This is a genomic window from Flavobacterium sp. (assembly GCF_049240005.1).
Lineage (GTDB): Bacteria > Bacteroidota > Bacteroidia > Flavobacteriales > Flavobacteriaceae > Flavobacterium.
In genome coordinates, this window is sequence record NZ_JBMLTK010000025.1 from 15,341 (window position 1) to 73,011 (window position 57,671).

Annotated in this window: 47 protein-coding genes and 1 pseudogene (1 of these 48 cut by a window edge); 25 read left to right on the top strand and 23 right to left on the bottom strand. The window is 41.4% G+C overall.

All coding sequences use genetic code 11. The features are described from left to right. Positions 1-487: pseudogene (locus tag ACOVQQ_RS02175) on the bottom strand (GNAT family N-acetyltransferase); the annotation flags it as partial. A 222-nt stretch (positions 488-709) separates the two neighbouring features. Here ACOVQQ_RS02175 and ACOVQQ_RS02180 point away from each other — a divergent pair. Next, entirely contained in the window at positions 710-1,474 is a 765-nt protein-coding gene (locus tag ACOVQQ_RS02180) for an exodeoxyribonuclease III (RefSeq protein WP_421816738.1), read from the top strand. Between the two features lie 40 nt (positions 1,475-1,514). Then, on the top strand, positions 1,515-2,477 hold the full coding sequence (locus ACOVQQ_RS02185) for an OmpA family protein (RefSeq protein WP_421816739.1): 963 nt from the start codon (positions 1,515-1,517) through the stop codon (positions 2,475-2,477). A 299-nt stretch (positions 2,478-2,776) separates the two neighbouring features. On the opposite strand, the gene ACOVQQ_RS02190 is transcribed toward ACOVQQ_RS02185, so the two are convergent. From ACOVQQ_RS02190 to panC, 6 genes are all read right to left on the bottom strand, one after another. Beyond that, positions 2,777-4,750, bottom strand: a complete 1,974-nt coding sequence (locus ACOVQQ_RS02190; protein ID WP_421816740.1) for a transglycosylase domain-containing protein — start codon at positions 4,748-4,750, stop codon at positions 2,777-2,779. Between the two features lie 13 nt (positions 4,751-4,763). Continuing rightward, the gene (gene radA, locus ACOVQQ_RS02195) at positions 4,764-6,125 is read right to left on the bottom strand and encodes a DNA repair protein RadA (RefSeq protein ID WP_421816741.1); all 1,362 of its coding nucleotides are present in this window, start codon (positions 6,123-6,125) and stop codon (positions 4,764-4,766) included. Next, the gene (locus tag ACOVQQ_RS02200) at positions 6,125-7,360 is read right to left on the bottom strand and encodes an alpha/beta hydrolase (protein WP_421816742.1); all 1,236 of its coding nucleotides are present in this window, start codon (positions 7,358-7,360) and stop codon (positions 6,125-6,127) included. Before ACOVQQ_RS02200 ends, radA begins: the two co-directional genes overlap by 1 nt. Before the next feature lie 109 nt (positions 7,361-7,469). Further along, a complete protein-coding gene (locus ACOVQQ_RS02205) occupies positions 7,470-8,471 on the bottom strand; it encodes a lysylphosphatidylglycerol synthase transmembrane domain-containing protein (protein ID WP_421816743.1) in 1,002 nt (333 codons plus the stop codon). Continuing rightward, entirely contained in the window at positions 8,434-8,784 is a 351-nt protein-coding gene (gene panD, locus ACOVQQ_RS02210) for an aspartate 1-decarboxylase (protein WP_298148189.1), read from the bottom strand. Before panD ends, ACOVQQ_RS02205 begins: the two co-directional genes overlap by 38 nt. Before the next feature lie 13 nt (positions 8,785-8,797). Further along, positions 8,798-9,649 (bottom strand): pantoate--beta-alanine ligase, encoded by an 852-nt coding sequence (panC, locus tag ACOVQQ_RS02215; RefSeq protein WP_421816744.1) that lies wholly within the window; start codon positions 9,647-9,649, stop codon positions 8,798-8,800. Between the two features lie 107 nt (positions 9,650-9,756). Between panC and ACOVQQ_RS02220 the strand changes: the two genes are divergently transcribed. The 4 genes from ACOVQQ_RS02220 to ACOVQQ_RS02235 all read left to right on the top strand — a co-directional run bounded on the left by ACOVQQ_RS02220 (position 9,757) and on the right by ACOVQQ_RS02235 (position 15,714). Further along, positions 9,757-10,563: a glycogen/starch synthase gene (locus tag ACOVQQ_RS02220; protein ID WP_421816745.1), complete on the top strand. Its 807-nt coding sequence runs from the start codon at positions 9,757-9,759 to the stop codon at positions 10,561-10,563. Between the two features lie 13 nt (positions 10,564-10,576). Beyond that, positions 10,577-12,259, top strand: a complete 1,683-nt coding sequence (locus ACOVQQ_RS02225; protein WP_421816746.1) for a DUF4270 domain-containing protein — start codon at positions 10,577-10,579, stop codon at positions 12,257-12,259. 3 nt (positions 12,260-12,262) lie between these two features. Beyond that, positions 12,263-14,107: a glutamine--fructose-6-phosphate transaminase (isomerizing) gene (glmS, locus tag ACOVQQ_RS02230; protein WP_421816747.1), complete on the top strand. Its 1,845-nt coding sequence runs from the start codon at positions 12,263-12,265 to the stop codon at positions 14,105-14,107. Positions 14,108-14,268: 161 nt separating this feature from the next. Then, a complete protein-coding gene (locus ACOVQQ_RS02235) occupies positions 14,269-15,714 on the top strand; it encodes an oligosaccharide flippase family protein (RefSeq protein ID WP_421816748.1) in 1,446 nt (481 codons plus the stop codon). A gap of 566 nt (positions 15,715-16,280) precedes the next feature. On the opposite strand, the gene ACOVQQ_RS02240 is transcribed toward ACOVQQ_RS02235, so the two are convergent. Further along, positions 16,281-16,979 carry a hypothetical protein gene (locus ACOVQQ_RS02240; RefSeq protein WP_421816749.1) on the bottom strand — a complete coding sequence of 233 codons (699 nt, stop codon included), beginning with the start codon at positions 16,977-16,979 and terminating at the stop codon, positions 16,281-16,283. 246 nt (positions 16,980-17,225) lie between these two features. On the opposite strand from ACOVQQ_RS02240, the gene dut reads away from it, so the two are divergent. Genes dut through ACOVQQ_RS02265 form a run of 5 tightly spaced genes read left to right on the top strand, consistent with a single transcriptional unit; the run spans position 17,226 to position 22,060 of the window. Then, a complete protein-coding gene (dut, locus tag ACOVQQ_RS02245) occupies positions 17,226-17,663 on the top strand; it encodes a dUTP diphosphatase (protein ID WP_094485211.1) in 438 nt (145 codons plus the stop codon). Positions 17,664-17,672: 9 nt separating this feature from the next. Next, the gene (locus ACOVQQ_RS02250) at positions 17,673-18,683 is read left to right on the top strand and encodes a sugar phosphate nucleotidyltransferase (RefSeq protein WP_421816750.1); all 1,011 of its coding nucleotides are present in this window, start codon (positions 17,673-17,675) and stop codon (positions 18,681-18,683) included. Beyond that, entirely contained in the window at positions 18,683-20,020 is a 1,338-nt protein-coding gene (locus ACOVQQ_RS02255) for a tetratricopeptide repeat protein (RefSeq protein ID WP_421816751.1), read from the top strand. Before ACOVQQ_RS02250 ends, ACOVQQ_RS02255 begins: the two co-directional genes overlap by 1 nt. Position 20,021: 1 nt before the next feature. After that, complete coding sequence (locus ACOVQQ_RS02260; RefSeq protein ID WP_421816752.1) at positions 20,022-20,789, top strand: DUF4292 domain-containing protein; 768 nt, start codon at positions 20,022-20,024, stop codon at positions 20,787-20,789. 11 nt (positions 20,790-20,800) lie between these two features. Then, complete coding sequence (locus ACOVQQ_RS02265) at positions 20,801-22,060, top strand: murein hydrolase activator EnvC family protein (protein WP_421816753.1); 1,260 nt, start codon at positions 20,801-20,803, stop codon at positions 22,058-22,060. Between the two features lie 287 nt (positions 22,061-22,347). On the opposite strand, the gene ACOVQQ_RS02270 is transcribed toward ACOVQQ_RS02265, so the two are convergent. The 3 genes from ACOVQQ_RS02270 to ACOVQQ_RS02280 form a co-directional block, all read right to left on the bottom strand. Next, entirely contained in the window at positions 22,348-22,758 is a 411-nt protein-coding gene (locus ACOVQQ_RS02270; RefSeq protein ID WP_298148219.1) for a BrxA/BrxB family bacilliredoxin, read from the bottom strand. A gap of 77 nt (positions 22,759-22,835) precedes the next feature. Continuing rightward, positions 22,836-24,005 (bottom strand): lycopene cyclase family protein, encoded by a 1,170-nt coding sequence (locus tag ACOVQQ_RS02275; protein ID WP_421816754.1) that lies wholly within the window; start codon positions 24,003-24,005, stop codon positions 22,836-22,838. Then, on the bottom strand, positions 24,005-26,230 hold the full coding sequence (locus ACOVQQ_RS02280) for a TonB-dependent receptor plug domain-containing protein (protein ID WP_421816755.1): 2,226 nt from the start codon (positions 26,228-26,230) through the stop codon (positions 24,005-24,007). Before ACOVQQ_RS02280 ends, ACOVQQ_RS02275 begins: the two co-directional genes overlap by 1 nt. Positions 26,231-26,309: 79 nt before the next feature. Between ACOVQQ_RS02280 and ACOVQQ_RS02285 the strand changes: the two genes are divergently transcribed. The 3 genes from ACOVQQ_RS02285 to ACOVQQ_RS02295 all read left to right on the top strand — a co-directional run bounded on the left by ACOVQQ_RS02285 (position 26,310) and on the right by ACOVQQ_RS02295 (position 30,280). Continuing rightward, positions 26,310-28,181 carry an Nramp family divalent metal transporter gene (locus ACOVQQ_RS02285; RefSeq protein WP_421816756.1) on the top strand — a complete coding sequence of 624 codons (1,872 nt, stop codon included), beginning with the start codon at positions 26,310-26,312 and terminating at the stop codon, positions 28,179-28,181. A 3-nt stretch (positions 28,182-28,184) separates the two neighbouring features. Then, complete coding sequence (locus tag ACOVQQ_RS02290; RefSeq protein ID WP_421816757.1) at positions 28,185-28,829, top strand: metal-dependent transcriptional regulator; 645 nt, start codon at positions 28,185-28,187, stop codon at positions 28,827-28,829. A 95-nt stretch (positions 28,830-28,924) separates the two neighbouring features. Further along, positions 28,925-30,280 (top strand): PQQ-dependent sugar dehydrogenase, encoded by a 1,356-nt coding sequence (locus tag ACOVQQ_RS02295; RefSeq protein ID WP_421816758.1) that lies wholly within the window; start codon positions 28,925-28,927, stop codon positions 30,278-30,280. A 614-nt stretch (positions 30,281-30,894) separates the two neighbouring features. On the opposite strand, the gene ACOVQQ_RS02300 is transcribed toward ACOVQQ_RS02295, so the two are convergent. The 3 genes from ACOVQQ_RS02300 to ACOVQQ_RS02310 are packed head-to-tail and all read right to left on the bottom strand — an operon-like array spanning position 30,895 to position 32,329. Beyond that, on the bottom strand, positions 30,895-31,515 hold the full coding sequence (locus ACOVQQ_RS02300; RefSeq protein WP_421816759.1) for an FAD-dependent oxidoreductase: 621 nt from the start codon (positions 31,513-31,515) through the stop codon (positions 30,895-30,897). Positions 31,516-31,517: 2 nt separating this feature from the next. Beyond that, positions 31,518-31,718 carry a hypothetical protein gene (locus ACOVQQ_RS02305; RefSeq protein ID WP_394335692.1) on the bottom strand — a complete coding sequence of 67 codons (201 nt, stop codon included), beginning with the start codon at positions 31,716-31,718 and terminating at the stop codon, positions 31,518-31,520. Between the two features lie 38 nt (positions 31,719-31,756). After that, complete coding sequence (locus tag ACOVQQ_RS02310; RefSeq protein WP_421816760.1) at positions 31,757-32,329, bottom strand: MarC family protein; 573 nt, start codon at positions 32,327-32,329, stop codon at positions 31,757-31,759. A gap of 318 nt (positions 32,330-32,647) precedes the next feature. Between ACOVQQ_RS02310 and ACOVQQ_RS02315 the strand changes: the two genes are divergently transcribed. The 3 genes from ACOVQQ_RS02315 to ACOVQQ_RS02325 all read left to right on the top strand — a co-directional run bounded on the left by ACOVQQ_RS02315 (position 32,648) and on the right by ACOVQQ_RS02325 (position 36,954). Next, positions 32,648-33,217, top strand: coding sequence for a DUF3109 family protein (locus ACOVQQ_RS02315; RefSeq protein WP_421816761.1), 570 nt, complete (start codon positions 32,648-32,650; stop codon positions 33,215-33,217). Between the two features lie 273 nt (positions 33,218-33,490). After that, the gene (locus ACOVQQ_RS02320; protein ID WP_421816762.1) at positions 33,491-34,459 is read left to right on the top strand and encodes a ribonucleotide-diphosphate reductase subunit beta; all 969 of its coding nucleotides are present in this window, start codon (positions 33,491-33,493) and stop codon (positions 34,457-34,459) included. A gap of 86 nt (positions 34,460-34,545) precedes the next feature. After that, on the top strand, positions 34,546-36,954 hold the full coding sequence (locus ACOVQQ_RS02325) for a ribonucleoside-diphosphate reductase subunit alpha (protein ID WP_421816763.1): 2,409 nt from the start codon (positions 34,546-34,548) through the stop codon (positions 36,952-36,954). A 66-nt stretch (positions 36,955-37,020) separates the two neighbouring features. On the opposite strand, the gene ACOVQQ_RS02330 is transcribed toward ACOVQQ_RS02325, so the two are convergent. Together ACOVQQ_RS02330 and ACOVQQ_RS02335 are read right to left on the bottom strand one after the other, a co-directional pair. Continuing rightward, the gene (locus ACOVQQ_RS02330) at positions 37,021-37,683 is read right to left on the bottom strand and encodes a DNA-binding response regulator (protein WP_421816764.1); all 663 of its coding nucleotides are present in this window, start codon (positions 37,681-37,683) and stop codon (positions 37,021-37,023) included. After that, positions 37,658-39,769, bottom strand: a complete 2,112-nt coding sequence (locus ACOVQQ_RS02335; protein ID WP_421816765.1) for a histidine kinase — start codon at positions 39,767-39,769, stop codon at positions 37,658-37,660. Before ACOVQQ_RS02335 ends, ACOVQQ_RS02330 begins: the two co-directional genes overlap by 26 nt. A gap of 87 nt (positions 39,770-39,856) precedes the next feature. Here ACOVQQ_RS02335 and ACOVQQ_RS02340 point away from each other — a divergent pair, with 87 nt between their 5' ends. From ACOVQQ_RS02340 to ACOVQQ_RS02360, 5 genes are all read left to right on the top strand, one after another. Next, a complete protein-coding gene (locus ACOVQQ_RS02340) occupies positions 39,857-40,582 on the top strand; it encodes a metallophosphoesterase (protein WP_421816766.1) in 726 nt (241 codons plus the stop codon). Beyond that, positions 40,582-41,298: a LytR/AlgR family response regulator transcription factor gene (locus ACOVQQ_RS02345; RefSeq protein ID WP_421816767.1), complete on the top strand. Its 717-nt coding sequence runs from the start codon at positions 40,582-40,584 to the stop codon at positions 41,296-41,298. Before ACOVQQ_RS02340 ends, ACOVQQ_RS02345 begins: the two co-directional genes overlap by 1 nt. A gap of 207 nt (positions 41,299-41,505) precedes the next feature. Then, positions 41,506-41,685, top strand: coding sequence for a hypothetical protein (locus tag ACOVQQ_RS02350; protein ID WP_421816768.1), 180 nt, complete (start codon positions 41,506-41,508; stop codon positions 41,683-41,685). 302 nt (positions 41,686-41,987) lie between these two features. Next, entirely contained in the window at positions 41,988-43,757 is a 1,770-nt protein-coding gene (locus tag ACOVQQ_RS02355) for an ATP-binding protein (RefSeq protein WP_421816769.1), read from the top strand. Positions 43,758-43,770: 13 nt separating this feature from the next. After that, on the top strand, positions 43,771-44,241 hold the full coding sequence (locus tag ACOVQQ_RS02360; protein ID WP_298147080.1) for a response regulator: 471 nt from the start codon (positions 43,771-43,773) through the stop codon (positions 44,239-44,241). On the opposite strand, the gene thiL is transcribed toward ACOVQQ_RS02360, so the two are convergent. Next, positions 44,228-45,268, bottom strand: a complete 1,041-nt coding sequence (gene thiL / locus ACOVQQ_RS02365; protein ID WP_421816770.1) for a thiamine-phosphate kinase — start codon at positions 45,266-45,268, stop codon at positions 44,228-44,230. The genes ACOVQQ_RS02360 and thiL overlap by 14 nt on opposite strands. A 691-nt stretch (positions 45,269-45,959) precedes the next feature. Here thiL and ACOVQQ_RS02370 point away from each other — a divergent pair. Both ACOVQQ_RS02370 and ACOVQQ_RS02375 read left to right on the top strand, forming a co-directional pair. Further along, positions 45,960-46,838, top strand: coding sequence for an ABC transporter ATP-binding protein (locus ACOVQQ_RS02370; RefSeq protein WP_421816771.1), 879 nt, complete (start codon positions 45,960-45,962; stop codon positions 46,836-46,838). Next, positions 46,835-50,467: a M1 family aminopeptidase gene (locus ACOVQQ_RS02375; protein WP_421816772.1), complete on the top strand. Its 3,633-nt coding sequence runs from the start codon at positions 46,835-46,837 to the stop codon at positions 50,465-50,467. The genes ACOVQQ_RS02370 and ACOVQQ_RS02375 overlap by 4 nt, the downstream gene beginning before the upstream one ends. 70 nt (positions 50,468-50,537) lie before the next feature. Here the strand turns inward: ACOVQQ_RS02375 and lepA are convergent, their stop codons facing one another. The 5 genes from lepA to ACOVQQ_RS02400 form a co-directional block, all read right to left on the bottom strand. Next, positions 50,538-52,334, bottom strand: a complete 1,797-nt coding sequence (lepA, locus tag ACOVQQ_RS02380; RefSeq protein ID WP_094486512.1) for a translation elongation factor 4 — start codon at positions 52,332-52,334, stop codon at positions 50,538-50,540. Then, positions 52,331-52,534, bottom strand: coding sequence for a hypothetical protein (locus ACOVQQ_RS02385; RefSeq protein ID WP_421816773.1), 204 nt, complete (start codon positions 52,532-52,534; stop codon positions 52,331-52,333). The genes lepA and ACOVQQ_RS02385 overlap by 4 nt, the downstream gene beginning before the upstream one ends. Positions 52,535-52,624: 90 nt before the next feature. Beyond that, positions 52,625-53,650 carry a HipA domain-containing protein gene (locus tag ACOVQQ_RS02390; protein ID WP_421816774.1) on the bottom strand — a complete coding sequence of 342 codons (1,026 nt, stop codon included), beginning with the start codon at positions 53,648-53,650 and terminating at the stop codon, positions 52,625-52,627. Further along, positions 53,637-53,963 (bottom strand): HipA N-terminal domain-containing protein, encoded by a 327-nt coding sequence (locus ACOVQQ_RS02395; RefSeq protein WP_421816775.1) that lies wholly within the window; start codon positions 53,961-53,963, stop codon positions 53,637-53,639. The genes ACOVQQ_RS02390 and ACOVQQ_RS02395 overlap by 14 nt, the downstream gene beginning before the upstream one ends. Beyond that, positions 53,956-54,192 (bottom strand): type II toxin-antitoxin system Y4mF family antitoxin, encoded by a 237-nt coding sequence (locus ACOVQQ_RS02400; protein WP_421816776.1) that lies wholly within the window; start codon positions 54,190-54,192, stop codon positions 53,956-53,958. The genes ACOVQQ_RS02395 and ACOVQQ_RS02400 overlap by 8 nt, the downstream gene beginning before the upstream one ends. 278 nt (positions 54,193-54,470) lie before the next feature. Here ACOVQQ_RS02400 and dusB point away from each other — a divergent pair, with 278 nt between their 5' ends. Then, positions 54,471-55,463: a tRNA dihydrouridine synthase DusB gene (dusB, locus tag ACOVQQ_RS02405; RefSeq protein WP_421816777.1), complete on the top strand. Its 993-nt coding sequence runs from the start codon at positions 54,471-54,473 to the stop codon at positions 55,461-55,463. Positions 55,464-55,860: 397 nt separating this feature from the next. On the opposite strand, the gene ACOVQQ_RS02410 is transcribed toward dusB, so the two are convergent. Then, positions 55,861-57,671, bottom strand: partial view of an amidophosphoribosyltransferase gene (locus ACOVQQ_RS02410; protein WP_421816778.1) — the 3' portion only. The gene runs 88 nt beyond the window's last position; only the last 1,811 of its 1,899 coding nucleotides appear in the window; its start codon lies off the right edge, out of view; its stop codon occupies positions 55,861-55,863.

Sequence of the window (57,671 nt, forward strand, 5' to 3'; positions counted from 1 at the left end):
CTGGGAACATGCCCAAAGGTTTGCCATCGCTTAAATGACGAAGCGTTTCCTTCAAACCAACTACACTCGACTTCGCGTCTTTATGATTCTCAAACGGATTCACCGGCATTATAAACGGCTTTAACGGCTCAATGCGGTGCAATAAAAAGTTGGCAATGATCTTAAAATTCGGCTCGCGTTCCAGCATAAGCTTCAACAACAAAATGCCGTCGACACCTCCAAGCGGATGATTACTAATCGTAACATACGCTCCTTCTTTAGGTATGCGCTTCAAATCTTCGTCAGGAATGTCGAATTTTATCTCTAACTGATCTAAAATGGCATTTAAAAAAGCAACGTCTTTTAAATGCTTGTTGCGGTCGTAAATAGCATTAAGTCTGCTGATTTGCAGTGTTTTCATAAGCAACCAGCCCGAAAAAGTACCTAAAAAACCGTACTTATCCGTCTTTATAGCTTTTGCAACTTCTTTGGCAGTAACCAGCCCCATTATAGTTTCATTTGTTCCGAACAAATATAGAAAATAATGATTAGGCTGGCACTTTTATAAGCTACTTCGAACGCATATTCTGCCAACAAACTCACGATCAAGCTCTGTAATTACACCATATCTTATAAAGCCCTTTTTTTTGAGAAGTTTAACAAGAACCCATTTCAGAGTATCGTGCCGACTCATTCGAATTTAATACATTTGAAACGTTAACCCGATAAAATGAAAATAGTTTCCTACAATGTAAACGGCATCCGCGCCGCAATAACCAAAGGTTTGCTCGATTGGTTACAGCAGTCTGAAGCCGATATTGTGTGTTTCCAAGAAATAAAAGCCACCGAAGACCAAATTCCCATAGAAGCCTTCCAACAAATTGGCTATAAATACTGCTATTTCTTTCCCGCTCAAAAAAAAGGCTACAGCGGCGTAGGAATTATCAGCAAACACGAACCTTTACAAGTCGTTAAAGGAACTGGAATTGCACACATGGACGATGAAGGGCGAAATATCCGTGCCGATTTTAACGGCTTTTCTGTGATGAGCCTGTATTTACCTTCGGGAACCAACACCGATCGTCTCGATCATAAGTTCGAATACATGCGATTGTTTCAAAACTACATTAGCAATTTGCGAATCGAAATCCCGAACTTAATTATCGGCGGCGATTACAACATTTGCCATCAAGCAATCGATATTCACGATCCCATTCGAAATGCAACGGTTTCTGGATTCTTGCCCGAAGAACGTGCCTGGCTCGACGGCTTTCTCAAAACAGGCTTCATCGATACCTTCCGGCATTTCGTGAAAGAACCCCATAACTACTCGTGGTGGAGCTACCGCGCCAACGCCCGGGTAAATAACAAAGGTTGGCGTATCGATTATTTACTCGCAACCGAGAATCTCGAAAACAAACTGCTCGGAGCACAAATTCATCCCGACGCCGTGCACAGCGACCACTGTCCCGTATCTTTACGAATCTTAAATTAATTTCCGCGAAAGCGATTCTACTATTTCACAAACACGATTTATGAAAAGACCCATTTTAACCGGATTTCTAATTCTTGCACTCTGCTCGAGCTGCGTGTCGAAAAAAGTGTACACCGACCTCGAAAACAAGTACGCCGAACTCAAAAAAGAACAACGCAAAACTCAAGACGATCTTGAAAAACTTACCGAAGCTAAAAATAAAGCCGATCAGGATTTAGCTTCAAAACAAACCGAATTGGAGAAATTGAAAGCCGAACGCGACAAACTTGCGGCCGATTTAAGCGCGGCCAACGCCAATCTCAAAAACTTACAAGCTTCCTATTCAGCTCTCGAAAAAAATAGCGACGAGGTTTTGAAGTCGAATCTCGAGCAAAACCGAGCTCTGTTGGCTAAGTTAGAAGCCAAAGAAAAAGCACTAGCTGCCGAACAAGAACGACTAAATAAACTGAAAGCCGATTTCGAAGAACGCTCGGCGCGCGTGGCCGAACTCGAACAACTGATCTCGGCTAAAGAAAACAACATGAAACGCCTGCGCGAATCGCTTTCAAAAGCTTTAAACGCCTTCGAAGGCAAGGGTTTAACCGTGGAGCAACGCGACGGAAAAGTGTACGTTTCCATGGAAAACAAACTGCTTTTCCAAACCGGAAGCTGGACCGTAAACGCCGAAGGTAAAAAGGCAGTTGTCGAACTTGGCAAAGTTTTGGCCGCCAATCCGGATATCAGCGTGCTTATCGAAGGTCATACCGATACCGATAAATTTGCCGGCGCTGTCGGACAAATCGAAAACAACTGGGATTTATCTACCAAGCGCGCAACGGCTATCGTGAATATTCTCGGCGAAAACAAGAACATCAACAAGCAAAACCTTACAGCTGCCGGACGCGGCGAGTATGCGCCTGTTGCCAGCAACGAAACCGCTGAGGGTAAGTCGAAAAACCGCCGTATAGAAATTATTTTAACGCCAAAACTCGACGAAATCAGTAAGGCGCTAAACGAGTTTTAATTGTTTTTGATTTTTTGGGCGTTCCCGCCGCAGCGAACATTCGCCACTAGACGAGAGGAATAGGCGGCGGTCGGTGTTTTCGCTGCAAGTCCGCAAAACCAAAACCAGCAAATCAAGTTGTTTTAAACAGCAAACGTTTCAGTTAACGTTTCAAACCTAAAACAGCTATCCAAAAAAAAGCCGCAGCTTCTTAGGTCGCTGCGGCTTTTTTTATTTGCTTGGTTTTGGTTTTTTACGGGCTTTTCGCTGCACCACCTAACGCAGCAGCGTGCTAGACGTATCGCTGCAAATAAACTGACTTAAAATTCAAATTCTTCTATTTCTAAACTATCAACTGCCGTCGAATCAACTTCTTTGGCAATTTTTATATAACCCGACGCCGGTCCGCTAATTCGAATACCACCGTAACCGCCTAAACTGTCGGCACTGCGATACAACCCCCGACGTATCATCAGCGATTTAATAAACTCGTGCTGTTTTCGAACGTACGGTTTCAATTCGCCTTGGCTATTAAATTGCCAATTAAACTTCTTCGGACTCGGAATAATTCCCGCCAAAAAGATGCATTCATCGACCGTCAAATTCGCAGGCGATTTCTGAAAGTAAAACCTACTCGCTTCGCCAATTCCGTACACATTCGGCCCCCATTCAATAATATTAAAATACACTTCCAGCATTCTGCTTTTCGAAACAATGCGGTTGTTCTCTAAAATATACACCAGCAAAATCTCTTCCAACTTCCGCGCAAGCGTTTTCTGACGTGTAAGAAACACATTTTTAACTAATTGCATACTTATGGTGCTCCCGCCTCGAGAAAACTTCTTGGTCTTAAAGTTCTTTACAATCGATTGTTTAAAGGCCTCAGTAACAAATCCTTTGTGCGAGAAAAACGAAGGATCTTCGGAGGTTAGGACCGCGCTTTTCAACTCCGGCGCAATTTCAGCTAAAGTCGTAAAATTCGGATTTTCCGGACCAACAATAATCTCGCGCTGGCGCTTCCCGTTTTCTATAGCACTGTAAGCAAAAACGCCGTTAATCTTCGGAATATCCGCTTTGCCGTAACTGATGATTTTTAGGTTCTCGCGGTCGAGATTGCTCTCAAAAACCACGTCTTTTAAATTGTTTTTATTGAAGTGGAAATTGAGTTTATACGCGAAATTCCCACTGGCTTTCATGCCCACCGTATTCGGAAACAGCGCTACAGGCAGCGAATTCAAGAACGCTTGTGCCTGCATTTTCGGAATCGAAACTTTCATGTCGAAAATGGTATCCGTTTCAAAATCTAATTTTACATACGGTTTAAAACTAATGTTGTTTATCTTGGCTGTTGTACTGCTGTCGATCGCTACAAACTTAGGTCCTACCACAAATTTGTACGAACTGTTTAATTTCGGAATGTACACCGTATCGACTGCAATTTTTGGCTGATTTACCCGTAAACCCACCAATTCCGAATAGCCTTGAATGTAAAAGTTACCCTCTTCCGTGTCGATGTCTTCGATTTGTAGTCGTGCACTTTTAAACGACGACTGCAACTGAAATCGCTCATCGAAATACGGAAGTTTCACGCCGGCAGGATCGGAAGTTGTAAAAACTAGGTCGGCTTTTCGGTCGCGCGGATCAGCTTCGCCACTAATCGTCCAGATTTGCTCGAACGTATTGGTTTTTACGGCAATTTCCGACTGCAATTCTTCATCGTCGATCGCAAGAGTGCGAACATTAATTAAGGCTTGTTTTCCTTTATCGTTTACAATTACTTGAAAATTCGAGAGGTTTAATTGCGTAGGAATGAGATTTAAAAAAACCGTACTGAGTTTGTCGAGCTTACGCGCATAATTCACATCGGAGTCCGAGCTACTTTCAACGCTGGAAACCTCGTTTTTGCTTTTTAAAAACGTTTCGAAATTGCTGCCCGTTGCCGTAGTAATTAGTTGCAGCTTTCCTTTCTTTAAATGCAAAAAGTCGAGTTGTAAATTTCCTAAGAATAAGGGAAATAGCGCGGCTTTTGCCTCCACACGATCTACCGAAATTAAGGTGTCTTTTCCCATCGGAACAATCGAAAATTCGGAAACTTCAACGGTTGTCAAGCCCGTGAATGTCGCCGCTTTTAAATGAAGCTCGGCTTGGTATTCTGTCTGGCATTTTTGCTTGGCTTTCGCAATAACTTTATCGAGAATTTGCTGTCGGAACGCGAAAATACAGCCCACTATAATGAGACATACGGCTAAAAATACCAACAGCGATCGGTATATAAATTTTTTCGAGATTTTCATAACAATAACGCTATCAGCCAAATAATGCCGTTGCCAGGTCTTCAATTTTTCCGACCCGAACAATTTCTGTTCCGGCGTGTGTTGCGCTGATCTTGCTGTGTGAAGATACAAATATTGTACTAAATCCAAGTTTGGAAGCTTCTTGAACACGTTGTTCCAACCTACTCACCGGTCTGATTTCTCCAGAAAGACCAACTTCGCCTGCAAAACAAACGTTTTTTGGTAGCGGAATGTCGTCGTTAGACGATAAAACAGCGGCAACTACTGCCAGGTCGATCGCTGGATCTTCAAGCGTTAAACCGCCGGTTATGTTTAAGAACACATCTTTTGCGCCAAGTTTAAAGCCAGATCGTTTTTCCAATACCGCTAAAATCATGTTCAACCGTTTAGCGTTATAGCCTGTTGTGCTGCGTTGTGGCGTTCCGTAAACCGCGGTACTTACTAAACTTTGTACCTCGATCATTATTGGGCGCATACCTTCTAAAGCGCATGCAACAGCAGTTCCAGACAGTGCGTCGTCGCGGTGCGAAAGTAAAAGTTCGCTTGGGTTGGTAACTTCGCGCATGCCACTGCCAATCATTTCGTAAATGCCCAGCTCTGCGGTCGAGCCAAAACGATTTTTCAAGGCGCGTAGAATTCGGTAAATATGATGCCTGTCGCCTTCGAATTGCAAAACCGTATCAACCATGTGTTCCAAGATTTTTGGCCCAGCTATGGTTCCGTCTTTAGTGATATGTCCGATTAAAAGTACTGGTGTGTTCGATTCTTTGGCAAATCGAATCAGTTCTGCGGTAGTTTCTCGAATTTGTCCGACACTTCCTGGCGCCGAATCGAGTACTTCGGTTTGTAGCGTTTGAATCGAGTCGATGATAACGATATCGGGTTGCAGTACTTTGATTTGCTCAAAGATTTCCTGCGTTTGCGTTTGCGAAAGCAGGTAACAATTTTGATAATCCGTACCAATACGTTCGGCGCGCATTTTTATTTGTTGTTTACTTTCTTCGCCCGAAACGTAAAGCGTTTTGTAAGGTAAACGCAAGGCTATTTGTAGTAGTAAGGTACTTTTCCCAATTCCGGGTTCACCGCCTAACAGAGTTAATGATCCGGGTACTAAGCCTCCGCCTAGAACCCGATTAAGCTCTTGATCGCCGGTATTTAATCGATATACATCTTGCGCAATAACTTCGGAAACGAGTACCGGTTTATCAACGGTTACTTTCTTGTCTGCCGCGGGTTTCCAAGCAGGTGCTTCGGGCGTGGCTATGCGTTCTTCGACCAAAGTATTCCACGACTTACAAGCGGTGCACTGTCCTTGCCATTTTACATATTGCGCACCACAATTCTGACAAAAAAAAGCTGTTTTTGTCTTTGCCATTAGGGTTTTTCGGTTGCAGGTTGCTCTTCTTTTGCTGGTTCAGTGGTTTCGGTTGGTGTTGGTTCTGGTTCAGCAGCGGCAGCTTTTTTAGCACTTGCCCCTTGCTTCATTTCCTCAACCTTTTCAACAATAAAATCTTTGGTCAAGTCACCAATTGCATCGAGGGAAAAACCAGCTTGGTAGGCTTTAAGTGCTTTTTTAAAATCGCCTGTTTTTTCATAAAACATACCCATATGATACGCGCTTAACATCGATTTTGGGTAAGCTTTTCGTGACAAGGCGGCCAGTTTTTCAAATTCTGCGTAAGCTTTATTCTTTAAAATTGCAGCTTCAACAGCTTTGAAATCGGTAATTCGAATGGCCATTTTAGCGCCATATGCTTTATTTATGGTTTCGTATTTTTTGACGAGATAATCTACATAGCCGCTTTCGAGCTTTACGAGTTTTTCATCGAACTCGGTTTTGCTAATAGGTTGATAACTTGAAAAGATGTGATAAATGGCATTTGGCACAGAATAGGCAACCAAACTGTAATGCGATGCGCCTTTAAATTCGTCGTATCGGTAATTGATATTAGAATTTAGAATAGTTTTTATGTTGCCATCGAGTGTTTGAATACCTTTTAGGTTGTGCTTCAGGTCACCATCGGCACTTGAGTGGTAGTAAAAAATCGGTTTTTTAGCTGTTTTTAGCATAACCGGAATTCGCTCCATCATTTGTTCGCCAAACTCGGCTCCCATAGAAATGTATCCGCTAAACAACGGATCTTCTTTATAGAGGAAAAGGTTCATAAAACCAGCAGTAATATTGTGCCCTGCGATGATTCTAAATGGCGAGAGGCGGTATTGCTTTTCGAGCGCAGGAAGGAGCTCGGCACCTATAAATTCAAAAAATGCGGCACCCGTTTCTTCGGGTAAACCTTCTTGATTCATCATACAGTCAGCTTCACGCTGATTCTCTTTATTCTGATCTATTCCAACAATAATTACTTCGGGAAGATCATCCCAATAATTCCCGAACGCAAAATTTCCGTCGAATATATCAAATAGGTATTCGCCGTCGAGCAGCAATAATAAGGGATACTTTTTATCTTTTGTCTGACCGTATGAAAGCGGTAACGATACTGTAAACGTTCGATCAGCATTTAGTTTAGCTGAAAAAATGGTGTCACGCGGACGCTGTGCTGTCGCCGAAAGGCAGCAAAAAAGAGCTATAAAAAAAACAAGTGACCTCATACGCGCACTATTTACCTAAAGTTCACAATAATCCGACTAAAATACTAAAAAAGGAATGCACGTTGAAAATAAAGCAATTCTACTAGTGAATAATCAGATGAAAGGTTCGTTAACGTCGATTAAATAAAGGCAGTAGCAAAAATGATATCCCACCTAAAGCAATCATTAAAATGGTTTGAGAAATCCACACAATCCAACCAAAAGCTAATCCCGCAGTTTCGGGAACCTGATATAAAAGCAGAATTTCTGCAATAAGAATGGGATAGGCGCCGAAGCCACTGTTAGTGAATCCGATAGCGATACTACCGACAACAAAAGCCGTTACTACTGCCCCAAAACTAATATTTGCCGTTTCGGGTAGCGCAAAAATTGTGACGTAAAACATGGCCAAATACGTAAACCATATAAAAATAGAATGCGCTAAAAACGCCCATTTATGAGGCATGGTGTAAATGCTTTTCATTCCGGCAGTTAATCCAGCCAGTTTTTCCTTGGCTTTTAAAATGATTCCGAGTTTAGAGTACATCCATACCAACATAAAAATTGCTGCGAGTACTATTCCAACTACCGCTAAAATCAATAATTGATCAACCGGAATGTGTTTGGTAAGGAAATCGCTTACTACATTTATTTGAAAAATGAGGGCAACAAAAAAGAAGCCTGCAAAGATGAAAAGGTCGACAATTCGTTCTGCGACTATAGTTCCAAATCCTTGATCAAACGGAATGTTTTCGTACTTTTTAAGAACTACTGCCCGTGAAATTTCACCACTTCGCGGAACACTTAAATTCACCATGTAAGCGATACAAACCGCGAACAACTTATTCGAAAAACGGGGATTATAACCTAAATGTTGTAATGGGTATTTCCATCTGTAAGCTCTTGAAATATAGCCAAACAAGGCGATGAACAGCGAAAGATAAATATACAGGTAGTCGGCTTGTTGAAAATACCCTTTCATTTCGGCTATTTGGGCTGCCGAAAACTCATTGTATTTGTAGATGATTAAAAAGAGTCCAAGCGCTATTGGAAGCGTAATTGACAGGAATTTTTTAATCGGAATTTTCAAAATATCAACGAAGTGAATTGTTTGTTTCGTCAGGGAAAACAAGCGCTGGCTTAAATGCTTTTGCCTCTTCGATGGTTAAGATTCCGTAGGAAATAATAATGATAATATCTCCTTTTTGAACCTTTCGAGCTGCCGGGCCATTCAGCGTGATTTCGCCACTATTTCGAATGCCTTTTATAGCATAAGTTTCCAAACGTTCACCATTATTGATGTTTACAATGGAAACTTTCTCGCCCTCAATGATGTTTGCGGCGTCCATCAACGCCTCGTCTATGGTTATACTACCAATGTAGTTCAAATCGGCACCGGTAACTGAAACGCGATGAATTTTACTTTTTACAACTTGAATTTGCATGGTGCAAAGGTAATTAATTTAAGGAAATGGTATCAATAAGTCGGACATCATCGGCAAAGACCGCAATAAAAGCGCGGTACTTTCTGTTTGGCTCAAGAACTGCTGCTGGTTCGAGAGTTTGGGCATCGGCGATTTCAAAATACTCGAGTTGAAAAAGCGGATGATTAGAAAATATGCTTTGTACGGTTTCTTTAATTCGATCAAACGACTCGGTTTTAAAGAGAACTTTTGCCTGAGATAGGCTTTCAAAAATCAGACCAGCTTTTTCGCGCTGTTCGACAGTTAGTCGCTCGTTTCGGCTGCTCATGGCTAATCCGTTTGCTTCTCGAAAAATGGGTACAATTTCTATCGTTGGTCCTGTTTCGAGCATTTCAGCCAATTTCGATACGATAAGAGCTTGTTGAAAATCTTTCTCTCCAAAAAAAGCAATTTGTGGTTGAATTAATTCGAATAGAAATTTAACGATAGTTCCAACGCCATTAAAGTGACCGGGTCTAAATTTTCCTTCCATTTGGTGTTCTAAACCACCGAATTCGAAATCAACTGAAGTGATGGCCGAGCCGTAAACATCGTTGGTCTCGGGTGCGTAAACGAGAATGTTACTGGCATTTAAGCTTGAGAGCTTTTGCAGATCGCGGTCGAGCGTACGTGGGTAGTTGGTTAGGTCGGCAGCATTATTGAATTGCGTAGGATTAACAAAGATGCTCACCACGGTAAAATCAGTTTGCTCTATACTTTGCTGTACCAAAGAAAGGTGTCCGTCGTGCAAAGCACCCATTGTAGGCACAAAACCAATTGATTTTTGAGTCTCACGAAGCTTCTCAAGTACGGGTTGTAAGTCCGATTTTGTGGTAAAAACCTGCATGCAGCTGTTTCTGAAATTGGGTGCAAACTTAAGATTTTAGGCAATATCTCATTGGTTATTTGTACTTTTGCGTGTTTTTTATTCTAAATAGCAGAAGTTTGACCTTTATGGAAGATAAACGAATCTTATTTGTGTCGTCAGAAGTAGTGCCTTATTTGGCAGAAAATGAGGTGTCTTCGACTTCATATGACCTTCCGAAAATGATCAACGACCTAGGTGGGCAGATTAGAATTTTCATGCCGAGGTATGGAAATATTAACGAGCGTAGGCATCAATTGCACGAAGTTATCCGATTGTCGGGAATGAATTTGGTTGTCAATGATTTAGACATGCCATTGATCATAAAAGTAGCATCGATACCCAAGGAACGTATTCAAGTATATTTTATTGATAACGACGAGTATTTTAAGAGAAAGGCGACGTTTGCTGACGAGGAAGGGAATTTATTCCCAGACAACGATGAGCGCGCTATTTTCTTTGCCAAAGGTGTAATCGAAACTGTGAAAAAGCTCAACTGGGTTCCAGACATTATTCATGTCCACGGCTGGTTGGCGTCGCTACTACCTGTGTACATGAAGCACTATTATAAAAATGATGCTTTGTTTGCAGATACTAAGGTGGTTACTTCAATTTACAGCCAGTCTTTTGACGGTACTTTAGCTGCCGACCTATCTGCAAAAATGCAATTCGATCAGATTCCCGAAGAAGCTATCAATGTATTAAAATCACCGTCATATACTAATATTATGTTGGCAGCGATCGATCATTCTGACGCGGTGGTTATAGGTTCAGAAAATCTTTCAGACGAATTAACAAAATATATACACGCTGCTCAAAAACCCTTTCTACCTTTCACAGGAAAAGAAAAATTTGCAGAAGAGTATACGAACTTCTACAAAAATCAAGTTCTCTAAAGAAAAATTTTTTATGAATTTAAGAAACGTCAGCGGGATATTAATCGGTATAATCGCACTATTGAGCCTTTACGCCTGCGACAAAGACTTTATAGATTTGGAAAGTGATGTAATTGGCGACAATCATTTTGATTTCACGCGATACGATGGTCAGCTTTCCGTAGTAGCATACAATCAAGCTACAGGAGCAGTCCAGTCAAACAACTTAGCCAGCATAACGACAGACATCAATGTTAATTCGTTGGGATATTACAACAATCCGGTATTTGGTAGTACAACAGCGCATTTTGTCTCGCAAGTTGAATTAGCTACTGTTTCTCCGGAATTCTCAACAAATGTGGTTATAGATAGCGTGTTTATGGAAATTCCGTATTTCAGCAGACGAATAAACACTGTTGATGGTGCTTCCACCTATGAATTAGATAGTGTTACTACTTCACAAAACGGGCGCTTAAAACTAAACATATATGAATCGGGGTATTTTATTCCTGATTTAGACCCATCTCCAGATTCGAATTTACAAGATCGTATAAGGCTTTATAACGATCAAAAACAGACTTTCGAAAGCTACAAAAAAGGTGCTCTAGAAGACGGAACTGCGGTTTTTAATGGTCCGAGGCTAAATAATTCGACTAACACGCAAGAAAACGACCAGTTTTTCTTTAATCCCGCAGAAGTTGTCTTAACGAAACCAAACGATGAGGGCGAAGATATTGTAAACCGTAAAACACCGCGTTTGAGAGTTTCGTTAAACAAAAACTTCTTTAAAAAGAAAATTATCGACGCTCCTGTTGCCTCTTTAGAAGGAAATCTTGCCTTTAAAAATTACTTCCGTGGAATATATTTCCAAGTAGAACAGCAATCTGGAAATTGTTTAGGGAATCTAAATTTTACTGCTGGAAATATTACCTTATATTACACCGAAGATAAGTCGACTACAGTAGATGGAAATACAACGATAACCCGCGTTCAGAAAGAACTGGTTTTGAACCTCACTGGAAATAGGTTAAATCTCTTTGAGCAGACATACAGTGCAAACTATGCGGCAGCAATCAATCCTGCTAACGTGAATAATACAGCGGGCGACGAACGTTTGTACGTTAAAGGAGGAGAAGGCTCTGTTGCAGTTATAGATTTGTTTGGAAGGACCAACGAAAACGAAGGAGATTCAGCTGAATTGGAGGCGCTTCGAAATGAAGTAGAAAACAATAATTGGTTAATTAACGAAGCTAATTTAACGTTCTATGTCGATCAAGAACTAATGTCAGAAAGCATAGAGCCGCGACGTGTTTTCTTGTATGATTTGACCAATCAAACGGTAATTGGAGATTACAAAACTGTAGATCCAGGCCCAAGCGGCTTCCCTAAATTCAACAAACCAACTTTTGGGGGGTTCCTTGAAGAGATAAACGGCAAAGGACTTCGCTACAAAATTCGAATTACGAAACACATCTCTAATTTATTGAAGAATCGTGAAAGTAAAAATGTTCGTCTCGGACTTGTAGTAACCGAAGCTATTAACGACATTCGTTTTGCCCAAGTGAAACCAGGACAAGCAAACAACAATTTGTTTTCAAAGATACCTGTCGCATCCGTTTTAAATCCGTTCGGAACGGTTTTGTATGGATCCAGCACAGCTGTAGACGCATCGCGACGATTAAAACTTGAAATCTATTACACCAAACCAAAAGAATAAATTATGTGTGGAATTGTAGGTTATATCGGACAAAGAGAAGCATTTCCTGTTGTAATTAAAGGACTTAAAAGACTAGAATACCGCGGATACGATAGTGCCGGGGTAATGCTCTTCGACGGCTTTGATTTAAAGGTGAGCAAAACAAAAGGTAAAGTGAGCGATTTGGAAGAAAAATCCAAATCAATGTCGCAAACAGGAACCATAGGAATGGGGCATACACGTTGGGCAACGCACGGTGTACCAAACGATGTGAACTCACACCCACATTTATCAAACAGTGGCGAACTTGCAATCATCCACAACGGAATTATCGAAAATTACGAGCCGTTAAAAAAGGAGTTGATTAAACGCGGATATACTTTTTCTTCAGATACCGATACAGAAGTATTGGTTAATTTAATTGAAGAGGTACAGAAAAACGAAAAGTGCAAGCTTGGAAAAGCGGTGCAAATAGCACTAAACCAAGTTGTTGGAGCATATGCCATTTGCGTTTTCGACACTAAAAAGCCGGATGAAATCATCGCAGCGCGTTTGGGATCACCTTTGGCTATTGGTATTGGAACCGACGAATTTTTTATCGCTTCCGATGCTTCTCCCTTTATAGAATATACCTCAAATGCCATTTATCTGGAAGATGAAGAAATGGCGATTGTGCGTTTACACAAACCTTTGCGCATTCGTAAAATTAAAGATGATGCGTTGGTAGACCCTTACGTACAAGAACTTCAAATGAATTTGGAGCAGATTGAAAAAGGCGGTTACGATCACTTTATGTTGAAAGAGATCTATGAGCAACCATCGGTTATTAAAGATACGTACCGCGGACGTTTGTTGGCTAATCAAGGGTTGATTAAAATGGCAGGAATTGAAGATAACTTAGAGCGTTTTCTCAACGCCGAGCGTATTTTAATTGTTGCTTGCGGAACCAGCTGGCACGCCGGTTTGGTTGCCGAATATGTCATTGAAGAGTTTGCACGAATTCCTGTCGAGGTTGAATACGCTTCGGAGTTCAGATATCGAAATCCGATAATCAATAAAAATGATGTGCTTATTGCGATTTCGCAATCGGGCGAAACTGCCGATACTTTAGCAGCCATAAAGTTGGCTAAAGAACGTGGCGCATTTGTATTCGGTGTTTGTAATGTGGTTGGTTCGTCTATTTCGAGAGAAACACACGCCGGCGCTTATACGCATGCCGGACCGGAAATTGGAGTGGCTTCGACAAAAGCATTTACCACCCAAATTACGGTTCTTACCATGATTGCTCTACGTTTAGCGAAAGCAAAAGGAACCTTATCAAACTCTGATTACCACCGCTATTTACAAGAGTTAGAGCTTATTCCGGAAAAAGTACAAGATGCCCTATTAACCAACGATGCCGCCGAAGCTATTGGAAAAGTTTTCCAAAAGTCGTCGAATTGTTTGTACTTAGGACGCGGATACAACTTCCCGGTAGCGCTAGAAGGAGCATTGAAGTTAAAAGAAATCAGTTACATACACGCAGAAGGATATCCGGCTGCAGAAATGAAACACGGTCCGATTGCTTTGATCGACGAGCACATGCCTGTAATTGTAATTGCGCCCAAACAAGGACATTACGATAAAGTGGTTTCGAATATTCAAGAAATTAAATCGCGCAGCGGAAAAATCATCGCAATTGTTACCAAAGGCGATGTTCAAGTTCGCGAGTTAGCCGATTACGTGATTGAAGTTCCGGATACCTCAGATGCTTTATCTCCGCTAATTACTACCATTCCGTTGCAGTTGTTGTCGTACCATATTGCGGTATTGCGCGGTTGTAACGTTGATCAGCCTCGAAATTTAGCGAAGTCGGTTACGGTAGAATAAGCGTAGATACGTTCTGGTTTGCTTGTGTGGTAACGATTGCCGCAAAAGCGATAGAGGCGGTACCCCGCAACGTACGAAGTGAAACGCAGTACGTGAGGAGTAAAGCCGAAAGCGCGGTGGCGCGTAGGAACGGAGCGGCATTTGCCCAAAAACAAAAAAAAGTGAGTTTATATCGCAAACTATTTAAGCAAACGGCAGTTTATGGTCTGGCGACCGTTGTGCCGCGTATGCTCAGCTTTTTTTTGGTGCCGCTGTACACCGATTTGCTCGATGAAGCCGATTACGGTGTAGTGACCAAGCTATTTGCGTACATGATTTTCTTCAATGTAGTACTCTCGTACGGTTTTGAAACTGCCTTTTTCCGTTTTGTTAATCGCGAACCCGATGTGGAACGTGTAAAATCGACGGCGCTTTACTCAATACTTTTCTCGACAACCTTATTTGGTGTATTCGCCGCGATACAAGCATCGTTTTTATCGAGTTTTATGGAAGTTTCGCTGACGCAAGTGTACTTAGCGATTGCCATAATGGTATTCGATGCTTTGGTTTTAGTTCCTTTTAGCAGTTTACGCGCTTCGCAACGTCCGGGCTTTTTTGCCGTAGTGAAAATCGGAAACGTTGTTCTAAATTTACTGCTTAATCTGTTCTTTTTATTGCTGTTACCAGCACTGGCGCACCATAATTTCTTTGCTGGTTTGTACATGCCAAACAGCGAAGTATTTTACATTTTTGTGTCGAATTTAATTGCGAGCGCAGCTACGTTTGTAGTGCTATCATCCGACTATTGGAAAACGAAATACCAATTTGATACCCAGCTATGGAAAAAGATGCTGCAGTATAGTTGGCCGATTTTAATTTCGGGAATTGCGTTTGCGATTAACGACCAGTTCGACAAGATTTTGCTCAGTAAGCTGCTTCCTGAATCGGTTGCCGATCATGAAGTTGGTGTTTATTCGGCCTGTTACAAATTAGGGCTGTTTATGGTGCTGTTTCGGACGGCTTATACTTTAGGTATTGAACCGTTTTTCTTTAACCATGCGCAAAATGAAAATGCCCCACAAACTTACGCCGAAATTACCCGCTTTTTCGTGGCAGCAGGAGCCATAATCTTAGTTGGCGTGATTGTTTTTGCCGACGTTTTGAAACTGTTCATGATTCCAAACGCGAAGTATTGGGAAGCCATGAAGATTGTTCCACTAATTGTACTCGCTAACTTTTGTTTGGGTATATACACCAACCTATCGATTTGGTATAAGCTTACCGACAAAACCATCTTTGCCGCATACATTTCGCTAATTGGCGCTGCTGTGACGCTCGCGCTTAACTTTTGGTTAATTCCGCTATACAGCTACACAGGCTCGGCAATTGCAACTTTGGGCGCGTACGGCAGTATGATGTTGGTGTCGTATGCTTTAGGCCAGAAGTACTATCCGATTCCATACGATTATCGAAAAATTGGATTGTATTTAGGATTAGCCATAGGTTTAAGTTTTGTGAGTTTTTATCGCTTTCGCGGAAATATAATCGTTGCCATTTTGGCATTTGTGAGCTTTACGGCTGTGGTGGTATGGAGCGAGCGGAAGGTGTTTTTGAAAAAAAGGGCTTAAAACGATATTTTTTAAGTTGACATTTTTCTGAAACTTTATTGGTTAATCTTAAACTACCAGGTAATTAAAAAAAGCTGCCTAAATAAAGAAAATTTAGACAGCTATAATCATATTCAGCGTTGATACGTAGACTAATATTGAAATTCAATTACACCTATTAAGACCGTAGCAACTAAAAAATGAACCTTAAACAGGTTCGATTCTTGATCATTTTTCTTTAACCACAAATAGTATGAAAACAAAATACTGGAAATAACTAAAATATGCCCCAGTGACTTCAATATTTCCATTTGTGTGTATACAACTAATGCAAAATAGGCACTTGAAATCGCAAAAATTAATCTAGAGATAAGGTAGTAACCTTTTATTGTGCTGCTACTGCTTTTAACTAAAGAATAGGGTACAAAATAAAATGCTACTGCCAAAAAGAGTAGAAAAATAAAAAGAGCTAAGAACTTCGATTGAATTAGTATTTGAGCTATGAAAAAAAGAAACAATGCTAGTGGTAAAAAGTAGTACTTTAAGTTCAGACTTTTTCTAATTATGAAGCTCATATTCCTTGATTTTTATAAACCGTAATAATCAAATTTTCTACAGTCCCAACCACACGCCGCTGCCTTCCATAACACATCAGCTCCTGGATTTAATGCGAACTGAATCCACTCAATAGCATTTTGCTTTTTGTATTTAGTTCTAATGCATTGTACTAGGCAATTCTCCCAAGCGGAAAAGCTTCTAGTTCTATTTTGCAAGGTGTCGAATGTAAATAAACCAATTTTAATTCTACTGCAAATTATTAAGAAATTCTTTACCTCTTCGAGGTTTTCAAAATTTTCTTTCGCAAAATTCTCATACGCCGTTATGTACTCAAAGGAGGGAATAAAGTTACGTTCGAAACTTTTAAGAAGTATTGTTTCATCGTTTGATAATGAATCAACTACTTTAAGGGTTTTTAGTTCTGTATTAATAAAAGGTTCAAGATCTGTTGTAAAGTTTGATTCGGGATTAGATAAAATTGATTCCACCTGTGTATCAATTCTTTTATTAATTTCCCAAATTAACACACCTTCAGAGTCATAAGGATTATTCTTATTAATTAGAGATTCTACATCTGTCGGCGCTGGACGATTGTAAGTGATACTGTCCCTGTTTTCGATAAGTGAAACTTCAAATTCATGAACCAAGCTTTCTAAATTGCTTTTCTCGCTATCGCTAGAGCAACCTACTAAAAGCAAAAACACAAAAGGTAAAATTTGTTTTTTCATTTTATAAAATTTTTAAATTATAAACAAAGTTATTATCGGCTATCTTCAGAAAATAAAAATTCAGAAATAAATAACAAGTGTTTAAAAGATAATTTTATGTAGATAATAAAAATGCGATACCATACACTTGCGAAACTATATCATTTTATATTATTAGTAACAGTGTGCTTCGAAGTATAATCTAAACAAAGCAATACATTTGCTTGGTAATTAAATTAATTATCTTGCGGCATCAAAAATACTTGTATGCTTGCCGTAAAAATCATCAATACATCTGCTTTCCCATTACCTGCTTATGAGAGCGATTTAGCTGCCGGAATCGACCTTCGTGCAGCTATTTCCGAGCCCATTACTTTGCAACCTTTACAACGCACCTTAGTAAAAACGGGCTTGTTTTTGGAGTTGCCTGCCGGAACCGAGGCGCAGGTGCGTCCGCGTAGTGGTTTGGCACTAAAGCAAGGAATAACCGTTTTAAATGCGCCGGGAACCATCGACGCCGATTATCGTGGTGAAGTTGGCGTAATTTTAATAAATTTAGGAGCAGAAACAGCGGTAATTTCGCCGGGCGATCGCATTGCGCAATTGGTTTTTGCCCGATACGAACAAGCTGTTTTTGAAGAAGTAAATGAACTAACAGCAACCGCACGTGGTGCTGGTGGATTTGGAAGTACTGGAAAAAATTAAAATCAAAATATGAAAATCATTGTTCCGATGGCTGGACGCGGATCCCGACTACGTCCGCATACGCTAACTGTACCGAAACCTCTAATCCCAATTGCAGGTAAGCCCATAGTGCACCGCTTGGTGGAGGACATAGCCGCAGTGATTAACCAACCTATTAGCGAAATTGCCTTCATTATTCATAAAGATTTTGGAAAAGCTGTGGAAACGGAGCTTGTGGCTATAGCCGAAAAATTAGGCGCTAGCGGAAGCATTTACTACCAAAATGAAGCCTTGGGAACTGCGCACGCCATTTTGTGTGCGAAAGAATCGATGTCTGGACCTCTTGTAGTTGCTTACGCAGATACTTTGTTCCGCGCCGATTTTACGCTCGACCAAACTGCCGACAGCGTTATTTGGGTGAAGAAGGTCGACGACCCATCGGCTTTTGGTGTTGTGCAACTCAATGAGCAAAATGAAATTATAGATTTCGTTGAAAAGCCAAAAGACTTTGTTTCGGATTTGGCGATTATCGGCATTTATTATTTTAAATCGGGCGAAACGCTGCGTGAAGAACTGCAGTTTTTACTCGACAACAATGTGGTTAAAGGCGGCGAATATCAGCTCACAGATGCTTTGGAAAACATGAAGCAAAAAGGGATGCGTTTTGTGCCGGGAACGGTCGACGAATGGATGGATTGCGGAAACAAAGCCGTAACGGTAGAAACCAACAGCCGTATGCTGCAATTTTTACACGACGAAGGAAAAGATTTGGTAAGCAGTTCGGCTGTCGTAACAAATGCCACCATCATTCCTCCCTGCTTTATTGGCGATCATGTTGTAATCGAAAACAGCACCGTCGGACCAAACGTTTCCGTTGGCGCACACACTAAGATTACCGATTCAAACGTTAAGAATAGTCTGATTCAAACGCAATCTACCATTTCTAACGCCAATTTAGACGACGCAATGATTGGTAATCATGCGAAATTCGACGGCAATTTCACTAAAATCAGTATCGGCGATTACAGCGTTTTAGAATAATGCATAAACTTCGTAACATAGCGTTTCATCTCCTTTGCGGTTTGTTGGCCGCAAATTCAGCGTTTGCTCAGGTTGAACCCGAACAGATTGCCGCCACTACCGACGATTTTCAGAATTCGTATTTCGAAGCACTCAAACAAAAAAGTATCGAAAATTACGACAAGGCCATTACGGCTCTTGAAAAGTGTGCTGAAATCCAGAAGGAAAATCCGGCCGTTTACAACGAATTGGGGAAAAGCTATCTGAAGTTAAAAAAATACGCCGATGCGTACAGCAGTTTTCAAAAAGCCCACGACATAGATCCAAAAAACAGATGGTACCTCGATGGAATGTACGAAGTGTGCTATGCCAAACAAGATTGGCAACAAGCCATTGTTTTAGTGCAGCAGCTAGTTCCGTTCGAAGCTTCATACCAAGAAGATCTGGTCTCGCTTTATATGAATACTTTCCAGTACGACAAAGCTTTAGCACTGATCAATCAGCTTAACGAAACGGTTGGCGAGTCGGATAAACGACGCTTGTATAAAGCTCAAATACTATCGGATGCCAAATATCAAGGCGCTGAAAAAGACGATTTATTGAGTAAGATCAAGAAAAATCCTAAAGAAGAATCGAATTACGTAGAGTTGATAACCATTTACAGCAACAGCAATCAAGAAGAGAAAGCCTTAGAAGTTGCCAAAATGTTGGAAAAGGAAATTCCAACTTCCGATTGGGCACAGGTGAGCTTATTCAAACTACACATCACCAACAACGACGGTACAAAAGCGGGTGCGGCTTTAAAACAAGCACTGAAAAGCTCGCGTGTAGATGCAAAAATAAAGCATCGGATGATTAATGAGTTTCTAATTTTCATTACTAAAAACCAACAATTTGAGCAGGTTTTTGAAGAAGCAATTGCCTTGCTGCCCGAAGACAAAAACATAGTAGTGGCAACCGAAGTGGGTAAGTACTTCTTCAATAAAAAAGATTACGCCAAAGCAGCAAAGTATCTTCAGAAAGGCATTTCGATCAAACCCGACGATTTTGAAGCAGCGCGACTCCTTTTCCAATCGCTTTCGCAGAATCAACAATACGACGCATTACTAAAACAAGCACAAGATTACGCAGATTTATTTCCGAACCAACCCGAACCTTTTTATTACAAAGGTCTTGCACTATTCAAAACCGGAAAATTGAAAGAAGCCGTTTCCGAATTAGAAAGCGGCGTAGATTTTGTATTGGATAACCCTACCTTTGAAGCAGCTTTTTACAAATTGCTGGCAGACGTATATCAATCTTTAGGCGATCTGAAAAACAAAGACAAATACCTCAAAAAAGCGGAAAAACTGAAGTAAAATGAAGAAAATCGCCTGCTTCTTGCTCGTATTAACCATCGTTTCGTGCAAATCGACAGCTAAAATTGCCGAAGCAAAGGCTGGCGACGCACTCGATGTAGAAACGATAATAAAAGGCATTCAAGCCAATAAAATCGATTTTAAAACCGCAGTTATTCGCGCAGGTGTTGGCTACGAATCGGAAGATACGGGAGTCAATGCGGGCGCCGACATCCGAATCAAAAAAGACGAAAAAATACTCGTGAGCATAAAAGTGCTCGGATATACTTTGGCAAAAGCACTCATCACGCCCGACCGCGTACAGTACTATCAAAAAACAGGTGATAAATATTTTGACGGCGATTATACGACTTTGAGTCGTTTGGCTGGAACACCGCTCAACTACGAGAAAGTTCAAAATTTATTACTCGGAAAACCACTAGACAACTTAACTGCAAGCGATTTTATAGCAGTTGTATCGGGTTCGAATTACGAACTGCGTACCGTTGCTACAAAACCGCAGGCCAGCGCCTACGCGTTTGAAGCAGGAAACTTCTTTCTGAAGAAAACACAAATCTTGCGGATCGAAAAAAATCAAAGCGTAACGGTTGATTACAACGGTTACGGAAATTACAACAACATACCTTTTCCGCTATCGCTTAAAATTTTGGCTAAAGAAGCGGACAAATTTTCTAAAATTGAAATCGAATATAAAGACGTAAAAATCAACGAAAACGTGTCATTTCCTTATGAAGTGCCAAGCGGTTACGAACGTATTATACTCGAATAACAACGTATCTTATGGGACTTAAGTGGTGTACCTTTCTTTTACTACTGCTCTCTTTTCAGGCATTCGCACAGCCTACACAAGAAGAGCTGCAACGTCGTAAAGAACAATTGCAACGCGAAATTCAAGAACAAGAAGAGTTGTTGAATTCGCAAAACAAAAAGCAAAAGTCGGTTGCTACACTTATAGCACAACAAACCGAAAAAATAAAACTGCGCGAAAAACTCATAAATACCACCGAAAAGCAAGCCAAGATTTTAAAGAACGATATGTACCTCAATCAGTTGGCAATCAATAAACTAAACCGCGATCTTGACGATCTTAAAGCCGATTACGCCGAAATGATTCGCAAATCGTATAAGAGCCGCTCCGAACAGAGTCGCGCCATGTTTTTACTTTCGTCCGAAAATTTTCTTCAAGCCTACAAACGCGCGCAGTACATGAAACAGTACGCTTCGTACCGAAAAATGCAAGCCGAAGAAATAAAAGAAAAAACTGCTAAACTGCAGCAGTTCAATACCGTTCTCGACGATCAGAAAAAACAAAAACAAGAACTTCTCGCCGAACAGCAAAAAGAACGCGAAAATTTGGAAAAAGAACGCCTCGAACAAGAGCGTTTGGTGAATTCCATTAAAAAAGACAAAAAGAAAATCATTGCCGAAATCAAGAAAAAGCAGCAGGAATCGCGTGCAATTGATCGTAAAATCGACAATTTAATCAAAGCCGCAATTGCTGAAGCAAACAAAAAAGCTGCTGCTGCAAACAAAAAAGCGAACCCAACAAAAGTTACCGCAGCCGAGACACGCAAAACGGAAACAGCTACAAAAATTGTACTTACGCCCGAAGCAAAACTCGTATCCGATAACTTTAAAGCCAACAAAGGGAAACTTCCTTGGCCTGTAGAGCGCGGAACGGTAACTTTACGTTACGGCGATCAGCCACACCCAATCTATAAAGGGTTAACCGTACACTGCAGCGGCGTTGAAATCACAACCGATTCGGGCGCAAATGCACGAGCTGTATTCGGTGGAACAGTATATAGCGTGATTGTAATCTCACCCGTGAACAAAGCGGTGATGATTCAACATGGAGATTTCTTTACGGTATACCAAAACCTCAGCAGCGTTAGTGTAAGCAAAGGCGACAAAGTAAGCACCAAGCAAAGCATCGGGAAAATTCGCACCAACGGCGATACGGGCAAAACAACGCTAAAGTTCATGATCTCGCAAAACGCGACGTACGCCAATCCGGCGAGTTGGTTGTATAATATGTAATTTTTTTGGGCGTTCCGGCGGCTAAATTCGTAACGCTTTGCAAACGCAATATTCGTACGGCCGCCGTCAGGCTGTACACTACAATCTGTTTTGCGCCGTAAGCGGCAGCGCAAAACAGGATTTTCGTTGCCATCCTTAACGCGGAACATCGTTACCGGCCTAAGTGCTTGGGGAAACGACCGTTTTCAAAGCCTAAAATTACGCCCCGAACGTTTTGAAATCTACAAACCAAAAAACCCCAACAAGCCAGCATTGGCTCCTTGGGGTTTCTCAAATCGTAGTTGTTCTTAGCAAAATTGCGTATACGCGTCTTGCAAGTTCTCGGCAATCATCTCTGCCGGTCTGCCTTCAATATGATGACGTTCTAACATGTGAACCAACTCTCCGTCTTTAAACAAAGCGATGCTTGGCGACGAAGGTGGGAACGGAAACATGTGCTGGCGTGCTGCATCCACTGCCTCACGATCAACACCAGCGAAAACAGTAACCAACTGGTCTGGCTTTTTAGCAGCACCAAGGCTGTGCTTTGCACCCGGACGTGCATTACGAGCCGCGCAACCACAAACCGAATTAACTACTACCAAAGTAGTTCCCGGAGCAGCAAGAGCGCTATTTACTTCATCTGCGGTATATAATTCGCGAAAACCAGCGTCGGCCAGCTCTTTTCGCATAGGTAAAACCATTTCTTCAGGATACATAGTACTTGTTTTTAGACTGCAAATTTACCGCTAAACAAGCGGATTAAAAACTCTACAATCATAAACTTTTCTTATGGTTACAGCGGCCTTGGCGATAGTCCGACCATTCGGCGCAACAAAGCGGCAACAAAGGGAAGCTTCGGACATGCCCAAAAAATGCGCAATTCTTCTGTAAAACGCGTTTCTTCATCCAAAAATTTCAAAATCAGAGCCGCAGGCAACTTTTTAAAAAGCGATGCAAACACCGCGCTTCCCAATTCGTTATTGCGGTAAAGAACATCCACAAAAAGCAAATCATAAAACCAAAATCGGTTAAAATAGCGGAGCTTTCGCAAATCGAAGTTATTGTGTAAGTTTTCTACAAGCGATTTCGCCTTCTTTCGAGACGAGCTAAAAGTAAATCCAGTACTCGCTTTGGTCCAACCACCCGCGGATCCAATGTAGGCCACGTGTTTTGAATTTTTATTCCAAAACGGATAACAACTCATCGGAATGGCTCCCTGCTCCTTTTCGTAAACCTCATAATCAAAGATACGTCGCTGATTCAAATACGCTTTTATCGCATCGGTGTAAACATGATCGGCAACAATTTCCGGAGAGAAGTACGTAAATTCAAAAAGTGCTTCGGTGTTCGAAAAAGGCAAGACGTACATAAATCGTGTATTTCCGTCTTGCGGTAAATCGAAATCCATAAACGTGAGCGCGTTCGGATCGATTAACGGCTCTTTTGTTCGAATCTTCCAGCCAATAAAATGCTGCCAAAGCATCGGGTATTTGGTTTGGTGCGCTGTTTCCTTATTGTGAAAAACCGAAACAAACAACTTTTTGCAATTGTAAACTGAGGTTTCCGTTCGCACAACTACCCCATTTGCCGACTCGTTATGGTTTTCGTATCGTTCGAGTTTATAAGTTACTATTCCCGATTTCTCGAACTTCTGCTTTAGCGAAGTGTAAAAAGCTGCCGACTCAACCGTTTTGTATTTATACGGATGCAGCGCTACGGTAGTTTTAAAATCTGCGGCTGCGAAAATGGCATGATCCCAATACTGAGCCGCAATTTTGTCAAACTTGCCTTTTCCACTTTCCCAGAAACTCCAGGTCCGATCGTTCGAATTTTTGGAAACGGCTTCAAGTATTAAGATTCGTTGCTGATCAAACCGTTTAGACTTGAGCATTTCCTCGACGGTGAGTAAAGTCGATAAACCGCCGCCGATAAAGATATAATCGTAATAACTAACTGTTTCCATCAATCGAGAATATAGCGCATACCGACAAAAAACCGACGGCCTTGATTTTGAGCATAAATGTAAGAAGGATCGAACGAAAGCGCGTACGGATTATCGGGTGTTGGCAAAATATTTCCTTGCGGATCGGTTTGTACGTTCGTATCGAACGGATCATTGGCACGAGCAATCAAAAAAGGTGTGTGCTTATCCGGTCGGAAATCGAACATGTTTTTTACGCCGCCAATCACGGTAAAGTGCTTCGCGAAGGTAAACGCCAATTGAATGTTCTGTAGCGAGTAAACCGGCGAATATTCAGGCCGCGGATCGAGTGGGCCAAGTAACGGCAAACGCATCGGGCCAACAAGCGTTGCTGTATAGTCTAGGTTTAGTTTTGATGTTACCGGAAAGCTAATCGTTGCTACACCCGACCACGATTCGGTAAGCACAGGCGTTCGAGTGACACCGTCTTGCCGATTCTTAACATCCATAAAAGTAGTTCCAAGATTCACGCGTGTTTTATTCGGAAATATCGCATCGAAAGTCAGATTAATACCTGCTGTTCGCGAAAAGCCGTTTAAGTTTTTGTAGATAACCTGATTGGGATTGGTGTCGTAATCGGCAATGATCGCGTTAGTGAAATAGGTGTACCAGGTGTTGGCTTCTGCGGAAAGCAAATGTCCGGAACTGAGGTAAAATTTCTTGCTGTAATTGAGCGTCGCATTCCACGACGATTCTGGTTTTAAATCTTCCAAAATAAGTACTTCCCGAGCACCCGTTAATGCTGCGTGATCTTCTGAAAACAAATTGACTACACGAAAACCTTTTCCTGCATTCAAACGCACAATCTGATTTGCAGGCAGTTCAAATTTGTACGCAACTCGCGGTGTGAAGATCAAACCATGAGCGCTGTTGTAATCGGTTCTCGCGCCAAGCAAAAGCGAATTCTTATCGTCAAACTGAATTAAATCTTGCACAAAAACCGACGGAATGTGCATAATGTCGGCAGTTGGGGTAACTGTAGTGTTGTCGTTGTATCGCTGATAACGATAGGCAGCTCCAAATAGCAAGGAATGCTTTTTTACAACAAATTCTTTGGTAAGTTGTGTAAACGCAATTTGCTGATCGGCGAGGTAAAAAACCGAACCATAAACCGAATTCTGATGGTGTGAAGTGTACGAAAATCGGAGGTCACTACCGTTTAGAAAATCCGATTTATACCCTCCAAAAAGTTCAAGACGCGACGTGTAAATCGACTCCCCATAAATCACATCGCCTCCGCGAAACGATTCATTCCAACGCATATCACCGCCCCACCGATCTTCATACAAATACCTGCCAGCAAACTCGAGCTTACTGCGATCGGAAAAAGAAAACTGTGCTTTAGAAAACAAACTAATGCGCTGCTGTAAACTCAAATCGGTAAAATTGTCGATGTTCTTATCCACGGGCTCGTTGTAGTAAAATGCGTTTGCGCCAAATAATACAGAACCCCTTTTTCCGGCCTTAATACGATAACCCAAATCGAGATTGTGTTCGCCGTAAGTTGTCGAGAAATTATCAAAACTAAACCGCGGCGAATTTTGCGGATCTTTCGTAATTACGTTAATTAAACCTCCCATCGATTCACTTCCGTATAAGGCTGCCGCCGGACCGCGTACTACTTCAATACGATCAATCATCGCAGCAGGAATACCCATCAAACCGTAAACCGTTCCCAACGCACTCACAATGGGCATTCCATCGATGAGAATTTGTGTGTACGGACCGGGTAATCCGTTTATTCTGATATCGCCCGTATTGCAAACTGCACAGTTAACTTGCGGTCGAATGCCGTTTACTTGTTGCAAACCTTCAAATAAATTGGCATTCGGTGTTTGTTTCAAAAAAGCGCCTCGATAAACCTCAACCGGAACCGGACTCTTCATTCTGCTTACGGGCGACAAAGTTCCGGTAACCACAACTTCATTCAAATTCTCCGCTTGAGCCGAAGTTAGTTGCACTTCATTGAAAATGGTTGGATCCAAAAAAATCGTTTCTCGTAAAGACTTGTACGTAAATTGAAATACCGTTGCTGAAGAGCTGAAATCAAAATTACCGTTAGCGTCGGACATTGCAACAAATACAGAATCGGCGTAAATTTCAACTCCACCTTGCAAAACCGAATCCATATAAACCGCGCCACGGTACTGTTGTCCAAAAACAACTCCGGTTACAAACAAAAACAGCAACGCGATTTTATTTTTCATAAAAATATTTTTAGACAAATCTAAAAATAGATTTCCATTTGTCAAATTATTTATATATTTGTTTAGAATAGTGCAGTTTATGTCGAAATCTTTAGAGGAAGTTCACGAGTCGGTTCAAACCCGAACCACCGGAAATTTTTACCGGCGTATTTTAGCTTTTTTCGGTCCGGCGTATCTGATTAGTGTTGGATATATGGATCCGGGTAATTGGGCCACCGACATTGCTGGGGGCAGCCAATTTGGGTACTCGCTGCTGTGGGTTTTACTGATGAGCAACATCATGGCCTTGTTGCTACAAAGTTTAAGCGCTCGTTTGGGCATTGTAACCCGACGCGATTTGGCCCAAGCTTCTCGCGAAACCTATTCGAAACCTGTAAACTACGTTTTGTATTTTCTAGCCGAAGTAGCTATTGCAGCCTGCGATTTAGCAGAAGTTTTAGGGATGGCTATCGGCTTAAATTTGCTATTTGGTATCCCTTTATTCGAAGGCGTGATTATTACTGTTCTCGACACGTTTTTGCTGCTTTTCCTGATTCATAAAGGAATCCGAAAAATGGAAGCTTTCATTATTGCTTTGGTGGGAATCATTGGCTTGTCGTTTTTATTCGAAATGATTTTTGCCGCACCCGACGTTAGCCAAGTAATTCGCGGATTGATTCCAGGAATTCCGAACGAAACTGCCTTGTATATTGCCATTGGAATCATCGGTGCAACGGTTATGCCTCATAATTTATACCTACACTCGTCTTTGGTGCAAACTCGAAAATTCGATCGCAGTTCAGAAGGCATCAAACGTGCGTTGAAATACAATTTTATCGATTCGGCGATTGCGCTCAATCTCGCATTTTTTGTAAACGCGGCAATTCTAATCTTAGCGGCAACCACCTTCTACAAAAATGGATATTTCGAAGTAGCTGAAATTCAAGATGCTTATCACTTTCTCGAACCGTTGCTAGGCACCGAATGGGCTCCCATACTTTTTGCCGTTGCTTTAATTGCCGCCGGACAAAGTTCAACGATAACCGGAACGCTTGCGGGGCAAATCATTATGGAAGGATATCTCAACTTACGAATTCAGCCGTGGGTGCGAAGAATCATCACCAGACTTATTGCCATCGTTCCAGCGCTCATTGTTATCAGTGTTTTTGGCGAAGACGTTACGGGAAAAATGCTCATATTCAGCCAAGTAGTTTTGAGTTTACAGCTCGGATTCGCGATCATTCCGCTCATCCATTTCGTGAGCGATCGCACCAAAATGCAAGAATTTGTGATTTCAAAACCTACGCGAATAGCCGCTTGGGTTATCGCCATCATCATTGTTTCGCTAAACGTAAAACTAGTTTTCGAAGAAATATCTCTTTGGATTCAAGGTGCAACCGACCCGACATGGCTCTACCTTACCGTGGTACCGCTTGCAGCCGGATTTCTATTGTTGCTGCTGTACATCGCTATTCGTCCGTTGGTGTATCGAAGTCCGCGAACCACAAACAAACACCTTCCCCACTTACAGGATTTGACGTTTGAATCGGCTGCTATTGCGGCACGAAACAAAGTGGCTATTGCTGTCGATTTCAGTAAATCCGATGAAGCTGCAATTAATCACGCCTTAAAAATAGCCGGAACTAACGCCCATTTCACCTTAATTCACGTTGTTGAAACGGTGGGTGCGTTGATGTACGGCTCGGAAACTGCCGACCATGAATCGGCTGCCGACAAAAAACTACTCGACGACTACAAAAAATTACTCGCTCAAAAAGACATTACCGTCGATGTGCTTTTAGGTTACGGAAAACCTCATCTAGCGCTATCGGAACTTGTAGCCAAGCACGAATTCGACTTACTTGTTATGGGAACGCACGGACATGCGGGCTTTAAAGATTTACTTTTCGGAACCACAATAGACAAGCTCCGACATCGTTTAAAAATTCCGTTGTTTATTGTAAACGCTTAATGTATGACGCTATCCGAAGAAAACTATTTGAAAGTCATCTATCACCTCAGTGCCGATTTACAGGTGATTTCCACAAATGCAATCGCCGACAAAATGCAAACCAAAGCATCGTCGGCAACAGATATGATTAAAAAGCTGTCGGAAAAAGGACTTGTGGCTTACAAAAAATATCAGGGCGTAACTTTAAGCGAAACAGGAGTTCATGCTGCACGAATGATTGTAAGAAAACACCGTTTATGGGAAGTTTTCTTAGTCGATAAATTAGCCTTTGCCTGGGACGAAGTACACGAAATTGCCGAACAGCTCGAACACATCCAATCCGAAGAACTCATCAATAAACTAGACGATTTTCTCGGAAATCCGATTGTCGATCCACACGGCGATGCCATACCCGATCGAACCGGAAAAATGACGCTTACCAAACAACGCGTCTTAGCAGATCTACCCGAAGGCGATGGCGGACATTTAGTAGGCGTTAAAGATTCCTCTGCGGCATTTCTTCAATACCTCGACAAACAACAACTCACACTCGGAAGTCGCATTCAAGTTCTCGAAAAAGAAGCCTTCGACGAATCGATGGTGCTCGACGTAAACGGCAGTCAGAAATCCGTTTCTCAAAAAATCGCCCGACAATTACTGCTCGATTAATTAAAGATTTGCAAGCAAAATTTCTTAAAATTCTATCAAACTTTCTGAAATTGAGGCATTCAATTGTACCTTTACGCGCTAAAAAGAACAATTCTATGCGAAAACTTTACCTTCTTTTACTTGTATTTGCAACAACAATTCAAGCCCAAACCGTGAGCGTACAGCAGTTCGCAACGGGCTTAAACTCGATTGTTGATATTGCCAACTGCGGCGATGACCGTTTATTCGTCGTACAACAAAATGGTATTATCCGAGTATTAAACAGCAACGGAACAGCTATTTCGGGTAACTTTCTTAACATATCTTCATTAATCTCAACCGGTGGAGAACGTGGTTTACTCGGTATTGCTTTCCATCCAAATTATGCAACTAACGGCTACTTCTTCCTCAACTACACCAACACTTCGGGCGATACCGTTATTGCGCGCTACACCGTAAATCCGAATAACCCAAACCAAGCATTGTCAAACTCTGCCGAGATCGTACTCACTATCGACCAACCATTTAGTAATCACAACGGAGGTACCTTAAAATTTGGTCCAGACGGTATGTTGTACATTGGCATGGGCGATGGCGGTAGCGGCGGCGATCCGAGTAATTACGCCCAAAACATCAACTCGCTACTAGGTAAAATGCTGCGCATAAATGTAGACACACTTCCCTACACCATTCCGGCCGACAATCCGTTTGTAGGTGTTGCTGGCAGCGACGAAATTTATGCTACAGGTTTGCGAAACCCTTGGAAATTTTGCTTTGATTACGAAACCGGTAACTTATGGATTGCCGACGTTGGGCAGCAAAACATCGAAGAAATCAATAAAGAGTTGTACTCAGTTGGCGGTCTCAATTACGGCTGGCGGTGCTACGAAGGAAACAGTGCCTATAACACCAGTGGCTGCGTTGCGCAAAGTGCACTCACCTTTCCCGAGGCTGTATATCCATCTACAAACAACACCAACGAATGCTCAATTACGGGCGGCTACGTGTATCGCGGTACGCAGTATCCGAGTTTTGTAGGTTTGTATTTTTTCACCGACTATTGTTCGGGGCGCATTGGTACCATCGACGCAAACGGAACGCTTACTTGGCGAACAACAGGTAACGAAAACTACTACACTACTTTTGGCGAAGACCTCAATAAAAACCTCTACGTAGCAGGCGGCGGAGCCATTTTTAGAGTAATCGACAGCGCTTTGAGCATCGAAGAAAATAAAGCTATCGATGTTAAAGTACTTCCAAATCCGACCTCCGATTTTCTGCAAATCGATGCCAACGACCAAGCTTTTCCGGCACAGTTAAAAGTATTCGACTTGAATGGAAAGCTCCTTTTCGACGGTAGTTATCAAAAAAATCAGTTGGTTTCCGTATCGGGCTGGTCGGCAGGTTATTATGTGGCACAGCTTACTTTAACTAGCGGCCAAGAATCGACAGTGAAGTTTAGCAAGAAGTAAAAACATACTTCTTTTTATTTGGGCGCGCCGGCGAAACAATTCGTCGCTACGCCCAATTTATTTACCGCCGTCACGTGTTCCGCTATATCTTTTGGGCAAAACTGTGGTGGAAAAATCGTAACGCCCAAAAGGAAACCGCTGCACCCGTTCGCGCGGGAAAGCTACGCAAGGGAAAAAGCAAAAAAATGGAAAGAATCGGAAAAGAAAAAGTATAGAAACAAAGAATCGGTCTTCGACCCGCTCAGGTACCAACGACACGTGGGTTCGGATGGAAACATGATACGTAAAATGTTGAAAATCAAGAAGTTGTAATACTCAAATCTTGATACCAAAAAAATCTTTTCGCTCAGCCTTCGACAAGCTCAGGCTCCGACGATATGTGGTTCGGGCGGCAAAATGATACGTTAAGTGGTGAACGTCATGCAATCTAGCCTCTAGCTTCTATTCCGATAGCTATCGGAACTAGTTTCCCCTAAAACGATACGTTAATTAGTGAACGTCACGATTCCGATAGCTATCGGAACTAGCTTCTCGTCTCTAGCTTCTATAAAAAAGCCTCAACATTTGTTTGAAAACATAGCTTGTTCCGGCGCGTTACCTAATTAAACTAAAAATTAAATACTCTGAGGAACGCTGTCGTGTATTTGCGTAGGCTGATTGTCGTTCCAGATACTAGCAATATCGGTTGCTACTGAGGCACCACTACCGGCAGCAATGCTTAGCTGACTGCGGTGACCGGCTAAAGTTCCGGCTACATACAGCCCGTCTGCGACCCAATGATCTTGATTTTTAAGGGCAATTCTTCGCTTTTCGGCTTTGGCTTTCGGGTGCGGTATGATGTAATCTTCCAAACCCGCAATAACAAAAGCGGAGGCCGAACCAACAGCAACCACCAGTTGGCGAGCTTCAAAAATTTCATCGGCAGATTGGATTATAAAATACCCATCGGCAGACTTAGAAAGTGCCAATATCTTTTGATCGGCAATTTGCGTCACTTTTGGATATTGCGTTGAAAGGTGTTCGAGCGAGGAGCGCATCAATTCTTGCCCAGTTGTTCCCGGCGGAATTCCGTAGGCGTTGTTGTACAAGCCATTTTGCAAAGACGAGGCCTTTTGGTGCGTAAAAATGGCCACTTTTTTATCTTGTGCAAAGGGTTTTTCAAGAGCTGAACCGAGTACGAGTGCACAGGAAACACCAGCTACTCCACCGCCAATAATTGCTACGTCGTAAATCATTTCTATTCTTTTGATCTCTCTTCGATGTTTTTAGACATTCTAAAAATCACCAAAATTAAGACCGCGCATATGGAAGCAGCTATACCAATAATTCCGATAGCGCTGTCTCCCGAAAAGGGATTTTTCAAGTCAAGTAATGAAATATTAACTGCAATTAAGGCTACAGCTATTACAATCAAAACGTTGATAAAAACTTTCATCATTAATCAATTTCAGAGGGCGAAAATACCAAATCCATTTGTTACAGAAATAATCCTTTAACATTAGCGGCGAATAATTTAACAGCAATTGCAAGTAACACCACGCCAAAAGTTTTACGAACCACGCCTAAACCATTTTTTCCGAGTAAGCGCTCGATTTTGCTACTGGATTTCAGAACGATATAAACAACAACGATATTAAGTAAAATGGCAACGATAATATTAAGTGTTGCGTATTGCGCGCGCAATGAAAGTAAGGTTGTCATGGTTCCAGCGCCAGCAATCAGCGGGAACGCAATCGGAACAATGGATGCCGATGACGACTCTTCGTCGCGGTAAATACGGATTCCTAAAATCATTTCCAAAGCCAAGAAAAACAGCACAAAAGAACCGGCTACTGCAAAGGAATTCACGTCAATTCCTATGAAATTGAGCAACTCTTCTCCGACAAATAAAAAGGTAATCATAATCAAGCATGCCACAATCGACGCTTTTTCGGACTCGATATGCCCGTGTTTAGCCCGTAAGTCGACAATAACGGGTACTGTACCCACCACATCAATGACGGCGAAAAGTACCATTCCGACCGTTAAAATCTCTCTAATATCCAACATAGCCCTATTTTTTGTGCAAAGTTACGACGTATACAACTGTTAAAAATTAAGCATTTGTTAAAAAATAGACAGAAAAAAGTGCTTATGTGTGTAAAAAACAAAATCGAAAGGAAACAAAAGAGACAAATACTGCGATTTATTCATTTCTAGAAATTCGCAATAAGTTTCTTCGAAAGAATGATTCCGACATCTTAGAAAAGAAATTCAAACCAAACAGATTTTTTGCCGTAAGCTTGTTAAGCACTAGGTATGTACTACTTTTGCAAACGAAGAACGGGCAACAAATACTGAGAAAAGTTGCAGTGAAATAAAAATCTGATGTTCCAACTCGGAAAAACAATTGTTAGCGAACGCATTTTTGAAAAAGATTTTGTTTGCAACTTATCGGCATGCAAAGGCGCTTGCTGTGTTGATGGCGATGCAGGTGCGCCGTTATTGGAAGAAGAAGTTGAAATTTTGAAAAACGTCTATCCAAAAGTCAAAAATCTTTTGCGTCCGGAAGGAATTGCGGCAATTGAATCGTTGGGGACATCAACTCTGGGAACCGACGGAACTTTGGAGACTCCACTTATCGATGAAAAAGACTGCGCTTACGTGATTTTCGATGGGGAAACGGCGCTTTGTGGCATCGAACAAGCTTACAATCAAGGTTTAATTTCGTGGAAAAAACCCGTTTCTTGTCACCTCTACCCTATTCGTGTTAAAGATTTTTCTGAATTCTCGGCCGTAAACTACGACGAATGGGAAATTTGCGATCCGGCTTGCGAACTGGGTGCTGAATTAAAAGTTCCGGTATACAAATTTGTAAAAGAAGCCTTGATTCGCAGATTTGGCGAAAACTGGTATTTGGAGCTGGAAAAAATTGCCGAAGAATACTTGAAAAAATAAGTAATCAGCTTTTGCTTTGCTATTGAAAAAAGAGTCTGGATTTTCTGAATGCAACGGGTTGAAGTCAGATTTTTAAAACGCAACCACCTAACAAACAGATCGTTAATTTTTGCCAATTCCTCCCTTTCTGCGAAAGCCTCTTGTTAAAAACTACAGCTGTTTGTGGATAAGTTTGGCTTTTTTCAGACGCTGTAAATGACAATCTTTGTAACTCAACTTTTGAATCATTCAACTCAAAATTTTGCCCGAAAAAGGTATAGAAAGCTAAAAGATATGGAGCCTATTTTGCAAGAAAACAAGAATCGATTTGTTATTTTTCCAATCAAACACCACGATATTTGGGACTGGTACAAGAAAATGGAGGCAAGCTTTTGGACTGCCGAAGAAATTGATTTGTCTCAAGACCTCAACGATTGGAACAATAAACTGAACGAAGATGAGAAGTACTTTATTAAGCACATTCTCGCTTTTTTTGCTGCTTCCGACGGTATTGTGAATGAAAATTTAGCTGAGAATTTTGTGAATGAAGTTCAATATCCTGAGGCGAAATTTTTCTACGGATTTCAGATCATGATGGAGAACATTCACAGCGAAACGTATTCGTTATTGATTGATACCTATGTTAAAGATGAGTACGAGAAAAACCAGCTTTTCAATGCCATCGAGGTATTTCCCGCTATTCGCAAAAAAGCGCAGTGGGCTTTGCGCTGGATTAAATCAGACTCTTTTGCGGAGCGCCTAATTGCATTTGCTGCCGTGGAAGGTATTTTCTTTTCTGGCGCGTTCTGTTCTATTTACTGGCTCAAAAAACGCGGACTCATGCCGGGGCTTACTTTTTCAAACGAATTGATTTCTCGCGACGAAGGTGTTCACTGTAATTTTGCGGTTCACCTTCACAATCATCACTTAATTAACAAGGTTTCTAAATCTCGAATCAAGGAAATAATTGTTGAAGCATTAGATATCGAAAGAGAATTTGTTACTGAATCGTTGCCGGTTAGCTTAATTGGCATGAATGCAGGATTGATGACGCAATATTTGGAATTTGTTGCCGACCGTTTGCTCGTAGATTTAGGGTGCGAACGTGTTTACAACACTTCAAATCCGTTCGACTTTATGGATATGATTTCCCTACAAGGAAAAACCAATTTCTTCGAAAAGAAAGTGGCCGAGTATCAAAAAGCCGGGGTTATGTCGAAAGAAACCGAAACGCAAAAAATTTCATTCGACGCCGATTTTTAAAAACTGTTGCCTAAAAGCAACCACTCAATAGCTCAAACCAATACAAACCTAGGTCGGCAAAAACCGGCCTGAAAAACTGTTATCCTATGTATGTAATAAAGCGAGACGGTCATCGTGAACCGGTGATGTTCGATAAAATCACCGAAAGAATTAAAAAACTTTGTTACGGTTTAAACGAATTAGTTGATCCTGTTAAAGTTGCCATGCGCGTTATCGAAGGTTTGTACGATGGCGTAAGCACATCGGAACTCGATAATTTAGCTGCAGAAACTGCCGCATCAATGACGGTATCACATCCGGATTACGCACAACTTGCAGCTCGTGTAGCGATATCAAACCTTCATTCCAACACTAAAAAATCGTTCTCAGAAACCATGAACGAAATGTATCATTACGTAAATCCGCGCACGGGAAAACCGTCGCCGCTGATTGCTGATGATGTACACCGTGTGATCATGGAAAATGCAGAATTTCTGAATTCCCACGTAATTTATACCCGCGATTTTAACTACGACTACTTTGGTTTTAAAACTCTTGAGCGTTCGTACTTGCTAAAAATCAATGGAAAAATCGTTGAACGCCCGCAGCACATGCTCATGCGTGTTGCTGTTGGAATTCATCTCGACGACTTACAATCGGTGATTGAAACTTACGATTTGATGTCGAAGAAATTCTTCACACACGCAACGCCTACTTTATTCAACGCAGGAACACCAAAACCTCAAATGTCGTCTTGCTTTCTGTTAACAATGAAAGACGACAGTATTGATGGCATTTACGATACGCTGAAACAAACTGCTAAGATTTCTCAATCGGCAGGAGGAATTGGTTTATCTATTCACAATGTTCGCGCAACGGGGTCTTACATTCGAGGCACAAACGGTACCTCAAATGGAATTGTTCCGATGTTACGTGTTTTCAATGACACAGCGCGCTACGTAGATCAAGGCGGAGGGAAACGCAAAGGTAGTTTTGCAATTTATTTAGAGCCTTGGCATGCGGATGTGTTCGATTTCTTAGACTTAAAGAAAAATACAGGTAAAGAAGAAATGCGTGCGCGCGACTTATTTTTTGCGATGTGGACGCCCGACTTGTTTATGAAACGCGTGCAAGAAGACAGCACATGGACGTTAATGTGTCCGAACGAATGCCCAGGATTATACGACATATACGGCGAAGAGTTTGACGCCTTGTACACCAAATACGAAGCGGAAGGCAAAGGCCGCAAAACAATAAAAGCCCGTGAATTGTGGGAGAAAATCCTCGAGTCGCAGATAGAAACGGGCACACCTTACATGTTGTACAAGGACGCGGCCAATAGAAAGTCGAACCAGAAAAATCTTGGCACCATTCGTTCATCGAATTTGTGCACGGAAATCATGGAATACACTGCAGAAGACGAAATTGCGGTGTGTAATTTAGCTTCGATTTCCTTGCCGATGTTTGTTGAGAACGGTACTTTTAATCACGAATTGCTCTATAAAGTAACGAAGCGCGTAACGCGAAACCTCAACAAAGTAATTGATAGAAATTACTACCCGGTTCCGGAAGCAGAAAATTCAAACATGCGCCACCGACCTGTTGGTCTAGGAGTGCAAGGTTTGGCCGACGCTTTTATTTTATTGCGTTTGCCGTTTACCAGCGACGAGGCGAAGAAACTCAACCAAGAAATTTTCGAAACGCTCTATTTTGCCGCAGTAACAGCTTCTATGGAATTGGCGAAAGAAGAAGGTTCGTACGAAACGTTTGCGGGTTCTCCGATTTCTCAAGGTGAATTTCAGTACAATCTGTGGGGTCTTAAAGATACCGACTTATCGGGTCGCTGGGATTGGGAATCGCTGCGTAAGGAAGTTATTGAACATGGCGTGCGCAACTCCTTGTTAGTTGCACCAATGCCAACGGCGTCCACTTCGCAAATTCTTGGAAATAACGAAGCTTTTGAACCTTACACGTCGAATATATATACACGTCGCGTGTTGTCTGGCGAGTTTATTGTAGTTAACAAGCACTTGTTGGAAGATTTAGTAAAACGCGGTCTTTGGAACGAAGAATTAAAGCAAGAGATTATGCGTCACAACGGTTCAGTGCAGCACATCGATCGTATCCCTCAAGACTTAAAAGATCTCTATAAGACGGTTTGGGAAATGTCTATGAAAGACATAATTGATATGTCGAGACACCGCGGATATTTTATCGATCAGTCGCAATCCTTGAATTTATTTATGCAAGATGCTACGTATGCTAAATTAACGTCTATGCATTTTTACGCTTGGCAATCGGGCTTGAAAACGGGAATGTATTATTTACGTACCAAGGCGGCTGTAGATGCTATTAAATTTACGCTTAACAACGACAAAAAAGCAGAACCAATTGCTGTTACGGCAGAAATAGCTTCAGGAGGTGCAGCCGAAAGTATTGCAGCCGATGAATTTAAAGCAATGATTGAACGTGCTAGAAATGCCGAACCAGATGATTGCGAAATGTGCGGCAGCTAAAGTTTGATTTTCTATTCAAGTTTTTATAAAAAATCCCCGTTAGTAAGTGCTAACGGGGATTTTCATTTATACCAAACCTAGTCGTCTTGACTCAGCAACTAATTCCGGGTCGCCACCTTTTTTAATGCAGAGGTAATCGCGAATTTGCGCTTTGCGCTTTTCGATAGTCGATTGAGACACGTTCATGAGTTCGGCTAAGTTTTTAGTACGTATACCTTGGCTTAGATAAAAGATAATTCTTCGGTTGTAAAAGTCGAGCACGTGTTCTCTCTCAGCCATATCCTTCATGCATTCGATTGCTGTACGTGTAAAGAACTGCTTGTCTTGCATCATTTCGTGAACGGCTAAGGCGAGCGTTGTTGAGTTTACGTCGCTTTTAACTAACAAACCGTTGAGATCGTATTTTTTTGTTAGTTGAAACAAGATCAGATATTCGGTATGCGTCGTTAACACAGCTATTTTTGTTGAAATAGCTTTTTTCTGGATGATTTCGATGAGGTCGGTTCCGTCTTCAAGACCCAGATTAGGTGCGGCGGGCATTCGTTTATCTACAAAAACGATATCATAGTCGGAAATTCGTTTTTCATCATTTACAATTTTGTAAGCTGATGTCAAATCGTAGGCAGCATCAAAAGTCACTTCGTAACCATACGGATTGGATTGCAAAGCAACTTTACATCCTTCAACTTGCAGAGGATGATCGTCAATAAATAAAATCTTGATGTTCATGGTTGATTGTTGTTTGGTTTTGGTTAATAAATGCATCAGGTACCACCATTCTCAAATGAAAACCTTTACCCATTCCGGTATTGATCTCAAATGTAGCAGAAATTTCGTTACCCCGTACAAGGACATTTGATAAGCCTTTATTGGGTTTTGGAATTTTTGGAAAATCGAAGCCTTTGCCGTCGTCGCCATAAGAAAAAACAAATTTTTGGTCTTCGGTCGCTTCTAGTGAGAGTCGCACGCAGGAGGACTCAGCGTATTTTAAGGTATTGGTGAGCAGTTCTTGCACGATTCTGTAGGTATGCACTTTAACTAATGGGTTAAGTGCGTCGAGATTAACCTCATCGTCGATGTGCAGTTTGATGTTGAAATCAACATCTTCTGAAAATTCTTCAATAAATCGGTGCAACACTTTGGATATCTCTCCATACGCTTCCGATAATTCTCGGAATTGATCGGAGGTAGATCTTCTAATTTCGGAGTTGAGTACATCGAGACTTTTCACTTTCTTGACATATTTGGCTCGTTTATCTTCGGGAACTGAGGGACTAAATTTCAGTAACGCAAGTTTGAGACCCGTCATTTTTCCTAAAACATTATCATGGAGTTCCCGCGCGATTCTGCTTCGTTCAATAGTCACTCCTGAATGTACACCAATGTGCACGTGAGTTCCTTTGGGTCGGTTTTTTCGTGGGTCGAATTTGGGGAGGGGTAATTTTAAAACCCTGTACTTTACAAAAAATAAAATTTGATTTCTAAAAAATAATACAATTAAAAAAACTGTAAAAAGACCGCTATAAATCAAAATACGCCTTGACAATAAATTTGCCTCCTCTGCTTCTTTCTGATATCGATCTACTTCATACTCGAGCCGCGCAAACTTATCAAAGGAATTTTGTTGCTTTAAATAAATACTATCTTTTAAGGATAAAACTCTTTGATAATACTTGAGGTCTTCGTTTGGAAATAATTTTAGGAATTTTTGAAGATATTCTAATTCTAATCCTGCAGATGAGTATTTTCCTGACAATTCAATCGTGCTACAAAACAAATTTTTGACTTTTATAGTATTTCCTTTTATGTTATGTAAGTACATAGCATACACAAATTTTGCCCGTATTAAGGTATGGTAATCTCTAATTCTTTCTGAAATAACACAAATAGAGTCTAGTGACTTTAAGTCTTTTGCGTTCGGTGAAACGTGTGATTTGGCTAAAAAGTAGTTCGCTAAAATCATTTTAAATTGGATTTCCGAATCAGCTAAACTTAAATCAATATAGTCCTTCTTTACATCTTTTAGAAGATTATAAGCTTCAGTAAATCTACCTTGCGCATAGTGACTTATTGCATAGTTGTTTTTAGCTGTTAAGATCAATAGATCTTTCGAATAATCTGTTCTATCCCCTGCAGCCTTAATTGCATTTTTATAGTATTCTTCCGATAATTCATATCTGGACATGCTACTGTAAATATTAGCTAATCGCAAACTCAGTTGCGCTACCATAGGATCTCCCTCGTTTATAGATTTTTTTAAGAGATCAATTGTCTTTTTCTCCGCTAGTACATTCTGAGAAAAATACTCTAATATCGAAATTTCTTGATTTAAAATATCATATTCATAAGAGGTCTTTACTAAAAATCTTCTATATTGCTTAGCTTTTTCAAGATATTTGTAGGCAATGTCAGCTCTTCCTATCATTAAAAAATATTCACATTTATCTGAATACCATTTACCTAGAAAAGTTTCGTCTTTTGATCTTAACACTGCATCTTTTACATCGTTCAAAATAATGTTAAACGATCGCATGTCATTTTGATTACGAAAATAATTCGATATTTTCTTGTGTCGCCTTAAATTACAAGTATCGCTGTAGTTCAGTTTCTTTAATTCTTTACTCAGCTGCAAGGCTCTAATTTTATCTTTAGGATCACAGTCTATTAAACCGTCTAAAAAATTGTCGTAGCTTCTAGGTTGGCAATCCTCTATAGACAAAGCTTGATCTTTGTCTTCAGTAAAAAAGTAAACCCATGAAGCTGCAATTACTGTAACAATTACTAAAACGGCTATATAATGGTATAATCTTCTCATCTCAGCTCGAAATTACGCAACTGCCGAATTTCTCGATTACGGTTTTTCCGTAAATCTTCATATTTTTACAAAAATCATCAAAAATCATTGCAAACATTTGTCATAGGCGATATTCATGGCGCGTTAAGAGCGCTTGAAGAACTGCTACAAGAGCTAAATCTTCAGGAACAAGATACTTTGATTTTTTTGGGAGACTATGTTGATGGATATAGCGATTCGCCTGCCGTACTCGACTATTTGATTCAACTTGAACGCGAGCAAGCCTGTATTTTTCTTAGAGGAAACCACGACGAACTCCTATTAAACTGGCTCAATAAAGGTGCTGAAAATCCGCTCTGGTTGCAACACGGCGGATTGAGTACAGTACAAGCTTACCAAAATACAAATACAAGCACTAAACTGAGACACCGCGATTTCTTGGAGCGATTGAAGCCTTACTACCTTGTAAATAATAAATTATTTGTTCACGCCGGCTTTACTAATTTAAAAGGAGTACAGTACGAAATAGATTCGCGCCCCTTTTCATGGGATCGCACATTATGGGAGCTTGCTCTCAGTGTTGATTGTAACTTAGAAATCGACTCAAAAAGGTATCCAAAACGACTTAAATTGTACGATGAAATTTACATCGGCCATACTCCGGTTACTCAAATTGGCGCTAATAAACCAACCAACTTTGCCAATGTTTGGAATATAGACACTGGAGCTGGTTTTGGAAACTACCTGAGTGCACTTGAAATAAGCTCTAAAAAAATATACCAAAGTTCAAAAATTTCTGACCTTTATCCCTTAGAAACGGGAAGAACTGCCTAATGCGGATAAGCTATGTAATCATAGAGCGTGATGTTAAAACTGCTATTCGGATACACGATATCCTTGATGAGCAGGCCGACTTCCTATTTCTTGGCTCTTTTGTTGAGGCAGAAAAAGCGATTCCTACACTTTTAGAAAATAAGCCAGACATTATATTCTTGGGGTTGCCCGCCGCTTTGGATAGCAATCAGACGGAGTGGTTTCTGACAGCAGAACTACGACGCAACCAAATCCCGATTCCGAAAATTGTTGTGCTCAGTGAAACTCAAGAATTTGCCTATCAAGCAATTAAAGAGGGAGTTGTCGATTATCTATTAAAGCCCGTAGACACTACCGAGCTATTGAAATTCATTTCGAAACTACAGTTAAAGGTAGAATTTACTTCGAATACCCTCTTTCTGAAATCGTATGGCGATTACCGATTTATCAAAATAGCTGACTTATTATACGCTAAAGCTGATAACAACTCGACCGATTTATATCTTACAAGCGGCGAGAAGATTGCTGCTTTTAAAACTCTAAAACACTTCGAAAGAACCTTACCTCCTCAATTTGTCCGAATTCATAACAGCTATATAGTAAACGCACAGTACATCACCCGGATTCACATAGCAAACAACATTTGCTATTTAAAAGGAAGTAAACTACAACTACCTGTATCAAAATCCTATAAAAACAATCTCGACAGACTTGTTGAGATCATTTTGTCCTTGTAAAACGCAATAAAAAGGGCGAAAATCGTTAAAAATCGGGCTGAAAATGTTAAAATTTTAAATTGACCAATCAAAAGCTGTCGATTAGAAAATTTGTTTTCCTACTTACAACCTAAAGGTTGTAAAAGTTTTTGTAATTCTAATGCAGATGTACTTTTGGTACATAATAAAGCAAACAAAATTACAAAAATAACCCCAATTAAAGACATCATGAAAAAGTTAGCCATCTTAGTAGTAGTAGCAGTAGTTGCATTAGTAGGTTTAGTATCATATAACGGCAAGGCAAATGTAAGCGAGCCAAAAAATAACGGACAAATTTTGGCAGAGTTGAAGACTAAAACTGGAGGTGGCGAAGTTACAAACCCAACTGGGAAAAGAAAATTAGAATAAAATATACCAATTTGCATATCTTTAAACCGCTAGTAAGCGGTTTTTTTATGTCAAAATTTTTTATACAGCTAAGTGTCATTTTTTTATTAACAATTTACTCCTGTGAGAAATCGGATGTAACAAGCATTGAAGCAAATAAAGCTCTTAGACTAATTGAAGAAGCAGACCAAATCCCTGACACATCAAAAATACACAAAAAGTACTTGTTAAATGCTGACTCAATAATCAGACATTTACCAACTGATAGTTTATCCTTAAAACTTGAATTTAAGGTTGCTTCGAGATTTTATAATGCAAACTTGATGGAGGACTTTCGTAAATCCTCTGAAAGAGCATTAAAGAAAAGTATTGAATTAAATGATAGCTTAAATTTAGCTAAATCTTATCTTTTTATAGGAGATTACTATTCCAAATACCTAATAACAGATAAAGCCTACAGCTGCTATTTTAAAAGTGAACAAATATACAGAAATCTGAAAGATGCTGAAAATACAAGTACATTGTTGTTAAACAGAGCTGTTCTACATTTAAATGAAAGTGACTATGTTGGCGCCGAAAAAGCAACTATTAATGCTCTTAAGTTTCTTCGTGGGAGTAATAATTCGGAACTAAAATACAACGCTTATAACTTACTTGGCATCATCAATCATAACTTAGGAGAAACCGAGATATCGTTATCTTCACATAATTCAGCGCTAAATATCGCGGAAAAACAATTATCTGAAGTATCGCCTTTTCTTAAGTTTACATCGTTAAATAATATCGGATTTGTTCTCCAAAAAAACAAAAGAAATGCAGAAGCCAAGAATTTATTTTTAAAAATTCTGGCATTTCCCAATCTTGAAAATGATGCAAGAGAACTTTATTTGTCTGTAATATTCAACTTAGCGAACACTGATAGCGAACTTGGAGACTATATCAATAGTGAAAAATTATTACTTAAAAATCTTAACGAACACCAATCAACTGATGACAAATTAGGAATGTTATCTGCTTCACTAGCTCTAAGTGATGTCTACGATGTTAAAAAAAATCAGTTGCTTGCGAAAAAGTTCGCTTCCGATGCAATAAGACTTGCTAATTCAATCAAATCACCTCAATTTAAAGTTAAAGCCCTCAAACAACTCATCAAAGTCGATCGTGCCAACGCATCAAAACACGCAGAAGAATATATTAGAATAAACGACTCCCTTCAGGTTGCCGAGCGCCGAATTCGAAACAAACTTGCCCGTATCGCATACGAAACCGACGAACTTATCGTAGAAAAAAACAGCCTGATCGAACAACGAAAATCCATTATTTACATTACTCTGGCACTCTTAACCATTGGAGCTTTCGTGTTCATCATTCGGATACAAATGGCTAAAAACCGAGAACTTATTCTCATTCAACAACAACAAAAAGCCAACGAAGAAATTTACGAACTCATGCTCTCCCAACAAAGCAAAATGGAAGCCGTCCGACAAACTGAAAAACGAAACATCGCCCGGGAACTCCACGACGGCGTACTCGGAAAACTCTTCGGAACCCGACTCAATCTCGGACTACTAAACGAAAAAAATACCGAAAAAGCAGCAGAAGAACGCGTACAATTCATCGAAGAACTCAAGAAAATCGAACAAGAAATCCGCGAAATCTCGCACGACCTAAGCCAAGAAAAAGCGGCCGTCGTCAATAACTTCGTTCTCGTACTAAACGATTACTTCGAAAAACAAAAACTTATCGCAAGCGCAAGCATTACGCTCGATATTACCGATAACATCAAATGGCAAGAAATCGATAACCTGACTAAAATCAACCTCTACCGCATCGTACAAGAATGCTTGCAAAACATCAACAAACACGCACAAGCAACAGAAGCCTATTTCAATATCACTCAACTCGAAAACCAACTGCACCTAAAAGTAATTGATAACGGAATCGGGTTTAACGCCAACAAAGAAAAAAAAGGTATCGGACTCAAAAACATCGACCTTCGCGTAAAACAAAGTAAAGCCTCAATGGAAATTTATTCAGAAAAAAACAAAGGGACTACCTTTTTATTTAAATTTCCCTTAACTTCATACGCCTAAAACAAACCTACAAATGAAAAAACATATTCGTCTTTTTATGGTTGACGATCACCCTTTTATACTCAGTGCGTATAAAAATACCGTCGATCGTTTTCGCCCAGACGAATATTCCGTGGCCCACACCGAAGCCGCCGATGCCCGAGAAGCCTACCTCGCCATCAAAAACAACAGCAATTTCGACGTCGCTTTTCTCGATATCAGCATACCACCAAGCCCCGAACATCACGTATATTCCGGACTCGACCTCGCCAATATCCTCAAAGAAAAAATGCCTGCATGCAAAGTCGTTTTGCTAACCATGCACACCGAAAAAGTGCGCTTTCAAGAAGTAATCGATCAGGTGAATCCCGCCGGTCTCATCATTAAAAACGACCTCACCTTCGAAGAATTGCTCAACGCTTTCGAACAAATTCTGCAAAACAACAACTACTACAGCGAGAGCGTCATGAAAATTATTCAAGATAACGATACTACGAACCCGTAAACCCACGAGCAGTCAACGCTACCGTAGTTCCAGCACGTGTCATTAACTGCTTGCCTGAACCCGCCGGTGTTGTATGACCAATTACCGTCAAATTCGGGTTGCCTTTTATTTTATCAAAGTCGGTCAACGAAATCGTAAACAACAATTCGTAATCCTCACCTCCGTTTAAAGCAACAGTGGTCGAATCTATATTAAACTCCTCGCAGCACGAAATCAACTGCGGATCTAAAGGCAATTTCTCCTCATAAATTCGACAACCTAAATCGGCCGCCCGACACAAATGCAAGGCTTCCGAAACCAAACCGTCGGAAATATCTATCATAGCCGTAGGCTTTACCTCTAACTGCTCCAACAAAGTTTTAATATCGGTGCGCGCTTCCGGTTTTAACTGTCGCTCAATTAAATACGTGTACGGTGTTAAATCGGGCTGGTTGTTCGGGTTTGCTAAAAAAACTTGCTTTTCGCGTTCCAAAACTTGCAAGCCCATATATGCCGCACCAATATCGCCCGTAACTACCAGTAAATCCGTTTCTTTTGCTGTACTTCGCAAAACTACTTCCGACTCTTTTGCCTGCGCCACAGCCGTTACCGAAATAATTAAACCCGTAACCGAACTCGAAGTATCGCCTCCCACTAAATCAACGCCAAAACGCGCACAAGCCAACTGAACTCCGCTGTAAAACTCATCAATGGCCTCTAAAGTAAAGCGGTTGCTTACCGCTATCGAAATCAAAATTTGTTCGGGCTTTACGTTCATGGCGCATAAATCCGATATTCCTACCACCACCGTTTTGTAGCCCAAGTGTTTTAACGGCATAAAACTTAGGTCAAAATGCACACCTTCAATCAACAACTCTTTCGTTATCAGCGTGTTTTCTTCCGAACGTTGTAACACCGCGGCATCGTCGCCAATACCCAATTTCGAACTGCCATTTTTTAACGGAAATCCTTCCGAAATACGTGTTATCAATCCAAATTCGCCCAGCTGCGCCAACGGTGTTCGCGGCTGATTCTTATCTTCTAACATGCGCTAAAATTTTCAGCAAAGGTACACAAACCAACAGCGCTATTCGCCTTTTGCAAGTGCCGATTTCTGTTTTTTGGGCACATCCCGCCGCAACAATTTCGTGGAAATACAATAACGCGGCTGGTCGGGTTTTTCGCTGCAAGGCGCACCGTTCCAAAACCGTTTCGCCAAACTGCGGCACGGCTTCCGTTGGTCGCCGCACCGCAGCAGGCTGCACAGCTTTTGGCTCGGCACGGCTTTCCGCTGCAACCCCTTGTGCAAAAATGTGCACAGAAAAAAGTGCAAACGAGCGTTGGTAGCTGGGACAAATTTGTGTTTTAAAAAATTCGGATACGAGTAGCCGCTTTCAAATCTGCTAACTTCGGCAACAATCGTATTCCAAGCACGTTCGTTGGCACTAATTTTTCGCGTTAAGGATGGAAGCGGAAAGCCTTTTTTGTGGTGGCATTTAAGCCACAAAAAAAAACCGATAGCTATCGGGGGAACGAACAGCCTGACGGCGGCCGTACGGATTTTGCATTTGCGAAGCGTTGCGATTTTAGCCGCCGGAACGCCCAAAACAAAATAACGTTGGTGAAAACCAAAAAAGAATTCTAAATTTAGACCAACTAGTATTATTAAGCACAACTTTAAACAGTTGGGAACGTAACAACTCGACGCAAAGTTCGTCCAATTCAAAAAATCACAAAACATGACATTAACCATCAAAAACCTCACAAAAACATATCCCAATGGGGTGAAAGCACTCGACCATCTTGATCTTACCATCGGAACGGGCATGTTTGGCTTGCTCGGCCCAAATGGTGCCGGAAAATCATCGCTTATGCGAACAATTGCTACGCTGCAACATCCCGATGAAGGCGAAATCAGTTTTGGCGACATTAATGTTTTGCAAGACAAAATGAGCTTGCGCCGCGTTCTGGGTTATTTACCACAAGAATTTGGCGTGTATCCAAACATCTCTGCTAAAAATTTACTCGACTATTTTGCGCGCCTCAAAGGCGTTTCCCAAGCAAAAGAACGAGAAGATATTGTAACCGAAGTACTGCGCGTTACCAATTTGTATGAAGTGCGCAACAAAAGTGTTAGCGGTTATTCGGGCGGTATGAAACAACGTTTCGGAATTGCGCAATTGTTGCTTAATAAGCCGCGCCTGATTATCGTCGACGAGCCAACAGCAGGCCTCGATCCTGCCGAACGCAACCGCTTCTTAAACGTACTTCGCGAAATCGGAACCAACAATACTGTAATTTTTTCAACGCATATCGTCGACGATGTAAAGGAACTCTGTACCGACATGGCTATTCTTAACGGCGGGCGCATACTACAGCACAAAACACCAAAACAAGCAACGACCGACCTACAAGGCAAAATTTGGAATAAGAAAATTGAACGTGCAAAATTCGAAGAATACGATAAACAGTACCAGGTTTTGTCGTCTAGCTTTAACGAAGACAACGAATTTTTCATTCGAATCTACGCCGACGAAAATCCAAGCAACGGATTTGAAAACGCGAAAGCACAACTCGAAGACGTGTATTTCACTGCTCTTAAAAACGACAAAGCATGATGTTTAAAACTATTTATACGTTCGAACTCAAACGCTTCTTTCGCAGCTTTGAAGTTTATGTGTACAGCGCCATATTCTTTCTGTTCGCCTTTTTCTTAATGGCCGATTCGTTAGGGTATTTCGATGCGCTTAGCAACACTACTACCAGCAACCAATTTGCTAATTCCCCTTTGGCAATCAATAGTGCTATAAACGGACTGTCAACGTTTATTTACTTTTTACTGCCGGGAATTATCGGCACCGTTATTTACCGCGATTACCGCTACAACGTACATCCCGTTATGTACAGCTACCCGTTTGAAAAACCGGCATATTTCTTCGGAAAGTTCTTATCGGGCTTTACTATCTGCGTAATCATTACATTATTTATTGGTTTAGGAGCTTACTTAGCTACGGTTCTTCCTTTTGCCAACGCCGATTTACTCGGGCCGCAACGCTTCGATGCGTATTGGCAAGCTTACTTGTATTTTGTGCTTCCCAACATGTTTTTTTACGGAGTTATCGTATTTGTTGTTGTAACCATTACACGCAATGCTTCGGTCGGATTTCTAACGGTACTTATTTTAATTATTGGTCAGAGTGTGGTACAATCCTATGCCAGCGAAGCCGAAAACCGAGCTATTGCCGCTTATCTGGATCCGTTTGGTTACGAAGCACTTTCGTATTACACACAGTATTGGACCGTCTATGAAAGAAACAACCTTGCACTTCCTTTCGAAGGATACATCCTCTACAATCGTTTGCTTTGGTTGGGAATAAGTTTGGTTATTCTTGGCATAATTTACCGCGCTTTTTCGTTCTCCCAAAACGGCATTACGCTTTTCAAATCTAAAAAGAGTGAGCGTTTCACCAAAGAGAATTTTAGTGCGATTTTACGCGTAAACTTACCCGAAGTTACGCTCGATTTTTCAGCAAAAACCACATTGAACAACATCCTGCACTTTACCGGATTCGAGCTGCGTTACATCTTAAAAAACTGGTTGTTTATCGTGATCTTCTGCGTAGCCGTTTTGTTTCTATTCTTGGTGTTCTTTACTCTAGGCGTTATTTTCGGTACCAAAACGTTGCCATTAACCTCAACTTTATTGTCGGGCGCAAACGTTGTTAATTTATTTATCAACGCATTAACGTTTTTATTCGCTGGCTTGTTGATTCACCGAGGTGCCCTTTCCCGCATGAATTTATTGGTTGACAGTACTCCAACGTCGAACTTTGCCTTGGTTGCTCCAAAATTCTTGGCCTTAATTCTGATGCAAGCCGCTGTATTATTTGCTGTAATTATTGCAGGTGTTGGCTATCAAGCCATAAACGGCTTCACCGATTTCGAACTAGATAAGTACTTCTTTCACTTGTATGGCATTGTTTGGATAAACCAAATCATCTGGGCTTGTTTAGCGCTATTTGTTCAAAGTTGGGTTCGAAACTACTTGATCGGGTTCTTTATCTTACTCGCAACTTCGATCGTACTTACTTTTCTGCCGAGTATGGGTGTCGAACAAATCATTTTCCTCTTCAACGAAGATCCTGGCTACGCATACTCCAATCTCGATGGCTACGGAGCCACCTTACCTCCCTACTTTTTATATAAAGTTTACTGGCTACTGCTCGGCAGCGTTTTGCTGCTTATCGGATTTGGTTTGTACCGCCGCGGTATATCTTCAAATGCAAAAGAGCGTCTGCAAAACTTTAAACGAACGTTTACCAAACCGATTGCCGTTGCTTGTTCGTTATTCCTTTTCGGATTTGTTGGCCTAGGAGGTAAAATATACTATGAAAACAACATCCGAGAGAAGCGAAAAACAGCCCTCGAATTCGAAAAAGAAGCAGTATTATGGGAAAAAAAGTACAAGAAATACGAAAACACCCAACAACCCCGCATCGTTGAAGTGAATGTAAACTTGGAAATTTATCCAGAAACTCGCGATTTCGTTGCGAAAGGGAAATATTACCTGAAAAATAAATCGGGTCAGCCTATCGATACACTTATAATTAACTATCAAAAGGGAACCACGTACACTTCCGCGGAAAAATGGCAGAAAATTTCTATCGATACCGTACTGAATTTCGATATTCTGAAACTGGAAAAAGCACTAGCTCCAGGCGATTCACTGCTGTTTGAATTTACGATGAAAAACAAGCCGAATACCATTTTTAATTCCGACTCTCCGATTTTGTACAACGGAACGTTCATCAACAACGGTATGTTCCCAAGTTTTGGCTACAACGACGGTGGCGAAATCACTGACAACGATCTGCGTAAAAAATACAACTTGCCGCCGAAAGACCGCATGCCTTCACCCTACGATATGAAAGCACGGCAAAATACCTACATTTCATCGGATAGCGACTGGATTCGATTCCAAGCAACGATAGGTACCGCCGGCGACCAAATTGCCATTGCACCCGGTTACCTTCAAAAGCAATGGAAAGAAAAAGGACGCAACTACTTCCATTACAAAATGGATCAAAAAATGCTAAACTTCTATGCGTTTAATTCCGGCAGATACGAAGTGCTTCGCGACAAATGGAAGAACGTAAACATCGAAATTTACTATCACAAAGACCATACGTACAATCTAGATCGCATGGTAAAAGGGATTAAAAAGGCGCTCGATTATTACTCCGCGAATTTTTCTCCTTATCAACACAAACAAGTACGTATCATCGAATTTCCTGAAACTTCGGGCGGCTTTGCACAATCGTTTGCGAACACCATTCCGTTTTCCGAAGGCCTAGGCTTTGTTGCCGATGTAGATGATACCGACGAAAATGCGGTAGATTATCCGTTTGCCATCACGGCTCACGAGGTTGCGCACCAATGGTGGGCACATCAGGTAATTGGTGCCAATGTGCAAGGTGCAACGGTGCTTTCTGAATCGCTTTCAGAATACAGTTCGCTAAAAGTTCTCGAACACCAATACGGTAAAGGACAAATGCGTAAATTCCTAAAAGAAGCCCTTGACAGCTATTTGCAAGGACGCGCGTTTGAATCTAAAAAGGAACAACCGCTCATGTTCAATGAAAACCAACAATACATTCATTACAACAAAGGCTCGTTAGTCCTTTATGCTTTAAGCGATTACATCGGCGAAGCAAAATTTAATGCCGCACTTAAAAGCTTCATACAAAAGAAAGCGTATCAAGAAGCGCCCTACACCACAGCCGTTGAGTTTGTAGAAGAAATCGATTCCATTACACCCGATTCGTTGAAATATCTAATCAACGATATGTTCCGAGAAATTACAACGTATTCGAACAGTTTGGAAAACGCAAAAGTTGAAGACTTGAAAAATGGCAAATACCGCGTTACTATTAACTTCTCGGTAACTAAGCAATATGCCGATGGGAACGGTAAAGAGCGTTTTACCAACAAAGCCGGCAAGAGTATTACAGGTACAGTTAGAGGCAAGAAAGTAACTTCGGCACCTCTCGCTGATTACATCGAACTCGGAATTTTCGGAAAGGATAAAACACAGAAAGAAAAGGCGTTATACTTGAAAAAAGTAAAGGTCGATAAAATTTCAAATACCGTGTCGATTATCGTCAATGAAAAACCAACAGAGGTGGGTATCGATCCGTCCAACAAACTCATCGATGTAAATTCAACCGACAACCGAAAAGGTTTGTAGAATAAAATCTCAGAAACTAAAAAACCGCCTCAACATTGAGGCGGTTTTTATATTCTAGCACAGTTAAAATTTAATCGTTCAGTTTCAAAACTGCCATAAACGCCGATTGTGGAATCTCTACATTACCTACTTGTCTCATGCGCTTTTTACCTGCTTTTTGCTTCTCTAAAAGTTTACGTTTACGCGAAATATCACCGCCGTAACATTTTGCCGTTACGTCCTTTCTCAGTGCTTTAATGGTTTCGCGTGCAATAATCTTCGCCCCAATAGCCGCCTGAATCGGAATATCAAACTGCTGACGTGGAATCAATTCGCGCAACTTCTCACACATTTTTTTACCAATGTTGTACGCATTGTCTTCGTGAATTAAGGCCGAAAGTGCATCGACATTTTGTCCGTTTAGCAATACGTCTAATCGTACTAAACGCGACTGTCGCATACCAATCGGATGGTAATCAAACGAAGCGTACCCTTTTGAAACGGTCTTTAAACGATCGTAAAAATCGAAAACAATCTCCGCTAAGGGCATATCGAAATTTAATTCAACTCGTTCCGGAGTCAAATAGGTTTGGTTGGTAATTTGTCCGCGTTTTTCAATACACAAACTCATTACCTGGCCCACGAAATCGCTTTTGGTAATCACCGTTGCTTTAATGTATGGCTCTTCAACTCGATCCAAGCGCGACGGCTCGGGCAAATCACTCGGATTATTTACGATAAATGCCGCATCCGGATCTTTCTTGGTGTATGCGTAATAACTTACGTTAGGTACTGTGGTGATAACCGTTTGGTTAAACTCGCGCTCCAAACGTTCTTGGATGATTTCCATGTGCAACATACCCAAAAACCCGCAACGGAATCCGAAGCCAAGTGCAGCCGAACTCTCCGCCTGAAATACCAGCGAAGCATCATTAAGTTGCAACTTTTCCATACTGGCGCGCAAATCTTCGTAATCTTCGGTTTCTACCGGATAAATTCCTGCAAAAACCATCGGCTTTACGTCTTCAAAACCGGTAATCATTTCCTGAGTTGGGTTCAAAGCATCCGTAATTGTATCACCTACTTTTACTTCTTTCGCTTCCTTAATTCCCGAAATCAAATAGCCCACATCGCCGGCGCCAATTTGCTGTTTCGGAACTTGGTTGAGTTTAAGCGTTCCAACCTCATCGGCAAAATATTCCTTGCCCGTGGCCATGAATTTGATTTTCTGGCCTTTTTTAATTACGCCGTTATTCACACGGAAGATAACTTCAATACCGCGAAACGGATTGTAGTGCGAATCGAAAATCAATGCCTGTAACGGCTCATCTTCAGCTCCTTTCGGCGGCGGAATGCGCTCGATGATGGCTGCTAAAATTTGTTCTACGCCCAAACCGGTTTTTCCGGAGGCAGGAATAATTTCGTCGTGCTTACAACCTAGCAAGTCAACAATATCATCGCTAACTTCTTCTGGATTCGCACTCGGTAAATCGATTTTATTCAAAACCGGAATAATTTCCAAGTCGTTTTCCAGCGCCAGATACAAGTTCGAAATGGTTTGTGCCTGAATGCTTTGCGCGGCATCTACAATAAGTAAAGCGCCTTCGCAAGCGGCAATCGAACGCGATACTTCGTAGGAAAAATCTACGTGTCCCGGTGTATCAATTAAATTTAAGATGTATTTCTCGCCCTTGTAGGTATATTCCATTTGAATCGCGTGACTCTTAATGGTAATCCCACGCTCGCGCTCCAAATCCATATTGTCTAACAACTGCGCTTTCTCTTCTCGTGCCGAAACTGTTTGCGTAGCACTAAGCAGCCGGTCGGCTAAAGTACTTTTACCGTGATCGATATGCGCGATAATGCAAAAATTTCTGATGTTCTTCATTTGCTTTTTCTTTCTTTTTTGGGCGTTCCGGCGCGAAAATAGTGCGTCGGAAGATGTTTGTGCGTCCGCGCCGTCAGGCTTTCCGCTGTAGCCCCTCTTTCATCGGGGGCTGCCGCTTCACCCGAGGCTACAGCCGAATTGACCGCAAGGTAATCCTTAACGCGAAAAATCGTTACCGAAAATCGTGCAAATATATTCATTAATTACGGGCTTTTTGCTTGAACTATTCACAACTTATTGTGATATTTCGGCAAATTTTTCGGGTTTTTTCACCGTTTGCAAATCTATCTTTAAACCAAACCCAGTTGCTTGTATCTATTATCGATCAGCACCCGATAGCGCTGCTGGTATTCGGCTGATACAAAACTCTTTTCCAACACGTCGAGCATTTCGGGTTTTGCGTACACAAACAAGTCTAAGGTATTGTCTAGGTATCGTTTACTCAGTCCGCAATTCTCAAACGCTGCACTAAAATCTTTGTAAGCTAGTTTTCGCTTTTTCGCATTTAAAGTTAGTGCCAATTCTTCGGTATCTCCCGGATTCACCAATGCCGTTGGAACCAAATCGTAGGCTGGCGATAGCGCATAACCTTGCCCCGGCTTTTCCAATAGCGAAAAGTTTTTCAAGTGCATATCGGCGTTTCCCGTAAAAAAACTAAACAAAACGAGCTCAAAGAAATTACCCACATCCAACAACGGCGAACTCGAATACTTCAAGATCAACTTTGCTACTTGTTCATGACTTCCTTTGTACTTGTCTTCGGTGAGCCGTTCGCTAAGCTGACACATGTCTTCCATATGCAACTTTTCGTTTCGGGTTCGATCAACGCGTTTCGTGATGTAACACAACGTGCCATCTTGCAAGTACAACAAGCTGTGCGGAACCACTTGCAAACCGCAGGCCTGAGCCATGTGCATGCTTACGCTTTCCAACTCGGGCAATTGCGGGTAAAACTCGGAAGGTGGCTTTAGTATATAATCACCGTACAAACCAACGATAGTTAACTTTTTAGTCAGATTTTTCGAAGCTTTTCGATACAAACTCAACGATACTTTGGCTTGAACTCCGGTAACGGCCATCTGACTTTGGATTACTTGTGTGGCAAGTTCTTGCAAATCGGCTAAACCATAGTGCAATTCGGGTGTTTTTAACTGTCCGTAAAAGCGTTTATTGCACGCTTGATGTACTGTTGCGTTGCCTTCGTGTAGCGGTTCGTAACAATGCAAACAGCGCGTTCCATAAAAAACAGGCGGTTCTTGCACCAGATTTACTGCTGCCGAACTTCGCGCTAAATATTTCTTTTTATAGTTCTTCATGTTCTAAAACGCTAACTGCGCCAATGCTGTCTTTACAACACGCTAAAAGCAATCCCATCCGATCGCGATAATTTATTTTCCAGTTTCTTTCTGCCAAATCAAGCAACCAACCTTCGGGTATCAATCCGTCAAAAAATGCGAATAAGGTTTTGCTGTTGTATGGTTCTTTTTGCAAGGGTAAAGTCACGCTTACTGGCGTCGCTGCCGGATATGTCAAGTAAGAAGCATCGTAAGTAAAGGTGTAGCCGCGCTCGTTTTCAAGCAAGTAGCCACAATAAACTCCTTTTACAAAGATGTTTGCCTTTCTATTCATCTTGTTTCAACAATAAATCGCGATCAAGTGCAACCGGACCCAAGGTTTCGCCGAACAATCGCAACACGTCGTTCACTTTATCTATTCGTAAGGTTGTTTTTCCTTGTTCTAAATCGCGCACAAAACGCAAGCCTACTCCGGCTTTTAACGCTAGTTCGGGCTGTGTCAACCTGTTTTGCTTTCGCTTCAGCTTAATGTGCTTACTTAAAGGCGTAAGATTTTCCTTCATTTTTATACCTCTTCAACTACAAAAATATAATTTTATCATTTAAAAATACCACAAAAGGTATAATTTTTCTCTCAATCATTATTTTTATACCTTTTATAGTATAATTATAGGCATTCAATTTGTTTTTATACTATTTATGGTATAAAAATGAGGTTTTAATCTAAAAGGAAATCGTTCATAAAGGAATTCGAGACAAACAAAACCACACAAATTGTGCGCGCTTCACCAAATTACTACCAACTCGGCTTTGTTTAGTAACTTTGCCAAAAATACCCGCAATGGTTACGATTGGAAATATCCAACTTCCCGACTTTCCGCTTTTGCTTGCTCCGATGGAGGATGTAAGTGATCCGCCGTTTCGCAGACTTTGCAAGGCGCACGGTGCCGATTTGATGTATTCGGAATTTATTTCCAGCGAAGGACTCATTCGAAATGCAATTAAAAGCAGGCAAAAACTCGATATTTTTGATTACGAGCGTCCGGTTGGCATCCAAATTTTTGGCGGCGACGAAGAGGCCATGGGTATGTCGTCGGAAATTGTTAGCGCGGTAAATCCGGATTTAATTGACATAAATTTTGGCTGTCCGGTAAAGAAAGTGGTTTGCAAAGGAGCCGGCGCCGGTGTTTTAAAAGACGTTGATTTAATGGTGCGTTTAACCAAAGCCGTTATCAAAGGAACGCATTTGCCCGTAACGGTTAAAACCCGTTTGGGTTGGGATGAAAACAGCATTAACATTGATGAAGTTGCCGAGCGTTTGCAAGACGTGGGTATTCAAGCGCTTTCGATTCATGCCCGAACACGAGCACAGATGTACAAGGGTGAAGCCGACTGGTCGCATATTGCTCGCGTAAAAAACAATCCGAGAATTACGATTCCGATTTTTGGAAACGGAGATATTGATTCGCCCGAGAAAGCCGTGGAATACAAGAACCGCTACGGCGTTGATGGCGTTATGATTGGCCGTGCGGCGATTGGCTATCCGTGGATTTTCAACGAAATAAAACATTACATGAAAACCGGCGAACGCCGCGCAGAGCCTAGCTTTTCGGATCGTGTTGAAGCTGCCGAAAACCATCTGAAATGGGCCATGGAATGGAAAGGCGAGCGTTTGGGAATTGTTGAAACGCGTCGCCACTATACCAACTATTTTAAAGGGATTCACGGGTTTAAAGAATACCGCCAACGTTTAGTTACCACCGACGACGCTGCAGGTTTAACCGATTTGTTTCTAGAAATACGCGATAAATTTGCTGTTGTCGATATGTTTTAAAGACACGTATTTGCGTACTTTGCCCGCAATAACGACTACAACGGAAACCAAAACGCTCGAAAAAACTTAGAAACACGGAAGAAAAAAAGCGACCCTAGAAGCTTTTTGGCGACCAGTGTTTGTGTTTTTTTCGAGCGTTTTGTTGCAGTGAAAGGCGTGACGGTGCGGCAGATGAATTTCCACTAAACGTTTGCCGCAGCGGATTGCCCAAATAAGTAAAAAATCCCTTAAAATAAAAAAGGTGAAACTTGCGCTTCACCCTTTTTGCCCCAAATCTACCATAAATTTAACCTACTAACTTTATGGAGATGTAAAAGTATTAGCGCGCCGCTGCCTTACCAACAATTTTAGATAAAATGCTGAGATAGTCGTTAAAATGCTGTTTTTAACAAATTGTTTAATAGGCGCGTGCGTCTTTACCTTCGTAATAATTCATAAAAGCCCGATTAACCACCCGATTTCCGCCCGGAGTTGGATAATCGCCAGTGAAATACCAATCGCCCAAGTTTTTCGGACATGCCTGATGCAAATTCGGAACACTTTGGAAAATGATATGCACTTTCGCTTGGATATCGGCCGGAGTGAGTAACTCGGCGATTTTTGCCGAAATTTCTTCGTCGGTAAACGGTTCGTAAATGGCATTCACAGCGTTGATAATCTGATCGTCTTTTCGGTTTTCTTGTTCCTTGCAACGCGCGTAAACCTCATCGATAATATGTGTCAAACCGCGTTCTTTCAACAACGCAACTGCCGCGGTAAAGGCAATCAAACCTTCGAGTTTTGCCATATCAATTCCGTAGCAATCGGGAAAGCGAATTTGTGGCGCCGATGAAACCACGACAATCGTCTTCGGATTTAAACGATCCAGCATTTTAAGAATAGATTGCTTTAGCGTGGTACCACGAACAATGCTGTCGTCGATAATCACCAAATGATCTGTCGGTTTTACCACGCCATAAGTTACGTCGTACACGTGCGCCACCAGATCTTCGCGACTGCTGTCTTCAGTAATAAATGTGCGCAGTTTTGCGTCTTTAATGGCAATCTTTTCCGTTCGAATTTTTCGCGACAGAATTTCGTGTAATTGCTCTTTTGTTAGTGTTTTGCGACGTTGTAAAATTTCGTCGTTTTTATGTTGGTTTAGATATTCGTGCGCGGCTTCGACCATTCCAAAAAAAGAAACTTCGGCGGTGTTCGGAATGTACGAGAAAACGGCGTTCTCGGTATCGTTTTCAATAGCTTCTAACACTTTTGGAAACAGCAATTTACCGAGTTCTTTGCGTTCGCTGTAGATTTCGGCGTCGCTGCCACGGGAAAAATAGATACGCTCAAACGAACAGGCTTTTTTGACTACCGGCGTAATGATTTCGGAAACCGATGTTTGTCCTGATTTTTTGATGATTAGTGCATGTCCAGGCGCTAATTCCTGAACCGAATCGAACGAAACGTTGAAAACCGTTTGAATAACCGGACGTTCTGAGGCAACGACTACAATTTCATCGTCTTCATAGAAGTAAGCTGGGCGAATTCCGGCTGGATCGCGGAATACAAACGCATCGCCGTGACCAAACAAACCTGCCATGGCGTAGCCGCCGTCCCAACCTTTGGATGCGCGTTTTAAAATTCGGGTAATGTCGAGTTTTTCGGCAATCACAGGTGATGCTTCGCGTTTAGACAAGCCGTTTTGCTTACATTCTTGGTATAAATCGGTGACGGCATCGTCGAGAAAGTGACCGATTTTTTCCATGACCGTAACCGTGTCGGCTAGTTCTTTTGGATGTTGCCCCAGTTCGACTAAGGATTCAAATAGTTCAGTTACGTTAGTCATGTTAAAGTTTCCGGCAACGATGAGATTTCGGTGCATCCAGTTGTTTTGTCGAAGGAATGGGTGTACGCTTTCGATACTGTTTTTACCGAAGGTTCCGTAACGAACGTGACCAAGGAAAAGCTCGCCGATGTAGGGCAAGTTGTTCTTCTGCCAGCGAACGTCGTCGGTGCGTTCCGGATGCAAACTCATTTCGGCATTGATGCGCGTATTGATTTGCGAGAAAACGTCTTGAATAGGTTGCGAAGCGTTGGAACGAACGCGCGATATGTAGCGTTCACCAGGTTTCATGTCGAATTTTATGGAAGCAAAACCGGCGCCGTCTTGACCGCGGTTGTGTTGCTTTTCCATTAGCAGATACATTTTTTGGATGCCGTAAAAAG

Coding starts and splice junctions, on each gene's coding strand:
- ACOVQQ_RS02180 (WP_421816738.1), top strand. CDS start 710: ATGAAAATAGTTTCCTACAATGTAAACGGCATCCGCGCCGCAATAACC.
- ACOVQQ_RS02185 (WP_421816739.1), top strand. CDS start 1,515: ATGAAAAGACCCATTTTAACCGGATTTCTAATTCTTGCACTCTGCTCG.
- ACOVQQ_RS02190 (WP_421816740.1), bottom strand. CDS start 4,750: ATGAAAATCTCGAAAAAATTTATATACCGATCGCTGTTGGTATTTTTA.
- radA (WP_421816741.1), bottom strand. CDS start 6,125: ATGGCAAAGACAAAAACAGCTTTTTTTTGTCAGAATTGTGGTGCGCAA.
- ACOVQQ_RS02200 (WP_421816742.1), bottom strand. CDS start 7,360: ATGAGGTCACTTGTTTTTTTTATAGCTCTTTTTTGCTGCCTTTCGGCG.
- panD (WP_298148189.1), bottom strand. CDS start 8,784: ATGCAAATTCAAGTTGTAAAAAGTAAAATTCATCGCGTTTCAGTTACC.
- panC (WP_421816744.1), bottom strand. CDS start 9,649: ATGCAGGTTTTTACCACAAAATCGGACTTACAACCCGTACTTGAGAAG.
- ACOVQQ_RS02220 (WP_421816745.1), top strand. CDS start 9,757: ATGGAAGATAAACGAATCTTATTTGTGTCGTCAGAAGTAGTGCCTTAT.
- ACOVQQ_RS02225 (WP_421816746.1), top strand. CDS start 10,577: ATGAATTTAAGAAACGTCAGCGGGATATTAATCGGTATAATCGCACTA.
- glmS (WP_421816747.1), top strand. CDS start 12,263: ATGTGTGGAATTGTAGGTTATATCGGACAAAGAGAAGCATTTCCTGTT.
- ACOVQQ_RS02240 (WP_421816749.1), bottom strand. CDS start 16,979: ATGAAAAAACAAATTTTACCTTTTGTGTTTTTGCTTTTAGTAGGTTGC.
- dut (WP_094485211.1), top strand. CDS start 17,226: ATGCTTGCCGTAAAAATCATCAATACATCTGCTTTCCCATTACCTGCT.
- ACOVQQ_RS02250 (WP_421816750.1), top strand. CDS start 17,673: ATGAAAATCATTGTTCCGATGGCTGGACGCGGATCCCGACTACGTCCG.
- ACOVQQ_RS02255 (WP_421816751.1), top strand. CDS start 18,683: ATGCATAAACTTCGTAACATAGCGTTTCATCTCCTTTGCGGTTTGTTG.
- ACOVQQ_RS02260 (WP_421816752.1), top strand. CDS start 20,022: ATGAAGAAAATCGCCTGCTTCTTGCTCGTATTAACCATCGTTTCGTGC.
- ACOVQQ_RS02265 (WP_421816753.1), top strand. CDS start 20,801: ATGGGACTTAAGTGGTGTACCTTTCTTTTACTACTGCTCTCTTTTCAG.
- ACOVQQ_RS02270 (WP_298148219.1), bottom strand. CDS start 22,758: ATGTATCCTGAAGAAATGGTTTTACCTATGCGAAAAGAGCTGGCCGAC.
- ACOVQQ_RS02275 (WP_421816754.1), bottom strand. CDS start 24,005: ATGGAAACAGTTAGTTATTACGATTATATCTTTATCGGCGGCGGTTTA.
- ACOVQQ_RS02280 (WP_421816755.1), bottom strand. CDS start 26,230: ATGAAAAATAAAATCGCGTTGCTGTTTTTGTTTGTAACCGGAGTTGTT.
- ACOVQQ_RS02285 (WP_421816756.1), top strand. CDS start 26,310: ATGTCGAAATCTTTAGAGGAAGTTCACGAGTCGGTTCAAACCCGAACC.
- ACOVQQ_RS02290 (WP_421816757.1), top strand. CDS start 28,185: ATGACGCTATCCGAAGAAAACTATTTGAAAGTCATCTATCACCTCAGT.
- ACOVQQ_RS02295 (WP_421816758.1), top strand. CDS start 28,925: ATGCGAAAACTTTACCTTCTTTTACTTGTATTTGCAACAACAATTCAA.
- ACOVQQ_RS02300 (WP_421816759.1), bottom strand. CDS start 31,515: ATGATTTACGACGTAGCAATTATTGGCGGTGGAGTAGCTGGTGTTTCC.
- ACOVQQ_RS02305 (WP_394335692.1), bottom strand. CDS start 31,718: ATGATGAAAGTTTTTATCAACGTTTTGATTGTAATAGCTGTAGCCTTA.
- ACOVQQ_RS02310 (WP_421816760.1), bottom strand. CDS start 32,329: ATGTTGGATATTAGAGAGATTTTAACGGTCGGAATGGTACTTTTCGCC.
- ACOVQQ_RS02315 (WP_421816761.1), top strand. CDS start 32,648: ATGTTCCAACTCGGAAAAACAATTGTTAGCGAACGCATTTTTGAAAAA.
- ACOVQQ_RS02320 (WP_421816762.1), top strand. CDS start 33,491: ATGGAGCCTATTTTGCAAGAAAACAAGAATCGATTTGTTATTTTTCCA.
- ACOVQQ_RS02325 (WP_421816763.1), top strand. CDS start 34,546: ATGTATGTAATAAAGCGAGACGGTCATCGTGAACCGGTGATGTTCGAT.
- ACOVQQ_RS02330 (WP_421816764.1), bottom strand. CDS start 37,683: ATGAACATCAAGATTTTATTTATTGACGATCATCCTCTGCAAGTTGAA.
- ACOVQQ_RS02335 (WP_421816765.1), bottom strand. CDS start 39,769: ATGAGAAGATTATACCATTATATAGCCGTTTTAGTAATTGTTACAGTA.
- ACOVQQ_RS02345 (WP_421816767.1), top strand. CDS start 40,582: ATGCGGATAAGCTATGTAATCATAGAGCGTGATGTTAAAACTGCTATT.
- ACOVQQ_RS02350 (WP_421816768.1), top strand. CDS start 41,506: ATGAAAAAGTTAGCCATCTTAGTAGTAGTAGCAGTAGTTGCATTAGTA.
- ACOVQQ_RS02355 (WP_421816769.1), top strand. CDS start 41,988: ATGGAGGACTTTCGTAAATCCTCTGAAAGAGCATTAAAGAAAAGTATT.
- ACOVQQ_RS02360 (WP_298147080.1), top strand. CDS start 43,771: ATGAAAAAACATATTCGTCTTTTTATGGTTGACGATCACCCTTTTATA.
- thiL (WP_421816770.1), bottom strand. CDS start 45,268: ATGTTAGAAGATAAGAATCAGCCGCGAACACCGTTGGCGCAGCTGGGC.
- ACOVQQ_RS02370 (WP_421816771.1), top strand. CDS start 45,960: ATGACATTAACCATCAAAAACCTCACAAAAACATATCCCAATGGGGTG.
- ACOVQQ_RS02375 (WP_421816772.1), top strand. CDS start 46,835: ATGATGTTTAAAACTATTTATACGTTCGAACTCAAACGCTTCTTTCGC.
- lepA (WP_094486512.1), bottom strand. CDS start 52,334: ATGAAGAACATCAGAAATTTTTGCATTATCGCGCATATCGATCACGGT.
- ACOVQQ_RS02385 (WP_421816773.1), bottom strand. CDS start 52,534: ATGAATATATTTGCACGATTTTCGGTAACGATTTTTCGCGTTAAGGAT.
- ACOVQQ_RS02390 (WP_421816774.1), bottom strand. CDS start 53,650: ATGAAGAACTATAAAAAGAAATATTTAGCGCGAAGTTCGGCAGCAGTA.
- ACOVQQ_RS02395 (WP_421816775.1), bottom strand. CDS start 53,963: ATGAATAGAAAGGCAAACATCTTTGTAAAAGGAGTTTATTGTGGCTAC.
- ACOVQQ_RS02400 (WP_421816776.1), bottom strand. CDS start 54,192: ATGAAGGAAAATCTTACGCCTTTAAGTAAGCACATTAAGCTGAAGCGA.
- dusB (WP_421816777.1), top strand. CDS start 54,471: ATGGTTACGATTGGAAATATCCAACTTCCCGACTTTCCGCTTTTGCTT.